The 57,671-nt window shown below is 74.3% G+C and carries 45 protein-coding genes and 1 pseudogene (1 of these 46 only partly in view); 24 read left to right on the forward strand and 22 right to left on the reverse strand.

Going from position 1 to position 57,671, the window contains the following annotated elements; genetic code table 11:
• The first annotated feature begins 146 nt into the window (after positions 1-146).
• Positions 147-383, forward strand: coding sequence for a hypothetical protein (locus ACFP3U_RS01355; protein WP_380223184.1), 237 nt, complete (start codon positions 147-149; stop codon positions 381-383).
• A gap of 16 nt (positions 384-399) precedes the next feature.
• On the opposite strand, the gene murQ is transcribed toward ACFP3U_RS01355, so the two are convergent.
• The gene (gene murQ, locus ACFP3U_RS01360; RefSeq protein WP_380223185.1) at positions 400-1,329 is read right to left on the reverse strand and encodes an N-acetylmuramic acid 6-phosphate etherase; all 930 of its coding nucleotides are present in this window, start codon (positions 1,327-1,329) and stop codon (positions 400-402) included.
• Here murQ and ACFP3U_RS01365 point away from each other — a divergent pair.
• On the forward strand, positions 1,304-1,531 hold the full coding sequence (locus ACFP3U_RS01365) for a hypothetical protein (RefSeq protein ID WP_380223186.1): 228 nt from the start codon (positions 1,304-1,306) through the stop codon (positions 1,529-1,531). The genes murQ and ACFP3U_RS01365 overlap by 26 nt on opposite strands.
• 81 nt (positions 1,532-1,612) lie before the next feature.
• On the opposite strand, the gene ACFP3U_RS01370 is transcribed toward ACFP3U_RS01365, so the two are convergent.
• Positions 1,613-2,305, reverse strand: coding sequence for a DUF6445 family protein (locus tag ACFP3U_RS01370; RefSeq protein ID WP_380223187.1), 693 nt, complete (start codon positions 2,303-2,305; stop codon positions 1,613-1,615).
• 183 nt (positions 2,306-2,488) lie between these two features.
• Between ACFP3U_RS01370 and ACFP3U_RS01375 the strand changes: the two genes are divergently transcribed.
• A complete protein-coding gene (locus ACFP3U_RS01375) occupies positions 2,489-3,031 on the forward strand; it encodes a PaaI family thioesterase (RefSeq protein ID WP_380223188.1) in 543 nt (180 codons plus the stop codon).
• 66 nt (positions 3,032-3,097) lie between these two features.
• Here the strand turns inward: ACFP3U_RS01375 and ACFP3U_RS01380 are convergent, their stop codons facing one another.
• Positions 3,098-4,111, reverse strand: coding sequence for a YdcF family protein (locus ACFP3U_RS01380; RefSeq protein WP_380223189.1), 1,014 nt, complete (start codon positions 4,109-4,111; stop codon positions 3,098-3,100).
• 120 nt (positions 4,112-4,231) lie between these two features.
• Positions 4,232-5,509, reverse strand: coding sequence for an MFS transporter (locus ACFP3U_RS01385; RefSeq protein WP_380223190.1), 1,278 nt, complete (start codon positions 5,507-5,509; stop codon positions 4,232-4,234).
• Between the two features lie 86 nt (positions 5,510-5,595).
• On the opposite strand from ACFP3U_RS01385, the gene ACFP3U_RS01390 reads away from it, so the two are divergent.
• Positions 5,596-6,273: a MarR family winged helix-turn-helix transcriptional regulator gene (locus ACFP3U_RS01390; protein WP_380223191.1), complete on the forward strand. Its 678-nt coding sequence runs from the start codon at positions 5,596-5,598 to the stop codon at positions 6,271-6,273.
• Between the two features lie 32 nt (positions 6,274-6,305).
• Here the strand turns inward: ACFP3U_RS01390 and ACFP3U_RS01395 are convergent, their stop codons facing one another.
• From ACFP3U_RS01395 to ACFP3U_RS01410, 4 genes are all read right to left on the reverse strand, one after another.
• On the reverse strand, positions 6,306-7,910 hold the full coding sequence (locus ACFP3U_RS01395; protein ID WP_380223192.1) for an esterase/lipase family protein: 1,605 nt from the start codon (positions 7,908-7,910) through the stop codon (positions 6,306-6,308).
• 131 nt (positions 7,911-8,041) lie between these two features.
• Positions 8,042-9,016: a prolyl aminopeptidase gene (gene pip, locus ACFP3U_RS01400; protein WP_380223193.1), complete on the reverse strand. Its 975-nt coding sequence runs from the start codon at positions 9,014-9,016 to the stop codon at positions 8,042-8,044.
• Positions 9,017-9,137: 121 nt separating this feature from the next.
• Complete coding sequence (locus ACFP3U_RS01405) at positions 9,138-9,956, reverse strand: lysophospholipid acyltransferase family protein (RefSeq protein WP_380223194.1); 819 nt, start codon at positions 9,954-9,956, stop codon at positions 9,138-9,140.
• Positions 9,953-10,840, reverse strand: a complete 888-nt coding sequence (locus tag ACFP3U_RS01410; RefSeq protein WP_380223195.1) for a GNAT family N-acetyltransferase — start codon at positions 10,838-10,840, stop codon at positions 9,953-9,955. Before ACFP3U_RS01410 ends, ACFP3U_RS01405 begins: the two co-directional genes overlap by 4 nt.
• Before the next feature lie 280 nt (positions 10,841-11,120).
• On the opposite strand from ACFP3U_RS01410, the gene ACFP3U_RS01415 reads away from it, so the two are divergent.
• A complete protein-coding gene (locus tag ACFP3U_RS01415) occupies positions 11,121-11,531 on the forward strand; it encodes a hypothetical protein (protein WP_380223196.1) in 411 nt (136 codons plus the stop codon).
• A 34-nt stretch (positions 11,532-11,565) separates the two neighbouring features.
• On the opposite strand, the gene ACFP3U_RS01420 is transcribed toward ACFP3U_RS01415, so the two are convergent.
• Positions 11,566-12,945, reverse strand: a complete 1,380-nt coding sequence (locus ACFP3U_RS01420) for a serine hydrolase domain-containing protein (protein ID WP_380223197.1) — start codon at positions 12,943-12,945, stop codon at positions 11,566-11,568.
• Between the two features lie 272 nt (positions 12,946-13,217).
• Between ACFP3U_RS01420 and ACFP3U_RS01425 the strand changes: the two genes are divergently transcribed.
• The gene (locus ACFP3U_RS01425; protein ID WP_380223198.1) at positions 13,218-14,531 is read left to right on the forward strand and encodes a YhgE/Pip domain-containing protein; all 1,314 of its coding nucleotides are present in this window, start codon (positions 13,218-13,220) and stop codon (positions 14,529-14,531) included.
• Between the two features lie 42 nt (positions 14,532-14,573).
• Here the strand turns inward: ACFP3U_RS01425 and ACFP3U_RS01430 are convergent, their stop codons facing one another.
• From ACFP3U_RS01430 to ACFP3U_RS01450, 5 genes are all read right to left on the reverse strand, one after another.
• Positions 14,574-15,917: a M1 family metallopeptidase gene (locus ACFP3U_RS01430; protein WP_380223199.1), complete on the reverse strand. Its 1,344-nt coding sequence runs from the start codon at positions 15,915-15,917 to the stop codon at positions 14,574-14,576.
• Between the two features lie 153 nt (positions 15,918-16,070).
• Entirely contained in the window at positions 16,071-20,120 is a 4,050-nt protein-coding gene (locus ACFP3U_RS01435) for a Pls/PosA family non-ribosomal peptide synthetase (protein WP_380223200.1), read from the reverse strand.
• 406 nt (positions 20,121-20,526) lie between these two features.
• On the reverse strand, positions 20,527-21,393 hold the full coding sequence (locus ACFP3U_RS01440; protein ID WP_380223201.1) for an NmrA family NAD(P)-binding protein: 867 nt from the start codon (positions 21,391-21,393) through the stop codon (positions 20,527-20,529).
• Between the two features lie 89 nt (positions 21,394-21,482).
• Positions 21,483-21,956, reverse strand: a complete 474-nt coding sequence (locus ACFP3U_RS01445; protein WP_380223202.1) for a hypothetical protein — start codon at positions 21,954-21,956, stop codon at positions 21,483-21,485.
• Positions 21,957-22,066: 110 nt separating this feature from the next.
• Positions 22,067-22,588, reverse strand: coding sequence for a MarR family winged helix-turn-helix transcriptional regulator (locus ACFP3U_RS01450; RefSeq protein WP_380223203.1), 522 nt, complete (start codon positions 22,586-22,588; stop codon positions 22,067-22,069).
• 242 nt (positions 22,589-22,830) lie between these two features.
• Between ACFP3U_RS01450 and ACFP3U_RS01455 the strand changes: the two genes are divergently transcribed.
• A complete protein-coding gene (locus ACFP3U_RS01455; protein WP_380223204.1) occupies positions 22,831-24,459 on the forward strand; it encodes an FAD-binding oxidoreductase in 1,629 nt (542 codons plus the stop codon).
• Positions 24,460-24,537: 78 nt separating this feature from the next.
• Here ACFP3U_RS01455 and ACFP3U_RS01460 read toward each other — a convergent pair whose 3' ends face one another.
• Positions 24,538-25,263 (reverse strand): ABC transporter ATP-binding protein, encoded by a 726-nt coding sequence (locus tag ACFP3U_RS01460; protein ID WP_380223205.1) that lies wholly within the window; start codon positions 25,261-25,263, stop codon positions 24,538-24,540.
• 371 nt (positions 25,264-25,634) lie between these two features.
• On the opposite strand from ACFP3U_RS01460, the gene ACFP3U_RS01465 reads away from it, so the two are divergent.
• The 3 genes from ACFP3U_RS01465 to ACFP3U_RS01475 all read left to right on the forward strand — a co-directional run bounded on the left by ACFP3U_RS01465 (position 25,635) and on the right by ACFP3U_RS01475 (position 32,843).
• Positions 25,635-28,961, forward strand: coding sequence for an FtsX-like permease family protein (locus ACFP3U_RS01465; protein WP_380223206.1), 3,327 nt, complete (start codon positions 25,635-25,637; stop codon positions 28,959-28,961).
• Entirely contained in the window at positions 28,958-31,762 is a 2,805-nt protein-coding gene (locus ACFP3U_RS01470; protein ID WP_380223207.1) for a hypothetical protein, read from the forward strand. The genes ACFP3U_RS01465 and ACFP3U_RS01470 overlap by 4 nt, the downstream gene beginning before the upstream one ends.
• 88 nt (positions 31,763-31,850) lie before the next feature.
• Entirely contained in the window at positions 31,851-32,843 is a 993-nt protein-coding gene (locus tag ACFP3U_RS01475) for an ABC transporter ATP-binding protein (RefSeq protein ID WP_380223208.1), read from the forward strand.
• Between the two features lie 19 nt (positions 32,844-32,862).
• Here ACFP3U_RS01475 and ACFP3U_RS01480 read toward each other — a convergent pair whose 3' ends face one another.
• Complete coding sequence (locus tag ACFP3U_RS01480) at positions 32,863-33,774, reverse strand: phytoene/squalene synthase family protein (protein ID WP_380223209.1); 912 nt, start codon at positions 33,772-33,774, stop codon at positions 32,863-32,865.
• Positions 33,775-33,831: 57 nt separating this feature from the next.
• Entirely contained in the window at positions 33,832-34,365 is a 534-nt protein-coding gene (locus tag ACFP3U_RS01485) for a MarR family winged helix-turn-helix transcriptional regulator (RefSeq protein WP_380223210.1), read from the reverse strand.
• A gap of 64 nt (positions 34,366-34,429) precedes the next feature.
• On the opposite strand from ACFP3U_RS01485, the gene ACFP3U_RS01490 reads away from it, so the two are divergent.
• Complete coding sequence (locus tag ACFP3U_RS01490; protein WP_380223211.1) at positions 34,430-35,146, forward strand: SDR family NAD(P)-dependent oxidoreductase; 717 nt, start codon at positions 34,430-34,432, stop codon at positions 35,144-35,146.
• Positions 35,147-35,280: 134 nt separating this feature from the next.
• Here the strand turns inward: ACFP3U_RS01490 and ACFP3U_RS01495 are convergent, their stop codons facing one another.
• Entirely contained in the window at positions 35,281-35,466 is a 186-nt protein-coding gene (locus ACFP3U_RS01495) for a hypothetical protein (RefSeq protein WP_380223212.1), read from the reverse strand.
• A gap of 617 nt (positions 35,467-36,083) precedes the next feature.
• On the opposite strand from ACFP3U_RS01495, the gene ACFP3U_RS01500 reads away from it, so the two are divergent.
• Together ACFP3U_RS01500 and ACFP3U_RS01505 are read left to right on the forward strand one after the other, a co-directional pair.
• On the forward strand, positions 36,084-36,743 hold the full coding sequence (locus tag ACFP3U_RS01500; protein ID WP_380223213.1) for an AAA family ATPase: 660 nt from the start codon (positions 36,084-36,086) through the stop codon (positions 36,741-36,743).
• Positions 36,744-36,882: 139 nt separating this feature from the next.
• Positions 36,883-37,638: a thioesterase II family protein gene (locus ACFP3U_RS01505; protein WP_380223214.1), complete on the forward strand. Its 756-nt coding sequence runs from the start codon at positions 36,883-36,885 to the stop codon at positions 37,636-37,638.
• A gap of 85 nt (positions 37,639-37,723) precedes the next feature.
• Here the strand turns inward: ACFP3U_RS01505 and ACFP3U_RS01510 are convergent, their stop codons facing one another.
• Complete coding sequence (locus tag ACFP3U_RS01510; RefSeq protein ID WP_380223215.1) at positions 37,724-38,161, reverse strand: MarR family winged helix-turn-helix transcriptional regulator; 438 nt, start codon at positions 38,159-38,161, stop codon at positions 37,724-37,726.
• A gap of 106 nt (positions 38,162-38,267) precedes the next feature.
• Between ACFP3U_RS01510 and ACFP3U_RS01515 the strand changes: the two genes are divergently transcribed.
• The 4 genes from ACFP3U_RS01515 to ACFP3U_RS01530 all read left to right on the forward strand — a co-directional run bounded on the left by ACFP3U_RS01515 (position 38,268) and on the right by ACFP3U_RS01530 (position 44,630).
• Positions 38,268-39,185 carry an MBL fold metallo-hydrolase gene (locus ACFP3U_RS01515; RefSeq protein ID WP_380223216.1) on the forward strand — a complete coding sequence of 306 codons (918 nt, stop codon included), beginning with the start codon at positions 38,268-38,270 and terminating at the stop codon, positions 39,183-39,185.
• Positions 39,186-39,371: 186 nt separating this feature from the next.
• Positions 39,372-41,213: a S8 family serine peptidase gene (locus ACFP3U_RS01520; protein ID WP_380223217.1), complete on the forward strand. Its 1,842-nt coding sequence runs from the start codon at positions 39,372-39,374 to the stop codon at positions 41,211-41,213.
• Positions 41,214-41,502: 289 nt separating this feature from the next.
• Positions 41,503-43,482 (forward strand): LodA/GoxA family CTQ-dependent oxidase, encoded by a 1,980-nt coding sequence (locus tag ACFP3U_RS01525; RefSeq protein WP_380223218.1) that lies wholly within the window; start codon positions 41,503-41,505, stop codon positions 43,480-43,482.
• On the forward strand, positions 43,479-44,630 hold the full coding sequence (locus ACFP3U_RS01530) for a tryptophan 7-halogenase (RefSeq protein ID WP_380223220.1): 1,152 nt from the start codon (positions 43,479-43,481) through the stop codon (positions 44,628-44,630). Before ACFP3U_RS01525 ends, ACFP3U_RS01530 begins: the two co-directional genes overlap by 4 nt.
• Positions 44,631-44,688: 58 nt before the next feature.
• On the opposite strand, the gene ACFP3U_RS01535 is transcribed toward ACFP3U_RS01530, so the two are convergent.
• Positions 44,689-45,492, reverse strand: a complete 804-nt coding sequence (locus tag ACFP3U_RS01535) for a DUF4389 domain-containing protein (protein WP_380223222.1) — start codon at positions 45,490-45,492, stop codon at positions 44,689-44,691.
• A gap of 361 nt (positions 45,493-45,853) precedes the next feature.
• Between ACFP3U_RS01535 and ACFP3U_RS01540 the strand changes: the two genes are divergently transcribed.
• Positions 45,854-46,207 carry a hypothetical protein gene (locus tag ACFP3U_RS01540; protein WP_380223223.1) on the forward strand — a complete coding sequence of 118 codons (354 nt, stop codon included), beginning with the start codon at positions 45,854-45,856 and terminating at the stop codon, positions 46,205-46,207.
• Positions 46,208-46,380: 173 nt separating this feature from the next.
• On the opposite strand, the pseudogene ACFP3U_RS01545 reads toward ACFP3U_RS01540, so the two are convergent.
• Positions 46,381-47,850: pseudogene (locus tag ACFP3U_RS01545) on the reverse strand (glycoside hydrolase family 10 protein); the annotation flags it as partial.
• A 601-nt stretch (positions 47,851-48,451) separates the two neighbouring features.
• Between ACFP3U_RS01545 and ACFP3U_RS01550 the strand changes: the two are divergent.
• Positions 48,452-50,017 carry a cellulase family glycosylhydrolase gene (locus ACFP3U_RS01550; RefSeq protein WP_380223224.1) on the forward strand — a complete coding sequence of 522 codons (1,566 nt, stop codon included), beginning with the start codon at positions 48,452-48,454 and terminating at the stop codon, positions 50,015-50,017.
• A gap of 85 nt (positions 50,018-50,102) precedes the next feature.
• On the forward strand, positions 50,103-51,935 hold the full coding sequence (locus ACFP3U_RS01555; RefSeq protein ID WP_380223225.1) for a glycoside hydrolase family 6 protein: 1,833 nt from the start codon (positions 50,103-50,105) through the stop codon (positions 51,933-51,935).
• Between the two features lie 96 nt (positions 51,936-52,031).
• Here the strand turns inward: ACFP3U_RS01555 and ACFP3U_RS01560 are convergent, their stop codons facing one another.
• Positions 52,032-53,054, reverse strand: a complete 1,023-nt coding sequence (locus ACFP3U_RS01560) for a LacI family DNA-binding transcriptional regulator (protein ID WP_380223226.1) — start codon at positions 53,052-53,054, stop codon at positions 52,032-52,034.
• Positions 53,055-53,317: 263 nt separating this feature from the next.
• Between ACFP3U_RS01560 and ACFP3U_RS01565 the strand changes: the two genes are divergently transcribed.
• From ACFP3U_RS01565 to ACFP3U_RS01580, 4 genes are all read left to right on the forward strand, one after another.
• Positions 53,318-54,664, forward strand: coding sequence for an ABC transporter substrate-binding protein (locus tag ACFP3U_RS01565; protein ID WP_380223227.1), 1,347 nt, complete (start codon positions 53,318-53,320; stop codon positions 54,662-54,664).
• Between the two features lie 64 nt (positions 54,665-54,728).
• Positions 54,729-55,715, forward strand: a complete 987-nt coding sequence (locus tag ACFP3U_RS01570; RefSeq protein WP_380223228.1) for a carbohydrate ABC transporter permease — start codon at positions 54,729-54,731, stop codon at positions 55,713-55,715.
• Positions 55,716-55,719: 4 nt separating this feature from the next.
• Positions 55,720-56,592, forward strand: a complete 873-nt coding sequence (locus ACFP3U_RS01575; protein WP_380223229.1) for a carbohydrate ABC transporter permease — start codon at positions 55,720-55,722, stop codon at positions 56,590-56,592.
• 87 nt (positions 56,593-56,679) lie between these two features.
• Positions 56,680-57,671 carry the 5' portion of a GH1 family beta-glucosidase gene (locus ACFP3U_RS01580; protein ID WP_380223230.1) on the forward strand. Its footprint extends 460 nt past the window's final position, so only the first 992 of its 1,452 coding nucleotides appear in the window; the start codon lies at positions 56,680-56,682; its stop codon lies beyond the right edge, outside the window.

Below are 57,671 nucleotides of genomic sequence, written 5' to 3' on the forward strand. Positions count from 1 at the left end.
CGGGCGCGGCCCGGACGGGACGTTGGTCCCTGCCGTCCGGCCCGTCCGGCCCGCACCCTGGACTGCGGGGCCGCCGACCCACGAAGTCCGGCGGTTCCGCAGACGCACCACCCCCGGGAACCGAGTGTGAGGACGTACCGCCGCCCATGTCCGCCGAGACAATCGTGCACCGTTTGGTCGACGCCTTCTTCACCCACTGCCACGAGTGCGGCGAACCCCGCGACGCCAACTGCCACCCCCGCGCCCACTGGCGGCTGTACCTCGACCTCGACGCGGAGACCGTGACCCGGATGCGCCACTGGGCGCTCGACCCGGCCAGCCCGGTCGGCACCGACACCGAGCGCACCGTCCTGCTGCACTGGCTGGACGCCCAGGAGGTCTGACCGGGGCCGCCAGGTCCTAGCTGTTCTGTCCCGCGTTCTGTCCCGCGCGGGCGAGTTCCACGGCCTCGCGCAGTCGTCCGCCCGTCGAGGCGAGCAGGCGGGCGGCGGTCGGGGCGTCCACCCCGGCCAGGACGACCAGCACGGCGGCCTTCGCCTCGCCGCCGGTCGCCGCCAGGGCGCGCCGCGCCGTCTCCTCGTCCGCGCCGGTGATCTCGACGACGATCCGGCGCGCCCGGTCGCGCAGCTTGGCGTTGCCCGCCCGGACGTCGACCATCAGGTTCCCGTACGTCCGGCCGAGCCGGACCATGACCGCCGTGGAGAGCAGGTTCAGCACCAGCTTCTGCGCCGTGCCCGCCTTGAGCCGGGTGGAGCCGGCCAGGACCTCCGGCCCGGTCTCCACCTCGATCCCCAGCTCGGCGGCCGCGACCAGCGGCGACCCGGCCGCCCCCGCCAGCCCCACGCTGAGCGCCCCGGCCCCGCGCGCGTACCGGACCGCCGCCACCGTGTACGGGGTGCGGCCGGAGGCGGAGACCCCCACCACCGTGTCCTCGGGCGTCAGCGCGAGCGCGGCCAGGTCGGCGACCGCCAGCTCCGGGCGGTCCTCCGCCCCCTCCACCGCGCGCACCAGCGCGGCCGGGCCGCCCGCGATCACCCCCACCACCTGCGCCGGGTCGGTGCCGAAGGTCGGCGGGCACTCGCTCGCGTCCAGCACCCCCAGCCGCCCGGCCGTCCCGGCGCCCGCGTAGACCAGCCGCCCACCCCGGGCCATCCGCGCCGCGACCGCGTCCACCACGACGGCGATTCGCGGCAGCTCCCGGGCCACCGCCCCGGCGACGGTCCGGTCCTCGGCGTTCAGCAGCCGCAACAGCTCCGGCGTGCCCAGCCGGTCGATCCCGGCCCACTCCGCTCGGACCACCTCGGTGGCCGGCCGCTCGGAGTTCTCCATACCGGCCCCCTCCCCGCGCCCGCCCGCCGCCAACCCGGCCACCGGCGAACCGGACGGCCTCAACGAGGCACTGGACGCCTCCCCGGAAGCCGACCCGCTCCGCGCCGTCGTCAAGCCGGCCGGAACGCGGTGGGACGTCGCCGACGACGATGAGATGCGCCGCCGCCTGCCACGCCTCGCCGGAATCCTTCGACCCTGGTGACCTCGCGGACTCCCGTGGCACGGCGAACGCCGCCCCTCGCTCCCCTCGGGGAGGGCGGGGCGGCGTTCCGCTGGCGGGGTGTCAGGCCATCCAGAAGAAGACGGCGGTCATCCGTCGCTCCTCCAGGGGCAGGCCGTGGTAGGCGGTCGCGCTGTGGATGAGGTTGGCGTGGTAGACGAGGAGGCGGTTGTAGCGGTTGGGGACGCGGACGTCCTCGGTGAAGGCGTCGGCCGGGACGCGGCGGGTGCCGAGGGCTTCGACCAGGTTGTTGTGCGGGGCGGTGACCAGGTTGCCGCCGAGTCGGCCGCCGGGGAACTGCTGGCGGTAGAAGCCGGTGCCGGCGTCCTTGGGGGCGCCGGGGCTGAGGTAGAGGACGGCCGCGTAGCGGCACAGCGCGCGGGAGTCGGTGTGCGGGCGCGGCTCCGACTCACCGGCGCCGACCAGTTGGATGCAGTTGTGGTTCAGGGTGCCGCCGCCCGGGGTGCTCTGCACCCAGAGCCGGGGCGCCCCGGTGGCCTTGCGGACGAGTGACTCGACGCGGGCCAGCTCGTCGGGTTCGAGGCCGGGCATGGTGCGCAGTCCCGGCCAGGTCTCCGGGCGGTAGGGATAGCCCTCGGTCCAGTCGCCGCGGTCGAGGCAGCGGCGGCGGACGGCGTCCGGGTCGGGCAGGACGTCGTCGAACACCCAGTAGTCACGGCCGGGCGTGGGCTTGCGGTAGGGCAGCACGGGTAGCGCGGGTAGCGCGGCCGTCCGTCCGGAGGGCAGAGGAGGCATGCGCCGACCATAGGATCGGTGGCACCCAACGTTCTGCCGTGAGCAGGTCAACCTTTCGTCAAGGTGACGGCCGGGGCAGGCGGGGGGCCGGAGGAGGTGAGGTGTCGTCATGGCGCGCCGGCCCCGCCGACGCGAGCGGGATCACACTTGAGCCGTGGCCGGGGAAGGGGGCAGGTTGGTGTCATGACCACCTTCGAGATCGATTCCGCCGGACCGGCGGCCGACGGGGAGCTCCGCACCCGCACCCACCAGTGGCAGGCCGGTTCGCCCATCTCCGCGTTTCCGCACCTCACCGGCGAGGAGATCCTCCAGGAGATGATCGCCGGCCGGATCCAGCAGCCGTCGATCGGCAGCACGTTGGGCTTCCGGCTGGTCGAGGCCGGGCCGGGCACCGCCGTCTTCGAGGGCCGGCTCGGCGACCACCTCTTCAACCCGATGAACACCGTCCACGGCGGCTACCTGGCCACCCTGCTCGACTCGGCGCTCGGCTGCGCCGTGCTGAGCCGGCTGCCGGCCGGGGTGGGCTACACCACCACCCAGCTCAATGTGCACATGGTGCGGCCGCTGTTCGCCGAGTCGGGCCAGGTGCGCTGCGAGGGCGTCGCCCTGCACGTCGGCCGGACGATGGCCACCGCGGAGGCGCGGATCCTCGGCTGCCAGGACGGCCGGCTGTTCGCCCACGCGACCACCACCTGCGCGATCCTGGCGCCGCGCCCGGCCGCCTGAGCCTGCACGGGCCCCGGTGCCCGGGGAGTTTTCCCAGGGGCGCCGGGGCCCGTGCGCGGGGCGGGCTCAGGCGTCGGGGCCCAGTGCCGCGGCGGCCAGTCCGCAGACGGCGAGCAGGCCGCAGATCCCGAAGTTGACGAGCTTGTGGGAGAGGAAGACGGCGGCGAACTCGCGGATCGTCGCGCTCGGCCAGTAGTACCGGGCGGTGGGCGAGCCGCAGACCTGGCCGTTGACACCGGTCGTGCGGGCCGTCAGGGCGGCCCGGAAGGCGTGGAAGTTGTTGGTGACGATGACGCAGCGGTAGCCGGGCTTCTCCCTTTCCATGATCGCCTTGCTGAACAGCAGGTTCTCCTCGGTGGTCCGGGAGCGGTCCTCGCGCTCCAGGTGCTCGGCCGGGAAGCCGCGTTCGACCAGGTAGTCCGCCATGGCGTGGGACTCCGGCAGCTTCTCGTCCGGACCCTGGCCGCCCGAGGTGATCAGCACCGGCGGGTTGCCGCGGGCCGCCTGCTTCTCGTAGAGCGCGCGGCCGCGTTCGAGTCGGCTGGCGAGCAGCGGCGGCACCCGCTCGCCGCCGATCAGCCCGGAGCCCAGCACCACCACGAAGTCCACGTCGCCGCGCGGCAGGTGGCGCTGGTAGAGGAAGGCGTAACCGACGAAGCAGACGAAGAGGAAGGAGATGTAGCCGACCACCAGGAGCGCCGTCGCGGCGAGGGCGCCGAGCCGGTCCGAGTCGGTGACGACGGCCGCCCCGAGCAGACCGATCACCGCGAGGATGCCGAGGCCGGCGAGCAGCGACAGCAGGTTGGCCGGCCGCCGCCCCTCCTTGCGGATCATCGTCACCCCGTTGGAGATGAGGAACCAGACCAGGGCCACCGTGCCGAGCGTCGGGAGCAGGGCGATGACGGCCACCGCCAGTTCGGCCACCAGCGTCGGAGCCCGCCGCAGTTCGGCTATCAGCGCCAGCGCGAACAGGGAGACCGCGATACCGAGCAGGACGGCGTTGCTGAACTGGCGTCGGTCGCGCAGGACTCCGATTCCGCAGAGGAGGAAGAAGAAGGCCGCTGGGGCATAGGCGATCATGTCCGTATCGTAGGGTCCCGCCGAGAGTCCCCGGCGGGAGCCTCCCGACCGACCTGGGGGGCACCGGCGGTGACGTCGGGTCGGCTGTCGCCCCGGGTCTTCCCCGTCCTCCTTCCCTGGTTACTTCCCCACCCGTTCCTCCTTCCTCGCGGCGCCCGGACGGCCCTCCGCCGGGTCGCCGGCATCCAGTGGACGGTGCGCACCGACCCGGCGGATGCCCGGGAAGGCGGCGGTGCCGCCGCAGGCCAGTACGACCAGGGCGGCCGTGACGAGCAGCGGACCGGTACTGCCCCAAGCGTCGGCGGCCAGTGGCGCGAGCGTGTATCCGAGCGGGGCGGCGGCGAGCGACAGCAGCCAGTCGTAGGAGGTGACCCGGGCCAGCACCTGGGGCGGGAACTCCTGCTGCACCACGGTCTGCCACACCGGGTTGAGGAAGCCGAGGCCGGTCATCGCCAGGGCGTACGCGGCCACCGTGACCGGTGCGGGCGCCGTCACCGCGAGGGCGAGCAGCGGCAGGGCGTACAGGGCCAGGCCGAGGTTGGCGACCAGCACCGGCCGCCGCGGTCGGAAGCGTCCGGCGGGCAGGGAGCCGGCCAGCACACCGCAGGCGGCGGCCTGGGTCATCGCGATCCACACGCCGTCCCCGCCCAGCCGCCGGGTGGCGATCAGCGGGCCGAGGGTGAGCAGGACGGCGGCGGCGCCGTTCCAGACGGCGTGGCCGATCAGGCTGGTCCAGTACCAGTCGCGCGAGCGCACCTCGCTCCAGCCCCGGACGAGGTCGGCGCGCAGCGAGCGCCGCTTGGCGGGGGTGTGGCGCACCCTCAGCCTGGTCAGCAGCGCCGCGCTGACCAGGAAGGACGCGCCGTCCAGCAGGAAGGCCCAGCCGGGGCCGGCGGTGAGGACGAGCAGGCCGGCGAGGGCCGGGCCGCCGAGCCGGGCCGCGCTGGCGGCCGAGGCCAGCAGGGCGTTGGCCCGCATCCGCAGCGGACCGTCCACGGTGGCCGCGACCAGCGGCGTGGCGGTCGGCATGGCGAACGCGGAGGCGATGCCGCCGACCGCCTCGGCGGCCGCGATCGGAGCCAACCGGGGTTGGTCGGCGAGGAGTTCGAGGCCGACGGCCAGTTGGGCGGCGGCCCGGACGAGATCGGTGACGAGCGCGACCAGCCGGGGGTCGACGCGGTCCCCGACGACCCCGCCCAGCGGGAGCAGCAGCAGGCGCGGGACCATCGCGCAGCCCAGGACGAGGGCGAGCGCGCTGGAGGAACCGGTCGCCCGGGTGACGGCGATGGCGAGGGCGGCGGGGACGACGGCGTCGCCGAGCGTGGAGATCGTCCGGCCGACGAAGAGCAGGCGGAAGCCGCGCAGGCGCAGCGGGTGCGAGTGGTGGTTCGGAGTCACGGGAGCACTGTATTTCGGTACCGAAGTTTCGGCAACGAAATATCGGCGCCGGAAATCGCCGGCCCGGAGCCGCCTAGACTCGGGCCATGACACGCGCGACCCACCCGGCGTCGGCCGACCCGCCCCGCGACTGGACCGACGGCCACGTCGAACGCTGGCGACCCGTGCTGCCGCACCTCGACCCGGACATCGAGGGCGCCGTCACCCGGATGATCAAGCTCACCCGCCACCTCGGCCGGGTCCGCGAGCAGGGCGTGGCCGACTACGGCCTGCAGAAGCACGAGTTCGACACCCTGCACGGGCTGGCCGGTCGCGGCGGCCGGGCCACGCCGTCCGAGCTGCGCGCCGACCTCAACCTGGCGCCCGCCTCGGTGACCGGTCGTCTGGAGGCGTTGGAACGGCGCGGATTCATCGTCCGCACGCCCTCCAGCGACGACCGCCGCCGGGTCGACGTCGAACTCACCGAGGCGGGCCGACTGGCCTGGCGGCAGGCGCTGGACGTGGTCGGCCGGGAGGAGCGCCGCCTGCTCGGGGTCCTCGCCCCGGACGAGCGGCGCGTCCTCTCCGACCTGCTGCGCCGGGTGCTGCTGGCCGCCGAGGAGGAGCCGCCGGAGGCCCGCCCGCAGGCCGCCGCCAGCAGGGCGGACCGGGCCCAGGCGGGGACCGGGACCGGGGACGACCGGGCCGCCGAGGCCTGGCGCGGGGACCGGGCCGAGCCCCGGACGGAGCCCCCGGCCACCGGCTGGCACGAGCCGGGCGCCTGAGCCTCAGCTCCACGAGCCGGGTGCCTGAGGCCTCAGCTCCAGGGGTCGACGGTGAGCCGGATCCGGGCGTCGGGGCCGAGGATCGGCCGGGTGGTGGCCGGCAGCGCGATGTGCGCGAGCCAGGCCTCGGCCCGCGGGTCCTCGTCCGGCAGCGGCGGGCCGGTCGGGTGGAGGTCCCGGATCGCGCCGCTCACCTCGGAGTTCCAGTGCGCCCAGGCCGCCGGACGCGGGCCGTTGGTGTCCACGTCGACGATCAGGGTGTCCGAGAAGTCGGCGGTCTGCTCAAGGTGGTCGCCGAAGCCGAAGAACCCGTCGTGCTCCCTGAGGCCGAGCAGCCGCAGGTCCAGCGCGAACCGCACCGGCTCGGCCGCCCCCGGGCGGTCCGCGTCCGCCGGCGGGCGGTCCGCGTCCTCCCGGCGCGGGAGCAGCCTGCTGGCGAGGAACGCGGTGGCGAGTTGGACGGCGCCGTCCCCGGCGGTCCGGGCGCGCCGGGTGGTCGGCGCCGGGTCGGAGAGCTGGATCGGGCACCAGTGCGAGGCGACCCGTTCGTGCAGCAGGACGGCCAGTCCGCGGACCTTGAGCCGCACCTCCGCCTGCCAGGTGACGTCCTTGTCGCCGTCGGGCAGCCGCACACCGACCAGTTCGGCGCGGGCCCGGAGGTCGCCGAACAGGAAGCGCCGCAGGTTCTGGTAGCCCTCTTCGGAGTTGACCAGCCCGTACTGCCCGCTGTGGCTGCGGTAGGTGAAGGCCCGGTTGGAGCCGGTGACCTGGGCGTTCTCGATCTGCACCAGCCCGTCGCTGCGCGGGCCGACCGCCGCCGCCGAGAGGCCGTGGGCGACGTCGTAGTCGGCGGAGTTCGTGCCGATCATGCAGAACACCCGGTCGAGCGGGAACCCGCCGGCCGCGTCCTCGGCCGTCCCGGTGCCGTCGTCGTCCGGCATGTCGACGGCCCGCCAGTCGTCCGGCGGCCCGTCGGGGTCGGGGTCCGGCGTCAGGTACTGGTACATCCGCTCGGGCCCGAAGATGTCGGAGCCGTTGAAGTTGAAGGTGTCGCGCAGCGCCTCCGGGATGCCGAAGCCGACCGCGAAGCTGATGCCGCCGTGCGGCGTTCCGTAGGTGAACAGCTTCGACACGTAGTCGGTGGCGCGCCTCCCCTTGCGCTGCTCGGGGATGATCTTCTGGAGCAGGCAGCGGCAGATCAGCCCGCCCATCGAGTGGGCGACGAGGTTGACCCGCGGTGCGCCGGTCTTCTCCTGCAACTGCTCGATCAGCCGCAGCAGGTCCTCGGCGGCCCGCTCCAGGCCGAAGGACTCGGGTGAGCCGCCCCAGGTGCCGGAGCAGCGGTCGTAGAAGCGGTGGATCCAGACGCTGTCGGGGGGGATGTCCTTGGCGTGGTGGTCCAGGTAGGCCTGCTGACCGCCCTCGACGAAGACGTGGTAGCCCTCGTCGGTGAACAGCCGCAGTAAGGGGCTTTCGAACTGGTAGAAGACGGGGGAGTCCTGGCGCCCGACGCGGACGTGCGTCGAGCCTTCGTTGAACCCGTAGAACGGATCCGTGACGGCCTTCTCGATCCCGGGGGTGCCACCGGCGTATCCCCGGACATAGACGATCGGGAGTCTGGCGGACGGCGTGCTCATGGCCGGCCTGCCCTCTCCGCGGCCGGTACCGGTCGGCACCGGCCGACCCGTTGACGTGGGAGCTTCTTCCCTCCAGTGTCGGGGCCCGGAGGCCGTCTGTCACCCCTTGTGTCCTTACCGTTGATAACCCGTCACTGCCCGTGCCCGGCTGGCTCGGCGAAGCGCTCGATCGCGGCGAGGACGGCGGCCCGGGTGGCGGGGGACCCGGTGTGCCCGGAGTCCTGCACGACCGTCAGCTCGGCGTCCGGCCAGGCCTTCGCCAGCGTCCACGGCGTCTCCAGCGGGCCGCCGAGGTCCAGGGCGCCGTGGATCAGCACGCCCGGGATGCCGGCCAGCCGGTGCGCGTCGCGCAGCAGCTGGTCGGGGGCCAGGAAGGCCCGGCGGGAGAAGTAGTGCGCGGTGATCCGGACGAAGGCCGTCAGCGCGTCGGCGGGCCGGGCCGAGTAGGCGTGCGGGTTGCCCTGCGTCTCGTGGGCGATCACCGCGTCCTCCCAGGTCGCCCAGGCGAGGGTGGCGGCGTGCCGGACGTCCGGCACGGGGCTGTTGAGCAGCCGGTCGTAGGCGGCGAGCAGGTCGCCGTCGCGGTCCTCGGGCGGCAGCGCGTCGCGGAACGCCTCCCAGGGGCCGGGCAGCAGTCGGCCGACGCCCCGGTAGAGCCAGTCGATCTCCTCCGGCCTGGTCATGGTGACGGCGTTGAGCACGATCTCCGACACCCGCTCGGGGTGCGCCTCGGCGTAGGCGAGGATCAGCGTGGAACCCCACGAGCCGCCGAGCATCAGCCACCGCTCGATGCCGAGGTGTTCGCGCAGCCGCTCCAGGTCGCGGACGAGGTGGGCGGTGGTGTTGTGCTCCAGGCCGGTCGCCGGGTCGGCGGCGTGCGGTTCGCTGCGGCCGCAGCCGCGCTGGGAGAACAGCACGAGGTGGTAGCGCTCGGGGTCGAAGTACGCCCGGTTCCCGGCGTTGAGCCCGGAGCCCGGACCGCCGTGCACCACGACGGCGGGCTTGCCGGCCGGGTTGCCGGACGCCTCCCAGTGGATCCGCTGGCCGTCGCCGACGTCCAGCAGGCCCTCCGCGTACGGCTCGCCGACGGGGTGGAACGCGGTCATCCGGGTGCCTCCTCGGTCTCGCGGCGCGTGCGGGCGCGCCCGCGAGACTAGCCGCTGAACCGGTGGTGGTCGAACGGATTCGGCCGCCCACGGTCCACGCGTAAGGCAGCGCCCGCGCCGGTCAGCGGATGCCCTCCACCGCGCCCTGGGCGGCGCGGGCCAGCTCCTTCCGGGCCGCCCAGGGGCGGGCCGGGTCGACCGGCGGGGCCGGCACCGGCGGGCGGAAGCTCAGCTCGGCGACCAGGCCGCGGACGGCGACCACCCGGGTGAGCGAGGTCAGCAGGTCGTCCTCGCCGACGAAGGCGGGGGCGCTGGTGGGGCGTCCGTCGGCCAGGCGGTAGCGGATCGAGACCGGCTGGACGGCGGCGCCGGACCGCACGGCGGCCTCGAAGAAGGCCGGCCGGAACCGCCCGCTCTCCCGGCCGCACCAGGTGGACCCCTCCGGGAAGACGATCACCGGGTCCCCGGCCCGCAGCCCGGCCGCCACCTCGGCGACGGTCGCCGGCAGGGTACGCAGCCGGTCGCGGTCCAGCAGGACGGTGCCGCCCCGGGAGAGCAGCCGGCCGAGCACCGGCCAGTCCCGCACCTCGGTCTTGGCCAGCGAACGGCCGGGGCGGGCGGCGGCGATCAGCGGGATGTCCAGCCAGGACACGTGGTTGGCCACCACCAGGACCCCGCCCCGGCCGGCGGGCGCCGGGCCGGGCACGATCCGCACCGCGACGCCCAGCGCGCCGAGCAGCCCGCGCGCCCAGCACCGGGCCAGGCGCTCGCGCGGGCCGCGCGGCAGCAGCCGCGCCGGCGGGAGGAGCGCGACCCCCACCGTGAGCACCACCAGGCAGCCCGCCAGCCGCAGCACCCGGCGGGGCAGGGCGACGGTCGGCGCCGGGTCGGTCAGACAGGCCTCCGGGGTGCAGGAGGCCGTCGGCAGCCAGACGCTCATGAGCCGACCGGCCCGGCGTCCGCCGCACCCGGGACGGCCGCCGGCGAGGCCGCCGCGCTCACCCCGCCCACGCCGGAGAGGAAGTGCCGCAGGTAGCGCGGGTCGGTGCGCTCCAGCGACAGCAGCACGTACAGGTCGGCGCAGTCGAAGTCCGGGTCGAGCGCGGGCGCGCCGCAGACCCAGGCGCCCAGCCGCAGGTAGCCGCGGAGCAGGGCCGGGAGCGGCGCCCGCTCGGCGCGCGCCACGCCGGTGGCGTCCCAGGGACGGTGCGGGGCGACCCGGTACTGCTCGGGGGCGAGGTGCTTGGCGGCGACGGTGTCCCAGACCCGGGCGGCGGTGGCGCCGCCGTCCTCCAGGGAGATCGAGCAGCAGCCGCCCACCCAGGTGTTGCCGGTGTCGGCGAGGTAGCGGGCGATGCCGCCCCACATGAGGTTGATGACGGCGCCGTTGCCCCGGTGCTCGGCGGCGATGCAGGAGCGGCCGAGCTCGACCAGCCCGTCCCGCAGCGGCGCGAGGTTGCCGAGGTCGAACTCGCCGTCGGAGTAGAGCCGGCCGGCCCGGCGGGCGGCCTCGGGGCGCAGCAGCCGGTAGGTGCCGACGACCGCGCCGTCCTCGCCCTCGCGGACGAGCAGGTGGTCGCAGAAGTCGTCGAACGGGTCGACGTCCAGCCCCGGGACGGTGCTCTGCAGGGTGGCGCCGAGTTCGTCGGCGAAGACCTGGTGGCGCAGCCGCTGGGCGGCGCGGACGTCGGCCTCGTCGCGGGCCAGGGCGACGGTGTAGACGGCGGAGGCGGAGCCGGACGCGGCGGCCGGGCGCGCGGCGGGCACCGCGGTGGCCCGGCCGGGGGTGACGACGGTCGGGGCGTACGTGGGGACGGTGGTCATGGGGGACCCTCCAGGGCGGCACGGACGACGGCGACCACGGGGTTCCGTGGCACCGGCCCGGCCGGACCCGTACGGTCGTCGGGTCTGCGAGCCGGCACCCGTATGTCTCTCCAAGTCGGCTGGCGTCCACGTTGCCGTTCGGGGGAGCGCAGATGTGCACCTGCTGAATGCGACCACCCGACGTGTGCGGGACACCTGTTGGGCACCGGAGCGCCGTCCTATCCTCCGCTGCATGGGGTGGAATCCGGGGGCGGGACTCTGGCGGAGCTTCGCCGGCGACATGACAGACGTATTGGCGTGCCAGGCGGCGGCGACGGGCGGACTCGCCGTCGTGTACGTGCTGGCGAGGGCGGTCGGGCTGGCGCCCTCGCCGTGGTGGTGCCTGGTGGTGGCGATGGCGGTCGCCCTGCACCTGGTCGGCGAGCGCTGCTGGGAGGACGACCGGCGGCCTCGGACGGTGCTGGTGGCGCTGGCCGTGGCGCTGGCGGTCGCGGTGGCGCCGTACCTGGTGCTGGGCGCGGCCTCGGGGTGGGCCGAGGCGCAGGCGGCGGACACCTACGCCTCGGGGGCGATGGCGGGCGGGCTGCTGCTCGCCGGGTACGTGGTGCGCGCCGTGCACGCGCTGCGCAGCGGCGCGTACCCGGCCCGCCCCGGCGTCACCCCGGTGCCCGGACCGGGCGCGGGGGGATAGCGGGCCGGGCCGTGACGCGCCGCAGAGGCTGGGTTCAGTACGCCTGCCACCTCTGCGGGTCGACGCCGCCCGGGACGGCCCCGGCCGGTTCGTAGGGCTCCCGGGTGAACACGAAGGAGCCGATGTCCAGGTGGCCGACCGAGCCGTCGGCGGCCCGCACCACCCGCAGGGTCTCGCCCGTGTAGTAGCCGTCGAGGCCGGTCCAGGTACCGTCCGGCTCGGCGCGGAAGCGGGAGGCGCGCCCGCCGCGGCCGAGCACCGACAGCTCCAGTCCGCGGTCCGCCGTGAGCCGCAGGGCGTGCGGCGCGGCGCCCCAGTACCAGGGGCCGGTGAGGGCGAGGAGCTGCTCGTCGACCTCGGACAGCGGGCGCCAGGGCTCGGGGATCCGCGGCTCGTGCTGCGCGGTGAGGGCGATCAGTTCGGCGGCGACCTGTGCGGTGTTCGGGCCGTTGGTGGCGTTGGAGAAGGCGATCGCGGCCAGGCCGTCCGCCTCGCTGACCCAGAGCCCGGCCGTGAAGCCCGGCATCGAGCCGGAGTGCCCGTGGAGGATGCGGCCGTCGTGCCGGACCAGCTGGAGGCCGAGGCCGTACGTCACGGTCCAGTCGTCGGCCACCGGGCCGACGGCGGGGCGGCGCATCTCGGCCAGGGTGTCGGCGGACAGCACCTTCTCGTGGCCGCCGGCCAGGAAGGCGGCCCACTTCGCGAGGTCGGCGACGGTGGACCAGAGCTGTCCGGCCGGGGCCATCAGGCCGGTGTCGGTGAGCGGCTCGGGCAGCATCACGTCGGCCCACGGGTGGACGGCGAAGCCGCCGGCGTGCGGGTGCTCGGGGAGCAGCCCGGTGCGGTCCATGCCGAGCGGCTCCAGGACCTCGCGGCGCAGCACCTCGCCCCAGGGCTCGCCGCGCAGCCGCTCGACCAGCGCGCCGAGCAGCGCGAAGGTCGGGTTGGAGTAGTGGTGCACCCGCCCGGTCGGATGCCGCAGCGGCCGCTCGGCCTCCAGGAGGTCGGCGAGCTCGGGGCGCAGCGCGCCGTCCGTCCGCTCCCACCACGGGCCCGGGGTCTCCGAGGCGAGGCCGGCCGAGTGCGAGAGCAGCTGGGCGACGGTGGCGCCGTCGGCGGGCGTGCCGGGCAGGTGGCGCCCGAGCGGGTCGGCGAGGTCGAGCAGGCCCTCGTCGCGCAGCCGCAGGACGAGGACGGCGGCGAAGGTCTTGGTGATCGAGCCGATCCGGTACTGGACGTCCGTGGTCGGCGCGTGGCCGTCGACCATGCTGCGGGCGCCGCTCCAGACCAACCGCCCGTCCCGGAGCACGCCGGCGACCATCGAGGGGGTGCGGCCCTCGGACTGGGCGACGGCCAGGCGGTGCAGCAGCGCGCGGCGGGTGGTGGGAAGCAGCTCGTCGAACAGGTCGGTCATCTGGATCCTCTGCTGCGGTTCGGGAGGTCGGGCCCGCGGTGCCACGGCATCGCGGGCCCAACCTAGTTCGTCCCCGTCCGTCCCTTCCAGCCATTTTCTCCCGGTCGCGGGCCGGGGTGGACGGGCCGGGGCGCAGGGGGCCGGGGTGGACGGGCCGGGGTGTAGGGGCCGGGGTGTACGGGCGGGCGGGTGACCCCGGCGGCGTGGCGCCGTCCCGCGTCACCGGGCTCCTCCTAGGGTCCGTCTGACCGCCGACCACCTTACGGAGCGTCATGCCCTCCAACCCCGAGCCGACCCTGCCCGAGCCGCGCCGGCCCGAACCGCCCACCGGCGTCAAGGCCCGCCGGGTGCTCCGCAACCCGAGGATCTGGGTCGTCCCGGGCGTCCTGGTCGGACTGCTCAGCCTGCTGATGTCGCTGCTCTACCTCGGCGGCATCCTCGACCCCCGCGGCGACCTGCACGACCTGCCGATCGCGCTGGTGAACACCGACCGCGGCGCCACCGTCGCCGGGCAGCAGCAGAACCTCGGCGAACAACTCGTCACCGGCATCGCCACCGCCCCCGGGCAGGGGGACGCGGTCTCCTGGCGTCAGCTCGACGAGGCGACGGCCAAGGACCAGCTGGCCTCCGGGAAGATCTACGGGGCGCTCCAGGTGCCGCCGGAGTTCACCGCCAGCGTCGCCGCCCTCGGGGGCACGAGCGAGCGGCCCGCGCGCCCCACCGTGCTCCAGTACACCAACCCGGGCGTCGGCAGCCTCGGCTCCTCGTTCGCCGCCCAGATCGGCCAACAGGCCGTCCACCAGGCCTCGCTGGCCCTCGGCGGCAAGCTCGCCGCGCTCCCGCAGGCCCAGGGCCTGGACAACGCGGCGCGGCTGCTGATCTCCGACCCGGTCGCCGTCACCACCACGGTCGGCCACCCGATCGGCAAGCGCAGCGGACTCGGGCTCTCCGCCTTCTACTACACCCTGCTGCTGGTGCTGGCCGGCTTCTTCGGGGCCAACATCATCGGCAACGGCGTCGACGTCGCGCTCGGCTACGCGGACAACGAGGTCGGCCCCTGGCGGGCCCGCCACCCGGTGGTGCCGATCAGCCGCACCAGCACCCTCGCCGTCAAATGCGCGATGTCGGTGGGCCTGTCGCTGCTCACCTCGTCGTTGATCATGCTGGCCGCGGTGGTGGTCCTCGACATGGACGCCACCCATCTGCCGCTGCTGTGGATCTTCTCGGTCTGCGCCAGCAGCGCGGTCGGGCTCGGTGTCCAGGCGATCAACGCGGCCTTCGGCGGCCTGGGCCTGCTGATCAGCATGTTCGTCTTCATCGTGCTCGGCCTGCCGTCCTCCGGTGCGACGATCCCGCTGGACGCCCTGCCGTCGTTCTACCGGTTCCTGTCGCTGTTCGAGCCGATGCGTCAGCTCACCGACGGGGTCCGGTCGATCCTCTTCTTCGACGCGCAGGCGGACGCGGGCCTGACCCGGGCCTGGGTCTGGATGGCCATCGGCACCGTGGCGGCCCTGCTCTTCGGTTTCGCGATGACCCGCTACTACGACCGCAAGGGCCTGCACCGGACCGTTCCCGAGCTCGCCTGAGCCCGGGAACGGCAGCCGGCCGGTGAACCCGCTGAGGCCCGGTCAGCCCGGCGGGAGCGGCGGCAGCTCGGGCCGCCACAGCCAGGCCTCGAACAGCCCCTCCAGCGGCGTCCGCGCGTACCGGGCCGCGTGCGCGAGGAAGTCCGCCGTGGTGACCACCCCGTGGCGGTGGAAGCCCGCCCAGTCCTTGAGCATCCGGAAGAACGCGGCGTCCCCGAGCGTCAGCCGCAGCGCGTGCACCACCAGACCGCCGCGCTGGTACAGCCGGTCGTCGAACATCAGCTTGCGGCCCGGGGCGGCCAGCCGGAGGTCCTGCGGCCGGCCGGCCAGCAGCCGGTGCGCGTACCCGGCCCGGGCGGCGGCCGACGGTCCGCCCGCCCGCTCCGACCAGAGCCACTCGGCGTACTTCGCCAGACCCTCGTTCAGCCAGATGTGGCTCCAGTCGCGGATCGACACGCTGTTGCCGAACCACTGGTGCGCCAGCTCGTGGGCGATCAGCCGCTCCCGCTCCCAACCGCCGCCCAGGTGGTTGGTGCCGAAGGTCGCCACCCCCTGCGCCTCCACCGGGACGTCCAGCTCCTCGTCGGCGAGCACCACGGTGTACTCGCCGAACGGGTACGGGCCGAAGACCTCGCCGAAGTAGGCCATCATCCTGGGCTGGCGCCCGAAGTCCGTCGCGAACGAGCCGGCCAGCCGCTCCGGCACGAAACCGGTCTGCGGCACCTCCGGGTGCTCGGCCAGCGCCACCGGCCGGTAGTGGCCGATCGAGACCGTCACCAGATAGGTCGAGGTCGGCGCGGACTGCTCGTACACCCACGTGGTGCTGGACGAACCGGTGGTGCGGGTCAGCAGCCGGCCGCCCACCACCACGGTGTACGGCGACGGCGTGGTCACCGCTATCTGGTACGTCGCCTTGTCCGCCGGCCGGTCGTTGCACGGGAACCAGGACGGCGCCCCGACCGGCTGGCTGGCCACCAGCGCGCCGTCGGTCAGCTCCTCCCAGCCGAGGCCGCCCCACGGGCTGCGGACCGGCCGGGGGTTGCCGGTGTAGTGCACCTCGACGGTGAACGCCGCGCCCGCCGGCAGCGCCTTCGCCGGGCGCACCCGCAGCTTGCCGGCCCGGTGGGTGTAGCGGGCCGCCTTGCCGTCCACCAGCACCCGGCCGATCCGGAACTCCGCGAGGTCCAGCGCGAACTCGTTCAGCGCGGTCACGGCCACGGCGCTCAGCCGGGCCGTACCGCCCAGCCGGTTGGGGCCGGGCCGGTAGTCCAGCGCCAGCTCGTACCGGTGCACCCGGTACCGGGGATCGCCGCTGTTCGGGAAGTACGGATCCGGCGGGGTGACGGGCTGCGGGGGCTGCGGGGACTGCGCCGGGCTGGGGTTCACCGGGTCGTACGCTCCTGGAACAGGGGGATGGGCGGGGCCGGACGGTCAGGACGGTCAGGACGGTCAGGACGGACAGGGGACGTAGGTCGGGGACGGTGGACGCCGGGGGGCCGGCCGGGGCGTAGTACCCCGGCCGGCCCCCCGGGACGGCGGTCAGGACGTGGCCTGCCACACCTCGATCGGGTTGCCGAGCCACCGGGAGTCGGCGGGCACCGACTCGGCACGCATCACCAGCGAGGCCGGACCGAGCGTGCTGCGCGCACCCACCGTACTGCCGGGCAGCACGATGCCGCCGGGCCCCAGGGTGGCGCCCTCGCTGAGGACGACAGTATCCATCCGCATGATCCGGTCGTGGAAGAGGTGGGTCTGCACCACGCACCCGCGGTTGATCGTCACCCCGTCCCCGAGCGTGACCAGGTCCGCCTCCGGCAGCCAGTAGCTCTCGCACCACACGCCGCGCCCGACGTGAGCGCCCAGCGCGCGCAGCCACAGGTTCAGCACCGGGGTGCCCGGCACCGCGCCCACCAGCCACGGCACCGCCAGCACCTCGACGAAGGTGTCCGCCAGCTCGTTGCGCCACACGAAGCCGCTCCACAGCGGGTGCTCCACCGCCCGGAACCGGCCGACCAGCAGCCACTTCGCCGCCACCGCGACCGCGCAGGCCACCGTGCCCGCCGCCAGCAGCACCGGACCGGACAGCAGCGCCGCCGCCACCGGGGACCACGCGACGGCCAGCCAGGACAGCACCGCCAGCGTCAGCGCGCCCAGCGCGCCCGAGGCCAGCACCGGCAGCAGCCGGGCCACCTCGACCAGCCCGCGCGCCCACAGCAGCCGCGCCGGCGGCTCGTACGTCAGGCTCTGGTCCGCCCGGTCGGCCGAGCGCGGCAGCCGCACCGGCGGCATGCCCAGGTACGAGCCGCCCTTCTTCGCCTTCGCCGGCGTCGCCGACAGCACGCCGACCAGGCCGCGCTTGGGCACCGAACGGCCCGGCGCGGTCATCCCCGAGTTGCCGAGGAACGCCCGGTCGCCGACCTTCGCCTCGCCCAGGCGCACCCAGCCGCCGCCCAGCTCGTACGGCGCCATCAGGGTGTCGTCGGCCAGGAACGCGCCGTCGCCGACCGTGGTCAGGCTCGGCAGCGCCAGCACCGTCGACACCTCCGCGTGCCGGCCGACCCGCATGCCCAGCGCCCGCAGCCAGAGCGGCGTGACCAGCCCCGCGTACAGCGGGAAGAGCACCTCCCGGGCCTGGTCCATCAGCTGGGTGACCGTCCAGGCCTGCCAGCCGACCCGGCCGTGCAGCGGATGGACGCCGGGCCGCAGGCCGATCGACAGCAGCCGCACCGCCGCGACCAGCTGCGCCGCGTACACCACCCCGAACGCCAGGGTGGCCGGCAGCAGGCCGAGCAGGGCGCCGCCGAGCGCGCCGCCCAGACCGGCCGACGGGTCGACGAACGGGGCGAGCACCGTCAGACCGGCCACTGCGGGCAGCAGCGGCAGCAGGCTCAGCGCCGTCCCGCTCAGGCCGTACAGGGCGGACCAGCGGGCCTGGCGGGTCGGGCGCTCCTTGGGCCAGCTCCGCTCGGCCCGGCCCAGCTTGACGGCGGGCGCGCCGCCCCAGAGCTGGCCGGTCGGGACGTGCCCGGTGACGCTGGAGCCGGCCACCACCTGGGCCCGCTTGCCGATCCGGGCGCCCGGCAGCAGGGTCGACCGGGTGCCGACCACGGCGCCCGAACCGACCTTGAGCTGCCCGACCACCAGCCGGTCGCCGTCCAGCCAGTAGCCGTTGAGGTCCACCTCGGCCTCCACCGCGCAGCCCCGGCCCAGCTTGAGCATGCCGGTGATCGGCGGCAGCGCGTGCAGGTCCACCTCCTCGCCGACCTTGGCGCCGAGCGCCCGCGCGTAGCGCACCAGCCAGGCGCCGGAGAGCGAGGTCGCGCCGCTCACCTCGGCCAGCCGCTCGGCGGCCCAGAGCCGCAGGTGGACGCCGCCGCCGCGCGGGTAGCTGCCCGGGCGCAGCCCGCGCAGCAGCAGCCGGGCGCCGCCGGCCCCGAGGGCCAGCCGGCCCGCCGGGGTGAACAGCACCGCCGCGCCCGCGCCGACCGCCCACCACGAGGCGGTCGGCGCCCAGGCGTAGCCGTCCAGGTGCGAGAGCAGGTTGCCGAGCGCCAGCAGCGCCACCGACCAGCGCAGCCCGACCACGGTGAACAGCGGGATCAGCAGGAGCAGCTGGAGCAGCTTGGCCCGGGTCGGCACCGGCTCGACGGTCCGGGCCTCGCCGGTGCCGGTCGCGGTGCCCTCCAGATGCCGGGCGAGCTTGCGCAGGGTCGGCTGCTGGTAGATGTCCAGCACCGCCGCGTTCGGGTAGCGGGTGCGCAGCAGGGTGGTCAGCCGGGCGGCGGCCAGGCTGCCGCCGCCGATCGCGAAGAAGTCCTCCCGGGCGCCGCTCACCGGCACCCCGAGGATCTCCGTCCACTGCTCGGCCAGCCAGGCCTCGGTGCCGTACAGCTGCTCGGTCGGCCCGGCGGACTCCAGGTCGGGCAGCGGCCAGGGCAGCGCGTTGCGGTCGACCTTGCCGGAGGTGCGGGTGGGCAGGGTGTCGACCGGTGCCAGCAGCGGGACGAGCGCGGCCGGCAGCTCGGCGCGCAGCCGCCGCACGGCCTCCTCGCGGTCCCAGCCCTCGCCGGTCACCAGGTAGCCGACCAGCAGCTGGTTGCCGCCGCGCGCGGTGCGCACGGCCGCGGCCGCACCGGCCACGCCGGGCAGGGCCTGCAGCGCCGCGTCGACCTCGCCGAGCTCGATCCGGCGGCCGCCGAGCTTGATCTGCTCGTCGGCCCGGCCCAGGAAGAGCAGGCCCTCCGGGTCGGCCTGGACGAGGTCGCCGCTGCGGTAGGCGCGCTCCCAGCCCATCGAGGGCAGCGGGGCGTACTTCTCGGCGTCCTTCTCCTGGTCCAGGTAGCGGGCCAGGCCGACACCGCCGATCACCAGCTGGCCGGTGCCGCCCGGCGCGACCGGCTCGCCGGACTCGTCGACCACGACGAGGTCCCAGCCGTCCAGCGGCAGGCCGATCCGCACCGGGCCCTCGCCGGTGAGCAGCGCCCCGCAGGCGACCACGGTGGCCTCGGTGGGGCCGTAGGTGTTCCACACCTCGCGACCCTCGGTGACGACGCGCTGCACCAGCTCGGGCGGGCAGGCCTCGCCGCCGAAGATCAGCAGCCGGACCTCGTTCAGCGCCTCGGCCGGCCAGAGCGCGGCCAGCGTCGGCACGGTGGAGACCACGGTGATCTCCTGCTCGGCCAGCCAGGGGCCGAGGTCGGCGCCGCTGCGCACCTGGGAGCGGGGGACGGGCACCAGGCAGGCGCCGTGCCGCCAGGCCAGCCACATCTCCTCGCAGGAGGCGTCGAAGGCGACGGACAGGCCGGCCATCACCCGGTCGCCGGGGCCGATCGGCTCGTCCTGGAGGAAGAGCGCGGCCTCGGCGTCGACGAAGGCGGCGGCGTTGCGGTGGGTGACGGCGACGCCCTTGGGGCGGCCGGTCGAGCCGGAGGTGAAGATGATCCAGGCGTCGTCCGCGGGGGTGGGGCGGTGTGCGTCCGGTGTCCGGTCGGCGAGCGGCTCGCGGGTCGGGGCGGTTTCGTGGGCGGGGCCGGTTTCGTGGGACGGGCCGGCTTCGGTGAGGGTGAGCGCGCGCTCGGCGCCGAGTACGGCGGCGACGGCGGCCTCCTCGAAGACCAGCTGGGCGCGCTCGTCCGGGTCCTCGGCGTCCACCGGGACGTAGGCGGCGCCGGCGGCGAGCACGGCCAGGACGCAGACGTAGAGGTCGTTGGTGCCCGAGGGCACCCGGATGCCGACCCGGTCGCCGCGGCCGATGCCGGCGGCGGCGAGGCGGCGGCGCAGGTGCTCGACCTCGGCGGCCAGGGCCCGGTAGCCGAGGACGGTGCGGCCGTCGTCGAGGGCGGGCTCGGCGGGGTGCTGCCGGGCGGTCGCGTCGAGGATGTCGATCAGGGTGCGCGGGGCGGGGGCCGGCCGGCCGGGGTAGCGGGCCTGCTTCTCGGCCGCTGCGTCCGGCTCGGCGGTCCCGGCCGCCGCGGGGTTCCCGCCGGGCTCGGCCGTGCCGGGGATGGCGTGGGCGGTGGCGTCCGGGGCGGTGGCGACGCCGTCGGTCGGTGCGCCCTGGCCCGTCTCCCGGCTGGCTTCGGCTGTCATAGGTGCGGTGTGCTCCTTGGTCTCGCCCCGTCCCGATCGATCTTCCGGCCCTTGGGGGCGGTGGGAGCACTCGCCTTGAACCGGGTGATCCCACTCCGGGGCCGGAGCGGACAACCCAACCGATGGTAGCCCTGCGCGGTGAACGGCACAGTGGCCGACACTCCACTCAACTGGCCCTGGAGTGGCTGAATCTGACGGACCATCAGGTCACAACTGAGGCGCCATCGATCGGACGTGACGGACCGTCAGTCGTTTTGACGGTCCGTCAGGTCGATTTTCCGACCGTGACCCATGCCACATCCGGAGCCGCTCCCACGGGGTGACGGGCCCGCCGCGAGGGGTGCGGCGGGCCGTCGGGCCCGCGTCGGGGCCGCGTACGGGGAGCGCCGGGACCGCGCGGACGGGGTCAGCGGAACCGGTCGAGATGCTCCCGGAGGAATGCTTCCAGGGTACGCGGAGCGCGCCCGATCAGCCGGGACGCGGCATCGTCCGGGGCCTCCGGGCGCTCGACGGCGAGCCGCTGGATCTCGACCACGTGGGCGGCCAGCCAGTCCGGCATCCCGGACCGGGCGACCAGGTGGGCGTGCAGCTCGGCGGGCGGCAGGTCCACGTACCGCACCGGACGGCCCAGCAGGGTGCCCAGCAGCCCGGCCAGCTCGGCGTGGCTGTAGGCCCGGCCGCCGGTCAGCGGGAGGGTGCCGCCGGCCGCCCCCGGCTGGGTGAGCACGGCGGCGGCGACGTCGCCGATGTCCCGGCAGTCGACGTAGTTGCACCGGGCCGTGCCCATCGCGCCGTGGATCACCCCGGCCGCGGCGACGCCGGGCGCGAGCAGCAGCAGCTTCTGCATGAACGCGTACGGGCGCAGCACGGTCGCGGGGAGGCCGAGGGCGCGCAGCCGCTCCTCGATGAGGTGGTGGCCGCGCGAGACGGCGACCGGGGAGTCGGGCTCGGCGGCCGGCGCGGAGACCTTGACGACGTGCTCCACGCCCTGGAGCACGGCCAGGTCGACGGCGCGCAGCTCGTGCTCGACCTGCCGCGGACCGTTCGCCATGGTCAGGAAGAGCCGGGTGGTCCCCTTGAGGGCGGCGCGCAGCGAGTCGGGGTCGTCGGCGTCGGCGGCGACCGCCTCGACCAGCGGGCGGGTGCGGCCGTCGAGGCCGGCCAGCAGGCGGTCGGGGTCCCGGCTCAGGGCGCGGACGGGGACGCCCTGGGCGGTGAGGCTGCGCAGGGCGGCGCCGCCGGTCGCGCCGGACGCTCCCATGACGGTGATCACGCGGGGTTCACTCCTCGGTTCGGTCGGTGGTGGGTGCCGGGTGGTTCGGTGCGCCCGGTTCAGTGCGTGCGGTGTCAGTGCGCGCGGTGTCAGTGCGCCCGGTGTCGGCGGGGGAGCGACGCGCGCCAGCGCCAGGTGGTCATGGTCGCCGCGATCGCGGCGGACAGCGGCAGGTCGATGCGCAGCCGGCCCGGCCATGGGCTGTCGGCGAGCGCCGGGATCCGGGGCAGCAACTCGGCGCCCGCCCAGCCGACGGCCAGCGCGACGGCGGCGCAGCCGAGGCCGAAGGCGGGCGCGAGCAGCGGGACCGGCCCGCGGGCGGCCCAGGAGTCGGCCGAACGGCGCCGGTGCCGGGCGCCGACCAGGACGGCGACCAGCGCCGAGGTGCCGGCGATGGTGGTGACGGCCGCGATTCTGAGCTCCGACTGGCCGGTCGCGAAGCCGCCGATTCCGGCCATGACGGCGGGCGCCACGTAGGCGATCAGCACCTCGCGCCAGAGGACGAAGCGCGGCGGAGTGGTGGTGCCGGGCGCGGTGGTTCGCTGCTCGGTTCTGCTGGGCATGAGTCGTCCTAGTGATTAGGAGGCTAATTATTAGTGGTCAGGTGGCTAACTACTGGGGCGTGAAAGGGCCGGTTCGGCCGACCGCCGGTCGGACGTCAGTCGGTCGGGCGTCAGTCCTCGGTCAGGGCGGAGATGCCCTCGACCACCCTGGCCAGCAGGTCGAGGAAGACCGCGCGCTCCTCGACCGAGAGGCCGTCGACCATGGCCTGCATCCGTTCGAAGTGCTCGGGTGCCATGTCGCGCAGTCGCTGGGCGCCGCGCGCGGTCAGGACCACCACGTTCCCCCGCCCGTCCTCGATGGACGGGCGGCGGGCGACCAGGCCGTCCCGCTCCAGCCCGTCGACCAGGCCGGTCACGGTCGCCCGCGAGACGCCGAGCGAGGTCGCGAGCCGGGAGGGCGACTTCTCGCCGCCGTGGTCCTCCAGGTCGGCCAGCAGCCGGTAGCGGCCGGTGGACAGGCCGAAGCGCGCGAAGTGCGCCTCGGCGGCCTGTCCGAGCCGGGCGCCGGCGGTCATCAACCGGGCCGCGACCAGGATCGCCTGCGGGTCGGCCGCCAGGCCGTACCGGGAGAGCTGTCGGCGTGCCTGGTCGAGCGAGGGTGCGCCGTCGCCGGCCTCGTGCTGCTGAGCCATGAAAGTAATATGGCGCCTAACCTGATCGATCGTCAAGGCGCCCGGCCGGGGCGGCCTCGGGCGGACCGTCGGACGTCCCGGGCGCGGGCGGTGTTTCCCGCGCCTGTGGGAAGTCAGGCGGCCCCGTGGCGCAATTCGTTCGCATACTTTCACATGAACTTGCGCCTGGCTCGTTCTGTCGGTCGCGCGTGTTAGCGTGCGGCCGCCAGCTTGACTCGACGTGGAGAAAGTGGGTCCCATCGATGAGTCGTGAATTCTCCCGCCGGGGATTTATCGGCGGTACCGGAATGGCCGCTGCCGGGATTTCCGCCGCCTCACTGGGCCTGGCCGCCGCCGGACCGGCCGCGGCCGAGCCGCTCGACCAGCCCGAGGGGTGGACCGTCTTCCCCCCGGACTCCCGCTACGAGACCCTCAGCCAGGGCTTCAACCAGCGGTGGCGCAGCCGGCCGGCGTACATCCGCCTGGTGGGCAACGAGGCCGACGCGGTGGCGGAGCTGAGCTCGGCGCTCGACCGCGGGCTGCGGCCGACGGTGCGCGGCGGCGGCCACTGCTACGAGGGTTTCGTCGACAACGACAAGGGCGTCGTCCTCGACCTCAGCACCCTGCGCGGCGTCCGGGCCGGGACGGACAAGTTCGGCGGGTCCACCTACTGCGTCGAGGGCGGTGCCACCAACTGGGACGTCTACGCCACCCTGTTCCGCGAGTACGGGGTGACGATCCCGGCCGGATCCTGCTACTCGGTCGGCGCGGGCGGCCACATCTGCGGCGGCGGGTACGGGCTGCTCTCCCGGCGGCACGGGCTGACCGTCGACCACCTGGTCCAGGTGGACGTGGTGACCGTCCGCGGCGGCACGGTCGAGGTGACCCGGGCGCACCGGGGCGACCCCGCGGGCTCGCCCGAGCACGAGCTGTTCTGGGCCCACACCGGGGGAGGCGGCGGCAACTTCGGCGTGGTGCTGCGCTACCACTTCGCCCGTACGGTGCCCGCGCCGCCGCCCCGGGTCTGGCTCAGCAGCGTCGCCTGGCAGTGGGCGGACCTGATCGAGCACCCCGAGGACTTCCGCACCCTGCTCGCCAACTTCGGCGCGTTCTTCGCCGAGCACAGCGACCCCCGGGAGACGGTCTACCGCGGGCTGTTCTCCATCCTCCACCTCACCCACCACTCGAACGGGAACCTCGTCCTGTTCAGCCAGTGGGACGAGGAGGACCCGGCTCCGCTGGACGCGTTCCTCACCCGGATCGAGAACGGGATGCGCGCCAAGCCCACCGCGCAGACCCGGGGCGTCGGCGGCCTCTTCCTGCCCTACCCGGACAAGCGCCGCCAACTACCGTGGTTCCAGGCGACCATGACGCTCAACGGCTCCGGACCCAACCAGCGCGGCAAGTACAAGTCCGCCTACCACCGCAAGGCGTTCACCCCCGCGCAGATCGACACCTGGTGGGACTGGCTCACCAGGGACGTCAAGGGCCTCGACCTCAGCCAGACCCTGGTCCAGATCGACTCCTACGGCTGCAAGGTGAACGACCGCGGCCCCGCCGAGACCGCCGTCCCCCAGCGCGACTCGGTGCTGAAGCTCCAGTACCAGACCTACTGGACCGACCCGGCCCAGGACGCCGACCACCTCGCCTACCTGCGCGGGCTCTACCAGGACACCTACCGCTCGACCGGCGGCATCCCGGAGATCGGCACCGACACCGACGGCGCCTACATCAACTACCCCGACACCGACCTGGGCACCACCGCCGACAAGCAGCCGGCCTACCAGCGGCTCTACTACAAGGGCGGCTACCCCCGCCTGCAGAAGGCCAAGAAGCACTGGGACCCCAAGAACGTCTTCCACCACGCCCAGTCGATCACCCTGCCGTCCTGAGCCCGGCGACGGGCGCCCCGGCGGCGGGGTGTCCGGGGTCGTGCCGCCCGCTCGCGACGCGCCGGGCCGGGCCGGGGGTCAGGCGACGGGGGCGGGGTCCTCGACGATGTGGCCGTCGCGGAGTTCGACGACGCGGTCGGCGAGTTCCATGAGGTTGGGGTCGTGGGTGGCGACCAGGACGGTGACGCCCTCGCTGCGGACGACGGCGCGGAGCAGCTCCATGATCGAGCGGCCGGTCTCGGAGTCGAGCTGGCCGGTGGGCTCGTCGGCGATGATGAGGTCGGGTTCGTTGGCCAGGGCGCGGGCGATGGCGACGCGCTGCTGCTGGCCGCCGGAGAGTTCGCCGGGGCGCTGGTTGGCGTGGTCGGCGAGGCCGACGAGGGCGAGGAGGGTGCGGGCCCGCTCCTCGCGCTGGGCGGCGGGGACCTTGCGCAGGCGCATCGGGATCCCGACGTTCTCGGCGGCGGTGAGCACCGGGAGCAGGCCGAAGGACTGGAAGACGAAGCCCAGCCGGTCGCGGCGCAGGGCGAGCCGGCCGTCCTCGTCCAGGCCGCCCATGTCGGTGCCGTCGAGGGTGATGGTGCCGCCGGTGGGGCTGTCCAGGCCGCCGACCAGGTTGAGCAGGGTGGTCTTGCCGGAGCCGGAGCGGCCCTTGAGGGCGGTGAGTTCGCCCCGGCCGATGGTGAAGGAGACGCCGCGCAGGGCGTGGACGGCGCGCTCGCCGGTGCCGAAGCTGCGGCGCACATCGGTGACGGTCACCATCGGAGCGGTGACGGTGACGGTGCCGGCCGGTTGCTGTGTCATGCGGCGTCCCCCTGGGAGTTCCCCGGCGGGGCCTGTGGAGGGCGGCCGGCCGAGGTGTTCTTCGCGGTCTTCATTTGAGGTATTTAATTGAGGTGTTCATGGCTTGGCAGGGGACCCGGACATGACGTTCCGTCAGCCGTCGCCCCAGGTGCGACGCGGATGCGATGCGGAGCATTTGCTCACTACTTGCATCCTTCGCGCAAGTCCCTTCCTTTCCTTGACCGGATCTGACAGCATCGTCCGCTATCCGGTGATCAAGCGCCGGTGATCACGTATGACGACGCGCCCAGGGGCGCCCGTCCACGCAGTGCGGGACGACTGCCGGGACCGGGCGTGGCGCGGACACCATTGAGGACCGGGGGAGGAACAGGATGCTCGGCTTCGTCGTGCGCCGTCTGCGCGGGCGACTGCCCCTGGCCAGTGCCGCTCTGCTCACCGTACTGATCACAACGGCGGTGCTCACGGCGCTGGTTGCCTTCCAGCGCACCGTCGGCGAGATCGGGCAGCGCCAGGCCCTCCAGGGCCGGGGCCACCCGCGGACCACCGTGGTGGTCAACTCCGAGCACGGGCTGGCGCAGCGAGCCAAGGACGATGCGGCGGTGGCCGGTTACGCCAGGGCGCTCTTCGGCGAGCTGCCGACCGAGAGCCGCGGCCTGTCCCGCAGCCGCTCGTACGGCCTGCCGGCCGCAGGTGCCCAGGCTGCCTCGACGGGCAGGCAGCCTGGCACGCCGACGGGTACGCCGACCGCCCCCGCGGCCGGCGCGGGCAAGGAGGACGACCTCACCCTCCTCGCCGCCCTCGACCGCCAGTACGTCCACCTGCTCGCCGGCGGCTGGCCCGCCGCCGCCGGCCCCGGCACGCCCGGCGGCCCCGTCCAGGCGGCCGTCCCGCAGTCCGTGCTGACCCGCCTCGGCCTCGCCGCCGAGGCCCTGCCCGCCGACGTCCCGCTCACCGACCGGTACGGCGGCGCCCCGCTCGCCGTCCGGATCACCGGCGTCTACCGCGCCAACGACCCCGCCGACCTCTACTGGCGGCTCGACCCGGTGCAGGGCCGCGAGATCCTGAGCGGCGGCTTCACCACCTACGGCCCGCTGCTCGTCGACGACACCGCCTTCAGCGCCGCCGGCATCCCGCAGAACGGCCGCAGCTGGCTGGTCGACGCCGACTTCACCGGCGTCGGCGCGAGCGCCGTGGACGCCCTGCGCGGCCGGATCACCCCGGCCGGCGACGACCTCAACCGGACCGCCGGACTCATCGCCCGCACCGAACTCCCCGACCTGCTGCGGGAGCTGGACTCCGGCGCGACGGTCGCCCGCTCCACCCTGCTGATCGGCGCCCTCCAGCTGATCGTGCTGGCCGCCGCCGCCCTGCTGCTCGTCGTCCACCTCATCGCCGGCCGCCAGCAGGCCGAGAACACCCTGCTCGCCGCCCGCGGCGCCTCCGGCCTGCGGCTCGGCGGCTACACCGCCGTCGAGGCCCTGCTGCTCGCGCTGCCCGCCGCCCTGCTGGCCCCGCTGCTCACCCCGCCGCTGCTGCGCGTCCTCGGCGGCTTCGGCCCGCTGCGCCACGTGCCGCTGGACACCTCGCTGCGCTGGACGCTCTGGCCGGTCTCGATCGCCTGCGCCCTCGGCTGCGTCCTGCTCGCCGCCGTCCCCGCCCTGCTGCGCGGCGCGGGCGCCGCCGTCCTGCGCCGGGCCGGTCAGCGTCAGGCCCTGGCCGCCGGCGCGGCCCGCTCCGGCGCCGACCTCGCCCTGCTCGCCCTGGCCGTCCTCGCCTACCAGCAACTCGCCCAGTACAGCGGCGGGTTGTCCCCGGACGCGGACGGCCGCCTCGGCCTGGACCCGATCCTGATCGCCACCCCGACCCTCGCCCTGGGCGCCGGCACCCTGCTCGCGCTGCGGCTGCTGCCGCTGGCCGCCCGGCTCGGCGCCCGGCTGGCCGCCCGCGGCCGCGGCCTCGGGCCCGCCCTGGTCGGCTGGCAGCTCGCCCGCCGCCCCGGCCAGGCCAGCGGACCGGTCCTGCTGCTGGTGCTCGGCGTCTCCACCGGCGTCCTGGCGCTCGGCCAGCACGACACCTGGAACAGCTCCCAGCAGGACCAGGCCTCCTTCGCCACCGCCGGCGGCCTGCGGATCCACGGCCTCCACACGGCGCCGGCCGGCCAGGGCAGCCGGTTCGCCGCCCTGCCCGGCGGCGACCGGATCCTCCCCGTCAGCCGGCAGGAACAGTCGCTGCCCGACGGCTCCCACGGCCAGCTCCTCGCCCTGGACGCCGCCGCCTTCGCCGCGCGCGTCCCGGTCCGCCCCGACCTGCTCGACGGACAGGACCCGAAGCGCCTGTTCGGCCCGCTCGCCGGAGACCCGCCCGCCGGCGCCGCCGGAGTCACCCTGCCCGGCCGCCCGCAGCGGATCGACGTCGACCTCAGCTTCACACCCGACGCCCAGCCGCCGAGCCCCGGCGACCTCCTCCCGCCGGCGCCCGAAGCCCCGGAGGCCTGGCTGCTGCTCCGCGACAGCCACCACCTCTCCTTCGTCGCCCCGCTCACCGGCATCCCCGCCGCCGGCGACGGCCGCGCCACCGCGGACCTCGCCGCGCTCACCGACGGCGGACTCAGCTCGGTCTCCGCGCCGCTCAGCGTCGTCGGCCTGACCCTCTCCCTCGGCCCCAAGGACGCCGGGGTGCTGACCGTCCGACGGCTCGCCGCCGCCGACGACGCCGGCGCCCCCGCCGTCCCGGCCGCCGTCCCCGCCGGCCTCGGCTGGGCCACCGGCGGCGACCCCGCCGCCCGCCCGGTCGGCGTGGACGTCGCCCCCGGCCCGTCCGACGACCGGCGACTGCTGAGCGTGCGCTACGGGACCGGCACCAACAGCCTCGGCAACCGGCGCGCCGTCATCACCCCGGTCGAGGCCAAGCCGCCGACCGAGATCGCCGGCGTCGCCACCCGCGGCTACCTGACCGCCACCGGCTCCACCGTCGGCTCGACCGTGCGGGTGCCGTTCGGCCTCGCCGCCGTGCCGGTCCGGATCACCGGCGAGGCCGAATCCCTGCCCGTCGTCGGCTCCGACGCCCTGCTCGTCGACCTCGGCGCGGTCGGCCGGGTGCTCGCGGCGAGCGGACGGGAGACGCCCGCGCCCACCGAATGGTGGCTGCCCGCCACCGGCCCGGACGACCCCGTCCCCGCCCAAGCCGCCGCCGCGCTGCGCGCCGCCCCCGGCACCCCCGGGATCCAGCTCCGCGACGAGGTCGCCGCCGACCTGCTCGGCGACCCGCTCAGCGCCGCCCCGCAGAACGCCCTGGCCGCCATCGCCGTCGTCACCACCGCGCTCGCCGCGATCGGCTTCGGCGCCGCCGGGGCCGCCGCCGCCGGCCAGCGCTCCCGCGACTCCGCGCTGCTGCTCGCCCTCGGCACCCCCCGGCGCCGCCTGGTGCGCACCGCCGCCGCCGAACAGGCCGTCCTGGTCGGCCTCGGCAGCGTCGTCGGCCTCGGCCTCGGCGCCCTGATCGTCCAGCTGATCGTGCCGCTCGTGGTGCTCACCCCGGCGGCCCGCCGCCCCGTCCCGGAGGCCATCGTCGACCTGCCGCTCGGCACCGCCGTGCTGCTGGCCGCCGTGATCGCCGCCGTCCCCCTGCTCTCGGCCCTGCTCGGCGGTCGCCGCCGGCGCGACGTGGCGCAGCGCCTGCGTCACCTGGAGGAGATGTGACCGGCCCGGCCGCCACCACCGCCCCCCGGCCCGCCGACGCCGCCCCGGCGGCCGGCCACGGACCGGCACCGTGGGTGCGCACCCGGCTGCGCGCGACCCCGCTCGCCGCCCTGCTCACCGCCGTGCTCGCGTTCGCCACCGTCTTCCTGGCGGTCGCCTTCCCCCGCGTCCTCGACCGGGCCGCCGACCAGGGCCTGCGCGACTTCCTGCGCGACCGGGGCCCCGCCGCGTCCAGCCTCCTCGCCACCGCCGAACTGCGCGGCGGCGCCAAGAGCCTGGACGAGGACGCCGCCGTGCTCGCCGCGCACACCGGCCCCACCCTCGGCCTGGGCCCCGGCGGACCGGTCTACGGCGCCCGCAGCGGCAAGTCGCGCGGCCTGACCAACCCCGGCCTGGCCCGGCCCGAGGTCGTCGACCCGCAGCTGGACCTGCTCTACGTCCAGGGCCTGCGCGAGCACATGACGCTCGTCGAGGGCCGCTGGCCCGACGCCCCGAAGGCCGGCGCCCCGGTCCCGATCGCGATCGCCCGCTCCACCGCCACCACGGTCGGGATCCACCTCGGCGACGTGCTGGCCACCGCCGAGAACCTGGAGGGGGAGAACCCGCCGCGGGCCGAGGTGGTCGGCATCCTGGACGCCGGGGACCTCGACGACCCGTACTGGGCCGAGCTGCCCTGCCCCGTCCAGGCCTGCCTCAACTACACGACGGGCAAGCAGAGTTACGCCTACTGGCGGCTCACCGGACTGGTCGACGGCGCCGCCCTCGACGGGGTGGAGAGCTGGCAGACCGGCGCCCGGGACTTCTGGCGGATCCCCGTCGACGTCGACGGGCTGCGCGCCGACCGGCTCGCCCGCACCCAGCGGGAACTCGCCGCCTACCTCACCGGGCACACCGCCAACGAGCTGGCGACCGCCACCCACCGCCCCGGCCTGCAGATCACCTCCCCGCTGCCGGCGCTGCTGGGCCAGGCCACCGCCCGGCAGGAGGCCACCGCGCCGCTCGCCGCGATCGGCCCGGCGGGCCTGGCCGGCGTCGGCCTGGTCGTGCTCGGCCTGGCCGCCGCACTGGCCGGCGACCGGCGGGCCACCGAACTGCGCCTGCTCCAGGCCCGCGGCGGCTCCCGGAGCGGCGTCGTCCGGCGACTGCTCGCCGAGGGCGCCGTCACCGTCCTCGCCCCCGCGGCCGTGGCCGGCGCGCTCGCGCTCTGGCTGCTGCCCACCCCGCGCTGGGGCGGCGCGGTGCTGGCCGGCACGGCCGTCGCCCTGTTCACCCTGCTCGCCCTCCCGCTGCGGGCCGCCCGGCTCTGGTCGAGGCCCCGGCCCGGCAGCGCCCGGCGGCGGACGGCCGGCGAACTCGCCGTCCTGGCCCTGACGGTCGCCGCCGTCGCCGAGGTCCGCCGGCGCGGCGTCGCCCCGGCGGGGGAGGGTGCGGACCCGCTGCTGATCGCCGCACCGCTGCTGCTCGCGCTCACCGGCGGACTGCTGCTCGCCCGCCTCCAACCGCTGCTGCTCGGCGCGCTCGCCCGGGTGGCCACCCGGCGGCCCGGCGCCATCGGCTTCCTCGGCCTGGCCCGCGCCGCCCGCGGCAGCACCGACCGCTCGCGGCCCTCCGTGCTGCCCCTGCTCGCCCTGCTGCTCGCCGTCACCACCGCGGGCTTCGGCTCCACCGTGCTGGGGTCCGTCGGCACCGAGCGCACCCGCGCCGCCCGGCTGACCGTCGGCGGCGACGCCTCCGTGGTCGTCCCGGGCGGCGTCACCGTGTCGCGGACCTTCGCCGAGGCGGCGGGCAAGCTGCCCGGGGTCCGGGCCTCGGCCCCGATCTGGGCCGACACCGATGTGTTCGTCCTCGGCGACAACGGCGTCACCCGGGTCTTCGCCGTGGTCGCCGACCCGGTCGCGTACGCGGAGATCTCCCGCTCGCTCGGGCGGGGAGCCTTCGACGCGGCCGCGCTGTCCGGGGGCACCGGCGGACCGGACGCCCCCGTGCCCGCGCTGGTCTCGACCGCGCTCGCCCGGCAGCTCGGCCCGGGCGCCACCCACCGCCTGCGCCTGCCGAACGGCGGGGAACTGCTCACCGCCACCGCCGCCACCGTCGACGGCACGCCCGCCCTCCAGGGCGACGGCCGGCTGTTCGTCGTCCTGCCGGCCGGCCCGGCCGTCGCCCTCGCGCCCGAACTCGGCCGCCCCAACCTATGGTTGGCCACCGGGTCGGTCGACCGGGACCGGCTGCGGAGCCTGGTCCGCGAGCAGATCGCCACCGACGCCGAACGCGCCGCCGCCGCCGTCACCGGCGGACCGGACGCCCTGCCGGCCGGCTACACCGTGCGCACCAGCGCGACCGTGCGCGCCGAACTCGCCGACGACCCGCTCCAGGACACCGCGGCCCGGCTCTTCTGGACCGCTGTCCTCGGCGCCGGCGCCCTCGCCCTGCTCGCCGTCCTGCTCACCCTGGTCCGGGCCGCGCCCGAGCGCACCGCGCTGCTGGCCCGGCTGCGCACCATGGGCCTGCGGCCCCGGGAGGGCCTGACCCTCATCCTGATCGAGACGCTGCCGCAGACCCTGGTCGCGGCCGTCGGCGGCGGCCTCGCCGCGGTCGCGGCGGTCGCCCTGCTCGGGCCCGCCTTCGACCTGTCGATCCTGGTCGGCACGGAGATCGAGCCCGGCCTGCCGGTCGCCGTCGCGCCGGTGCTGCTGCCGACGCTCGGCCTCGCCGCCCTGGTCTCCGCGGGCGTCGTCGCCGAGGCGCTGATCGCCGGCCGACGGCAGATCACCACCGAACTGCGCGCGGGGGACCAGCGATGACAGCTCCGCCGCGCGGCGACCGCGAGCACGACCGATCCACCCCCACCAGCACGCCGACGCGACCCACGCCGACGAGAGGAGCACCGCGGTGAACGGCAGCGCCCAGGACCAGCGGACCGCCCCGGTCCCCACCTTCCAGGAACTGCAGGAGCGGGCGCGCGCCGTCGCGGCCGGCCCCAAGGCGCACGGCGCGGACGCGGCCATCGTCTGCGACCGGCTGGTGCGCATCTTCAGCGCCCAGGGCGTCGAGGTGCAGGCCCTCCAGGGGCTCGAACTGACCATCCGGCAGGGCGACCTGGTCGCCCTGGTCGGCGCCTCCGGCAGCGGCAAGTCCACCCTGTTGACCATCCTCGCCGGGCTCGACGTGCCGACCGCCGGCACCGCCACCGTCGCCGGCTGCGACCTGCTGGAGATGTCCCCCCGCGAACGGCTGCGCTACCGCCGCGAGGTGGTCGGCTTCATCTGGCAGCAGACCGCCCGCAACCTGCTGCCCTTCCTCACCGCCGCCGAGAACATCGCGCTGCCCATGCAGCTGCGCGGCGGCCGGCGGTCGCGCGGTGCGGGGCGCCAGCAGGCCGCCCGGGTCGCCGAGCTGCTGGAGGCCCTGGACATCGGCGAGCTCGCGGGCCGCCGCCCGACCGAGATGTCCGGCGGCCAGCAGCAGCGCGTCGCGATCGCCGTCGCGATGGCCAACAACCCGCCGGTGCTGCTCGCCGACGAGCCCACCGGTGAGCTCGACTCGGAGACCGGGGCGAGCATCTTCGAGGCCTTCCGCACCGTCAACCGTGACCTCGGTGCCACCGTCGTGATCGTCACCCACGACCCGATGGTGGCCGGCGAGGTCCGCCGCACGGTCGCCATCCGCGACGGCCGTACCAGCAGCGAGGTGCTCCGCCGGACCCTCACCGACGAGCACGGCGAGGAGTCGGTCAACGAGACGGAGTACGTGATGCTGGACCGCACCGGTCGGGTCCAGCTGCCGGCCAAGTTCCTGGAGGCGCTCGGCATGCAGCACCGCGTCGCCGTCGAGCTCGCCCCTGACCACATCGCGCTGCGGCCGGACGACCTGGAGGGCCACTGACGGTCCGGTTGCCGTCCGGTCAGCGGCGGTGCTTCCGGGCCCGGAGGTACTCGCGGGCCAGCAGCCGCAGCGCGGCGGGCTTGGCGGGGCTCGCGGAGCGGTGCAGCAGCCCGCCGAGGTCGGCGCGGGCCGCGGCGCTGGTGAGCGCCTCCACTCCGACGATGCAGCGGACCATCGGCCGGTGGGCGGCCGGGACCAGGTCGACCACCGCCCCCGCCTCGGCCAGGGTGCGGTCGGCCTCGTCCAGCAGGCCGCCCAGCAGCGCCCGCACCGCCGGCAGGTCGCGGGCCTGCTCCAGGTCGGCGCGGGTGACGCCGTGCCGCGCCAGCCGATCCTCCGGGACGGTCAGCCGGCCCTCCGCGAGGTCCTCGGCCAGGTCGTTGACGAAGTCGAGCCGCTGACTGGCGTCGATGAAGGTCCGGCAGGCGGCCCGGTAGGCCGACTGGTCGCCGTCCGGGCCGAGCAGCGCGGCGACGACCATGAAGCCCGGCAGTGAGTACCCGTCCACGTACCGCTGGTAGTCCTCCTCGGTCGCGAACCCGGTGAAGTCGAGGTCCGCGTCCGCCGCGGCGAGGTAGTCCAGCACCCGGTCGCGCAGCACGGGACGGGCGGCCACGCTGTGCAGCAGCGGCCGCAGCTCCGGATCGTCCGTCCGGCCCTCGGCGAGGCTCGTGGTGACCTCCTGCCGCCACCGGTCGGCCGCCGCCCGCCGCCGGTCGAACGGGCCGCTGTCGAGCAGCGTGTCCGTCCGGTGCATGAACGCCGCCGCCGCCATCACGTGCGGGACGGTCCGCTCCGGGAGCAGCAGCCCGGCGGCCACCGCGACCTCCCGCCGGTAACGGGTCACCTGTTCCCGCTGCCGGCCGTAGTCGGCCCGCAACCCGGTCTCCCGCACCCCGGCCGCGTCCAGCGCCCGCTCCCACCTGCCCACTCGGCCCACCGTTCCTCTCCTCGGAAGGTCCGAGCTTAGGCCCCGCGCGGCCCGGCCTCAGCCGAGCGTGCGTTGTCGGACGTCGGCCATCAGTTTGTCCAGCGTCGCGATGAGCACGGTGCGTTCGTCGTCCGACAGGCAGCGGACGAGTGCGGCTTCCCGGCCGAGCACGGTGTCGACGGATCGCTCGATGAGCGCGTGGCCTTCGGCGGTGAGTTCCACCAGGACGGTTCGGCGGCCGGTGCCTGCCGGTGTTCGTCGGACGAGGCCGTCGCGTTCGGCCCGGGCGACGCGCTGCGAGATCGCGCCGGCGGTGACCAGCGTGCGCCGGGCGAGCTCGCGGGTGCTGAGGGTGTAGGGCGGGCCCGAGCGGCGGATGACGGAGAGCAGGTCGAGGGTGGCCGCATCGATCCCCGCCTCTCGCAGAGCCCGGCCGCGGTCGTCGGTGAAGAGCTTGGCCAGCCACCAGATGGGGGTGACGATCTCGATCGATTCGGTCGGGGTGCCCGGTCGCTCCCGTCGCCAGGCCGCGGCGATCTCGGTGGCGGAATGGGCGGGTCCTGGGTCCTCCGCTGCGGCGGCGTCGACCACGGTGTGATTCCTTGTCGGTCTCGGCTATGTTTAGGTCTAAACGTAGCAGGGGGCAGGAGGATTTATGACCCGCATCGTGGTCGTCACCGGAGGAACCAGCGGCATCGGCCGTGCCATCGCCCAGAGGTTCGCCGTCGACCGGGCAGAGGTCTTCATCACCGGACGTCACGCGGACACCGTCGAGCCGACCGCCAAGGAGCTGGGGGTGCACGGTGTCGTCTGTGACGCGGCCGATCCGGGGCAGGTCGCATCGCTCGCCGATCGCGTCGGGCAGGTGGACGTCCTGGTCAACGCCGCCGGTGGGCTGCCCGAGGCGGCATCAGGTGACGGAGCGCCTCTGGACGCGCTGCTCGCCCAGTGGCATGCCAACCTGGCGCAGAACCTGCTCACCGCGGTGCTGACCACGGCGGCGGTCCAGGACAGGCTCACCGGCGACAGCTCCGTCATCAGCATCGGCTCGATCGGCGCCGAGCGCCGTGGCGGCTCCTACGGCGCGGCCAAGGCCGCTCTGGCCGCGTGGAACGCCTCGCTGTCCGCCGAGCTCGCTCCCAGGGGAGTGACCTGCAACGTCATCTCCGCGGGTTACATCGAGGGCACCAACTTCTTCCGCGGCGGGCTGAGCGACGAACGCCACCGCGCACTGGTGGAGGAGACGCACAACAAGCGGCCCGGCACGGTCGACGACATCGCCCGGACCGCCTGCTTCCTCGCCTCCCCGGGCGCCCGGCACATCACCGGACAGACCATCCACGTCAACGGAGGTGCCTTCACCACGCGGTAGCACCCTTCGTGGGACGGTACTTGGCGGGTGATCGCCCCGGGCGGCGATGAGCGCGCCGTGAACGCCTCCCCGGCGGCGGCGACGGCCGGCTGACCGTCGCCGACCGGGCGGCCGTGCCCCGGCCACCCGGTCCGTCAACTCCCGCCGCTGGTAGGGCGGATCAGCCCGGAGCGTTCGGCCTCGGACCGCAGGTCGCGGGCGGGGGCGCCCCGGTCGGTGCGGTCGCCGCGGGCCGCGGCCGTGCAGAGGGCGAAGACGAGCAGGGCGCTCGCCGCCGCGGCGAGGATGCCGAGGGCGGTGAGGACGCGGAGCAAGGTCACGGGAAGGGCCTCCAGGAGGACGGCGCGAGGGGGTGCCGCCGGGGATATCGGCAGACTGGCCCACCAGGTCGAGTGTCCACGGGCGGTTCCGGCTGCCGACCGCCGCGCGCAGGAGCGTGTACGCGGGCGGTCGAAGCACGAACGGCGCACACCCGGCCCTCCCTCGCGCCCCTGACCCCCTCGGCCGCCGCCGCGCCCGTCACCTCCACCGCATCAACCGCGCCCGCCGCGTCCACCAGGGCGTGTCCGAAGAATTGGCGTCGGATCAGGCCCCGGGGCCCGCGGCGCGGCCCGACCCGGATCCTCCTCCCGGCCGAGGCGTAGCGGCCGGGAGGACGGCGATCGTGTCGTGGCCGGCGAAGGACCGGACGACGGTGCCGGTCTCCTGATCGCCGAGGCCGTGGTACGTCGCAGTACGGCCGGTCAGCGGGTCCGCGCTTCATGACGCGTTGCCGTGGCGGACCCCGGGGCGGGAACCGTTCGGGGGCACGGGAGCGTGGATTGTTATCGTTCCAGGTCGGGCACGGACGGGACGGGTGAGCAGTATGGACGGGGCGGTCATCGTGGGCGGACCGAGGACGGTCCCGCCGGGTGCGGGCCGGACGGCGGAGGCGGGCATGGAACCGCGGGGCCCGGTGGACCTCCGGGGCGTGGACGGCGAGTCGTTCGCCGTCGACTACCCGGCCGACGCGATCGTGGTCGTCTCCGGGCTGCCCGGCAGCGGCAAGAGCACGCTGCTGCGGCGTTGGTCGGCCCGCGCGCCGCACGTCGCCACCGTCGATCCGCGGGCCGTCCACGAGGCCTGCGCGGCCGTCATGCCGGACCGCCTGCCGTACGCGGTCTACCGGCCCTGGGCCCGGCTGGAGCACTTCCGGCTGCTGCGCGGCTCGGTGCGCCGGGGCGGGCCGCTGCTGGTGCACGACTGCGGCAGCCGGGCGTGGATGCGCCGCTGGCTCGCCCGCGAGGCCGCCCGGCAGGGGCGGGAGCTGCACCTCGTCCTGCTCGACGTCGGCGCCGCCACCGCCTTGGCCGGCCAGCGGGCCCGGGGCCGGTGGGCGTCGCACCGGGTCTTCGCCCGGCACCGGCGGGGCCTGGACCGGCTGCTCGCCGCGTTGACCGCGCACACCCGGGGCGCCGCCGGGACGCCGGTGCCGGAGGCGGCCTCGGTGCTGCTGCTGGACGGCCGGTCCCGGGCGCGGGCGGCCGAGGCGCGGTTCGGACACGGCGGTGCGGCGCTCGGCGGCGGCCCGGGCGGCGGGGCGGCGGACGCCGGCTGAGCGGGGCGAGCGCGGCGCCGCCGACCTGCCGTGATTGCGGGATTCTGTCCGGTGGGCGGTTGACGCGGGTGCGGGTCGGCCGGGGAGACTGTGCGGGTAGACCGTTCTGCCGATCCGTCAGTCGCGAGGAGCGCTCCTTATGCCCGGCCCCACCGCCGTTACCGACAGTCTCTGGTTCCGCCGTTTCCATCCGTTCGACGCGGCGCCCGTCCGGGTCGTGATGTTCCCGCACGCGGGCGGCTCGGCGGGCTTCTTCCGGGACTGGTCGGCCGCGTTGTCGCCGTACGCGGACGTGCTCGCCGCCCAGTACCCCGGCCGCTTGGACCGGATCGACGAGCCGGCCCTCGACTCGCTGCCCGAGCTCGCCGAGCGGGTCTACGCGGCGCTGCGGCCGTGGGCCGACCGGCCGCTGGTCCTGTTCGGGCACAGCATGGGGGCGGCGATCGCCTTCGAGGTGACGCGCCGTTTCGAGCGCGACAAGGTGTCCGGTCCGGTGCGGCTGTGCGTCTCGGGCAGCCGGGCCCCGTCGGAGCCGCGCGACTCGGCGGTGCACCTGCTGCCCGACGCGGGCCTGCTGGCCGAACTGGCCCGGCTCGGCGGCACCGACGAGCGGCTGCTGGCGGACCCGGAGCTGCGGGCGATGATCCTGCCGTCGCTGCGCGGCGACTACACGGCCATCGAGACCTACCTGGCCGCGCGGGAGGAGACCGTCTCGGTGCCGGTCACCTCGCTGACCGGCGACATCGACCCGCGGGTGACCCTGGAGCAGGCGGGCGACTGGGCCGCGCACACCACCGGCGCCTTCGACCTGAAGGTCTTCCCGGGCGGCCACTTCTACCTGACCGACGAGCGGGCGGCCGTGCTGGACGTCCTGAAGTCCCACCTGAGTGTGTGAGTGCGTGAATGCCTGACGGTCTGGCGCCGGCATGCCGGCGCCAGACCGCGCCCCGGAGGTCCCGCCCGGGGGTCCCGACTGGGGGTCAGGGGCGGGCGAGGGCCTCTTCGAGCAGTGCCTGGAGGGCGTTCCGCTGCTCCGGCCGCAGCCCGGCCAGCGGCGAGTCGGCGGCGAGCAGGGTGAGGAGCCGCTCGCGCAGCAGGGTGCCCGCGGGGGTGAGGACGAGGTGCCGCGCGCGCCGGTCGGTCGGGTGGGGGCGGCGTTCGACCAGCCCCTGCCGCTCCAGCCGGTCGACGACGAAGGTGGTGTTGGAGGGCTCGCAGCTCATCCGCTCGGAGAGTTCACGCATCGTCATCGGCCCGGTCAGCTCACGCAGCGCGGTCGCCTGGGGTGCGGTGAGGCCGAGGCCGGCGGCGTGGTCGCGCAGGTGGTCGCCGATCCGCTGGGCGAGTCCGTTCACCAGACCGCACAGCGCGCGCTCGGCGCGGGCCCGTTCGTCCGGCGCTTCCCGGGGCGGTGTCATGCCGCCATGCTACCCGCGGACATACATCAAGCCAGAATGATGAAAGCTTGAAGTATATTGCTGACGGGCTCTGAGGGGCGGGGACGGATACGGCAGGGGAGAAGCTGTGGTGGAGTCGTTCGGCGTGGTGGGGGACCGGTGGCGCCGGCCGGGGACGACGCGGTCGCTGCGGCTGGGCGACACCACGGTGTCGTACGTGCCGGACGGCGAGCTGCGGCTGCCGCCGGGCGTCGCGTTCCCGCAGGCTGATGCCCGGGTGTGGTCCGAACACCCGGAATACCTCGACGATTTCGGCCTCCTCGTCCTGAGCGTCGGCGCGCTGCTGGTGGAGCGGGACGGCCGGGCCCTGCTGATCGACGCGGGGTTCGGCCCGGAGGAGCTGCCGCTGGTCCCGGGCGTGCCGCACAGCACGATCCGGGGCGGAGGGCTCCTGGCGGGCCTGGCCGCACTCGGGCGGCGCCCCGAGGAGATCGAGGCGGTGGCCGTCACCCATCTGCACCCCGACCACCTCGGCTGGGCCTGGCGGCCCGGGCCGGACGGCGGCCGACCGGTGTTCGCCCACGCCGAGCACCTGGTGGCCGAGCCGGAGTGGGCCGCGCGCGACCGCGGCTCGGAGCAGGCGGCGGAGCACGGCGCGGCGCACGGGCCGGCGAGGGAGATCGCCGGTGTGGCCCCGTACGTGCGGACCGTGACGGACGGGCAGGAGGTGTTCCCCGGGGTCCGGGCGCGGGTCACCGGTGGTCACACGGCCGGCCACACCGAGTACGTGATCGAGGACGGCGGGCGGCGGCTGATCGCCTTCGGTGACGCGATGCACGCGCCCGTGCAGGTCGGCCACCCCGGGTGGTTCGTCGGCGCGGACCACGATCCCGCCCGGGCCGCCGCCCATCGGGCGCGGCTGGTCGAGGAGTTGGCGCAGCCGGGGGTGATCGGCTTCGGAGTGCACTTCGCCGATGTGGTGTTCGGCCGGGTGGTCTCGGGTCAGGTCGACTCCGGCCCGGTCTGGTGCCCGGTGGACGCCTGACGCGGCGACTCGACCCAGTCATCGGTATGACCGGAATGAGTCGAGCAACCGCGGAGACATCAAATGTTGACACGTTTGTGACAACAGGTCACGCGTAAAGCCTTCCCCAAACCCTCACCGCTCTGGCATGTTGCGTTCAATCCCCGTGTGATCCCCTCAAGCACGGGCCCCGATCGGAGGACGCACGTGTCACCCCTGATATCCCGGCGGGTCGGCCGCCCCACGGCCGCGCTCGCCCTGCTGGCCGCCGCGGCGCTGGCCACCCCCGCGACCCTGGCCGTCGCGTCGCCCGCCGCCCCCGCCGTCCAGGCCGCCACGCCCGTCGTTCCGCCCGTCCAGGCCGCGCCCGCCGCCCCCGCCGCACCGCAGGCCCCGGCCGTCGCCGCCGCGTGGGCCGCCGGGACCCGCGCCTACCTGGTGATCAGCGCCCCCGCCGACGTCGCCGCCGCCAAGTCCGCGGTGACCGCCAACGGCGGCACCGTCTTCGCGAGCTACGACGCGATCGGCGTCGTCGTCGCCCACTCGACCAGCGGCACCTTCGCCGCCACCCTGCGCGGGGTGGCCGGCATCCAGCAGGTCGGCGCGACCCGCACCTCGGACGTCCCGGCCGACGCCTACAACCCGGCGCTGCCCGCCAACCCCGCCCAGTCGGCGACCACCCTCACCGAGACCAACCGCTGGGACATGACCCAGATCAAGGCCGACCAGGCCTGGGCCGTCTCCACCGGCTCGCCCACGGTCAAGGTCGGCGTGCTGGACACCGGTGTCGACGACCAGCACCAGGACCTCGCGCCCAACTTCGACGCCGCCGACTCGGCCTCCTGCGCCTACGGCAAGGCCGACACCCGCACCGGCGCCTGGCGCGACGTCGACACCCACGGCACCCACGTGGCCGGCACCATCGCCGCCGCGAAGAACGGCAAGGGCGTCGTCGGCGTGGCCCCCGGCGTCAAGATCGCCGCGGTCCGGATCGCGGAGCCGACCAGCACGCTGTTCTACGCCGAGAACACCGTCTGCGGCTTCGTGTGGGCCGGCGACCACGGCTTCAAGGTGACCAACAACAGCTACTACACCGACCCGTGGCAGTTCAACTGCCCGGACAACCTGGACCAGGCGGCCATCATCGAGGGCGTCAAGCGCGCCCAGGAGTACGCCGAGGGCAAGGGCTCGCTCCAGATCGCGGCGGCCGGCAACTCCAACTACGACCTCGCCAACAAGACCACCGACAGCGAGAGCCCCAACGACTCCACCAAGGTCACCCGGACCATCACCAACGCCTGCATCGACATCCCGACCGAGCTGCCCGGCGTGGTGACCGTCTCCGCCATGGCCAGCGGCACCGGCAAGGCCTCGTACTCCAACTACGGCCGGGGCGTCATCGACGTCGCCGCGCCCGGCGGTGACGGCTCCACCGGCGTGTACTCCACGCTGCCCGGCGGCAAGTACGGCACCAAGAGCGGCACCTCGATGGCCTCCCCGCACGTGACCGGCGTCGCCGCGCTGATCGCGAGCGCCAACCCGTCGTTCACCCCGGCCGACATCCGCGCCCGGCTCGCGAGCCAGGCCAACGACGTGGCCTGCCCCTCCGACAGCCGCTGCACCGGCACCACCGCCAACAACGCCTTCTTCGGCGAGGGCCAGGTCGACGCGCTGAAGGCCGTCGGCGGCAGCACCCCGCCGACCGGCAAGTTCTTCGAGACCCAGACCGACGTGGCGATCGCCGACAACGCGACGGTGGACAGCCCGCTCACCGTCACCGGCGTCGGCGGCAACGCCCCCGCGACCCTCAAGGTCGGCGTGGACATCAAGCACACCTACCGCGGTGACCTCGTGCTCTCCCTGGTCGCGCCGAACGGCACGGTCTTCCTGCTGGAGGATTTCGCGAACAGCGACAGCGCCGACGACGTGGCCAAGACCTACACTGTCAACGCCTCGGCGAGCACGGCCGACGGGACGTGGAAGCTGCGCGTCAAGGACGGCGCCTCCGGCGACGTCGGCACCGTCGACGCCTGGAACCTGACCTTCTAGACACCTGCCGGACCCACCCGCCGTCCGACCCACGGGCAGCACGGACGGCGCCCCGGACCGGTCGGCGCGACTCCCCGCGCGTCGTGCCGACCGGTCCGTCCGCGTTCCGGGTCCGTCCGCGCTCCGGCCCCCGGCCCCCGGCGGCCCGCCGCACGCTTCACCCGGGTGCGCCCTCCACTGTCCTGGTTCGTCTACCGAAGATCCAGGACAGTGGGGCAACCCGGCGTCGAAGACCGCCGAACCGTTCGGTCCGCCGGACGGCGCGCCCCTCGGCCGAGAGGACCGCCCGTTGACCGACGACATCGCCTTCGCCAGGATCCACCCCGCCATCGGCATCGCCCGGGTGGGCAACAGCACCCGCGAGGACGGCTGGTTCCTCGGCCCCGAGGTCCCGGACCCGCCGGCCGAGCAGCCGGGCTTCTACAAGGACGACCAGGGCGCGATCAAGCGCCAGGCCGCCCGCTTCCGGATCTACGGCTACACCGCCGACGGCCGCGTGGTGCGCGAGCTGACCGCCGACCAGCCGGACGTGAGTATCGAGTGGTCGGTGCACGTGGCCAACAAGAAGGCCGCCTGGTACGAGTTCAGCCTCCCGCTGGACATCCCCGACATGAAGGACAAGCCCGAGCCGTGGCGCAACGCCAAGGTCACCGACCGGGCGAGCCTGATCATCGACCCCGGCCCCAAGACCCTGCCGGCAGGGAGCACGGAGACCGTCGAGTTCGCCGGCGGCTCCTTCCTCGGCACCCCCGTCCCGCTCGGCCGGATGCAGACCGACGAGGCCGGCCGGCTGATCGTCCTCGGCGGCCTCGGCACCTCCCGCAACCCCAAGGGCGGCGAGCTCCACTCCTACGGCAACAACGACGGCTGGTGCGACGACACCTCCGACGGCCCGGTCACCGCCACCGTGACCGTCGGCGGCACGCCGCTGCGGGTCGACCCCGCCTGGGTGGTGGTCGCCCCGCCCAACTACGCCCCCGACGTCAGGACCGTGCGCACCCTGTACGACCTGCTGTACGACCTCTTCGTCACCCAGGGCACCCTGGAACCGCCGAAGACCGTCAACTTCGACCGGGACGTCAAACCGATCCTGCACCGCTTCTGCGAACTCCAGTGGGTCAACAAGGGGTTCGCCACGCACTTCGGCTTCGGCGGGCCCGAGCACTTCCTCGCCCCCGACCGCCTCGCCGCACTCGCGAGCCCCTCGCCCACCCACGAGGAGCTGCGCCGGCAGGTGTACACCTCGCTGCGCGACCCCGAGCGCGACGGGAGCTCCCCGGTGCCCTGGCCGTGGATCTACGGCGACGGGATGAAGGGCCGCGGCCCCTTCTCCCTCCTGCAGTACCTGACCGTCTCCCCGACCCAGGACGCCGTCCTGCTCTCCTGGACGAAGGGCGAGTTCGACGCCTTGCCCTGGCCCGGCTTCCCGCAGCGGCTGGAGGACGCGCCGGTCGCCGAGCAGCCCGCCCTGCTCGACCGCGCCGCCCTCGACTTCTGCCTCGCCGACGCCTTCCACCCCGGCTGCGAGGTCACCTGGCCGATCCGGCACACCACGCTGTACAGCGCGCCGCTGCGCATCCGCCACCGGCCGGCCGGCAGCGTCGAACCGGACTACGGCGACCGGCTCACCCAGGCCCGGGCCCTCGGCGAGGACGGGCCCCTGCACGAGCAGGGCCCCGGCGACCTGACCCGCTGGATGGCCGTGCCCTGGCAGACCGACACCGCCAGCTGCCGCTCCGGCTACGAGTCCGGCAACAACCTCGGCCCCCGCTACGACCCCTACCTGCCGACCTTCTGGCCCGCCCGGGTCCCCAACCACGTCCTCAAGGAGAGCGACTACCGGATCGTCAACAAGGAGATCACCCAGACCGACGAGGACGGCCGCGAGGCCGCGTTCGCCCGGCGGGCCTCCTGGCTGCGCGGCCTCAAGGGCAGCTACGGCCAGCAGCTCAAGCAGGCCGTCGCCGAGTGGCACGCGTTCGGCATCGTCGAGGTCCGCCCGTACACCGTCGGCGACGGCCGGTTCCCGGAGCGGATCCAGGTCGAGTCGGTCCCCGGGTTCGCGCTCGAAGGCGTCCCCGACAACCGCAACCTGATCTCCATCCACGTACCGGCCGCGACCCTCGCCGCCGAGGCCCTGAGCACCCAGGCGGCCGGCGAGGTGCTCGCCCTCACCGGCCGGGCCCCGCACGAGGTCACCATCGGCTACTTCGACAAGCTCGACCCCTTCGGCGAGGACGCCGGGGTGGCGGGCGAGGACGGCTCGTGACGTCGTCGTACGAGGTGGTCGTCGTCGGCGGCGGCCCGGCCGGCGCGGCCGCCGCCCTCGCGCTGGCCGACCGGGGGCGCGGCGTGCTGCTCGCCGACGCCCCCGGCGGGCCGCCGGCGGTCAGCGAGGCCCTGCCCGCCGTGGCCCGGGTGCTGCTGCGCGACCTCGGGGCCGGTGACACCGTCCCCGGGGACGGCCACCTGGCCTGCTACGGCAACCGCTCGGTGTGGGGCTCCGAGGTCCCGGGCTCGGTCGACAGCATCAACGACCCGCACGGGCCCGGCTGGCACCTCGACCGGCCGCTGTTCGACCGGCGGCTGCGCGAGGCGGCGGCCGTGGCGGGGGCGGAGGTCCGTGCGGCGACGGCGCGCCCGGCCGGCCGGCACGCCGACGGCACCTGGAGCCTCGCCCTGGCCGGCGGGCGCGGGGCCGTGGACGGGACAGCGGACCCGGGCGAGGTGGTCCGCTGCCGCTGGATCGTCGACGCCACCGGCCGCCGGGCCGCCGTCGCCACCCGGCACGGCGCCCGCCGGCTCGTCGGCGACCGGCTGGTGGGGACGCACCTGGTGCTCGGTCCCGGCGGTGGCGCGGCGGACAGCACCACGCTGGTCGAGGCCGTGCCGGACGGCTGGTGGTACAGCGCACCGCTGCCGGGCGGACACCTGCTGCTCGCCTCGTTCACCGACGCCGACCTGCCCGCCGCCCGCGTCGAGCCTGAGCTCTTCCGCGACCGGCTCGCCCGGACCGGTCCCACCGCCGCCCGCGCCGCCGCCCACCCGTTCCCGCCGCACCCGGCGCCCACCCGGGCACCGGCCCACACCGCCCGCCTCAACCGCGTCCACGGCGACGGCTGGACGGCCGCCGGGGACGCCGCCGCCGGCTTCGACCCGCTGTCCTCCCAGGGCATCCTCACCGCCCTGTACACCGGCCGCGCCGCCGGCCTCGCGGTGGACGCCCACCTAGCCGGCGACCCGTACGCCCACGACCGCTACGCCGCCGCCGTCACGGACGTCCTCGCGGCCTACCGGCGCAACCACGCGGCCTACTACGCCCTCGAACGGCGCTGGCCCGACCGGCCCTTCTGGCACCGCCGACACCGGCGGCAGGCGCGGACGACGAGTCCGGGCGCGGCCGTCGGCGCGGTCTGAACGGGTGCGGTCCGAGCACGCCCGCTCGGACCGCACCCGGACCGCCGACCGTGCTCCGTCAGCCGGTCGGAGGCCCGGGGAGCAGCGGGCCGGTGACGTTCTTGTCCCCGTCGTCGTCATCGTCGTGGATGCTCGTGGTGATCGAGCTGATGGCGCCGGAGAGCAGGCCGAGCACCAGGAAGGCCACCAGCAGGCCGCGGCCGGCGCCGCTCATGACCAGCGGCCGGGTCGCCGAGACCGGGCCGCCGGGCTCCGAGCCGGGTTCGTCGCCGAAGAGCTGCTTCGGGTAGGCCGAGGTGAGCATCACCAGGTAGGCCAGGTACCGCATCCGGTAGCGCAGCACGGCCGCGGTCGCCTCGAACAGGGGCTGCGGCATCCGCCCCAGGATCAGCACCGCCAGCCAGCTGATCCAGCCGACCATCCACCAGCCCGCGTAGAGCAGCCCCTGCACGACGGCCGCCGGGATGACCAGGATCAGCCGGAACAGCACCGCCAGCCGGTTCAGTTCACCGGGCTTGAGCTCGACCTGGACGGGGTGGTCGGGCGTGCGGAAGGCGAACGGCGGATAGCGGTCGACGGTCAGCATCAGGTACGCCGTCACCCGGGTCTCGTACGGCAGGTACGAGGACAGGTAGTCGGCGGCGAAGCCGGGGAGCCGGCCGAGGACGAGCGCGCCGAACCAGCCGATGACCGTGACCACGAACGCCACCACCGACAGCACCCAGACCACGATGAACTGGGGGATCAGCAGCAGGAGCCGGAAGAACACGGTCAGCCGGTTCTGCGGTCCGGGCGCGGGCAGGTCGAGCGCGGGCAGCCACTCACGCGGGTACGGGGTGGCTGCGGGGGGAGCCTGCCACATCGGGGCCTCCAGGGCTCGACACCGGGGGCGCGGCGAACCCGCGCGTGCTCCGAAGATCGCAGCCCGCCGGGGAGCCCGCGCGCCATGCTGCGCCACCCGGGCGACGGGGCCCGAACGGTCCACGCCGGTCATTTTGGCATTCGATCCGACAGTCAATCGATCGCAGGACGGCGGCGGGACGTGAACGAAGTGATCGGGATCGATCGATTGTGGTCGAAGAATCCTCCCGGGCGTGGCGACGGGGCAGCATCGGTCCCGGAGGGATCGGGAGTACACCGGTACACCCGGTCGGTTGTCAGATGCGGAGCGTCCGGTCGACCGTCATGTCCGGGACGTGACGTGCTCACCCTGGGGGTGCGGATTGCCAACGTTCGACGACTACCACCACCGCCTGTCCGGTCCGGCCGACTACGGCCCCCCGGAGCCGGACGAGGACGGCCCGCTCGGGCCGGCGGACCTGCTGGAGCCGGCCGACTTCGATGCGTTCCTGCGGCTCTCCGCCGAGCTCACCGGATTCGACGAGGACGAACTGCGCGACACCGGCATGGCGCACGAGCACCACCGCACCCTGCTCGCCCACCGGGTCCGCGACGAGCACGCCCTCGTCCACCTCTGGTACGTCGGCGCCTGGCCGGACGAACCGCCCTCCTCACCTCGGGCCCCCGACCGGGGCCTGCTCTGGCGCACCTTCCACGGCACCGCCCCCGGCACCTGATCCGGTCGCCAGGGGAGACGGCCCACGCGCCGCACCCCGACCGCCTCCCGGGCACCTCGTGGCGCCGGGACGTGGTCGGGGTGGCCCCCGTGGGCGAGCACGGCCGCCGCCTGCTCGCCCACGGGGGCGAAGGGCTCCGGTGGAGCCGGGTGCCCCCGCGGGGGCTCAGCTCACCGGAAGTTCCAGTGCTGGTTGGCGCCGCCGTTCGAGTCCCAGACCTGGACGGCCGTGCCGTTGGCGTTCTGGCTGCCGGGCGTCTCCAGGGCCCGGCCGCTGGCGACGTTGCTCAGGGTGTAGGAGCCGTCGCTGTTCCGGGCGGCGTTCCAGTGCTGGTTGGCGCCGTTGTTGGAGTCCCAGACCTGCATCCTGGTGCCGTTGCCCGTCTGGTTGCCCGGCTGGTCCAGGACCTTGCCGCTGGCGATGTTGGTGAGGGTGTAGGAGCCGTCGCCGTTCTTGTTGGCCCGCCACTGCTGGTTGGAGGCGCCGCTGGGGTCCCAGACCTGGAGCTGGGTACCGTTGGCGTTCTGTCCGGCGGGCTGGTCGAGGACGCGGCCGGCGCCCACGCCGGTGAGGGTGTAGACGGCGCCGTTGACGATCTCCCCGCCCGGGTTCGGGTTCCCGCCGCCACCGCCCAGGGCGCTGAGCGTCGCGTTGTAGGCGGCCTTCTTGTTGCCGTTGTTGTCGAACAGCAGCGGGTTCTCGCCGCCGCGCCAGGAGTCGCTGTCGCGGATGCCCCAGACGGTGATGCCCGTGCAGCGGGCGACGCTGAGGCAGTCCCGGACGGTGTTGGTGTAGGCGCTCGCGGAGGCCTGGGCGATGTCGAGCTCGGTGAGCTGGACGTCCACTCCGAGCGCGGCGAAGCTGGAGATGGTGGTCCGGAAGTTGGACGGCGGGCCGCCGGCGCCGAAGTGGCTCTGGAGACCGACGCAGTCGATCGGCACGCCGCGGGCCTTGAAGTCCTTGACCATCCGGTAGACGCCCTGGGTCTTGGCGTCCGTCCAGTTCTCGATGTTGTAGTCGTTGTAGCAGAGCTTGGCGCCGGGGTCGACGTTGCGGGCGGTGCGGAAGGCCTCCTCGATGAAGCCGTCGCCCAGCACGTCCTGGAACACGGAGCCGCGGTGCTGGCCGCTGCCGCCGTCGGCGAAGGCCTCGTTGACCACGTCCCAGGCGTAGATCTTGCCCTTGTAGTGGGACATCTCCTGGGTGATGTGGTTGTTCATCACGCTGCGCAGGGTGTTGGCGTCCCTGATCGAGCCGACCCAGCCGGGCAGCTGGGAGTGCCAGACCAGGGTGTGGCCGCGCATCTTCTGGCCGCGGGAGAGGGCGCGGTTGACGATCGTGTCGGCGGCACCGAAGTTGAACGACCCGCGGGAGGGCTCGATGGTGTCCCACTTCATCTCGTTCTCCGGGGTGACCATGTTGAATTCCCGGTCGAGAATGCCGGCGTACGTCGGGTCGCCGAGCCTGCCCGCCGCCACCGCCGTGCCGAAGTACCGGCCGCTGTCGGCCGCCGCCGTACCGAGGGTGGTCCCGGCGGCCTGCGCCGTGGGGGCCGCGGTGACGACGGCGATCGAGCTGACGACCAGGCACGCGGCGGTCGTCAGGGCGTTGCGGAGGCGGGGTTTGTTCTTGAGCGCTGGCATGACGGATCGTTCTCCTTCTTGGTGGGGGATTCCGAGGCGTCGGTGGGGGCCGGTTCCTCGTCCTGACACGTGTGCGGGCCGGTATCCGGCCGCACGTTCCCGCTGGGCGGACCGGCTGACCGTCGACCTTTCTGTTAGCGCTAACAAATCAGCCGGAGCCGATCCTGGCGTGTCCCGGTCAAATCTTGGCCAGGTGACGGGCCTTGTCAATGCCGCCTTGCGTGGTGGCGGGCCGTCGCCGGCCGATGTCGAGGTGTTCCGTGCGGGGTGGGGGCTGCCGTCACCGCCGGCGGTGGGTCCGCAGTCGAGCGTGATCACCCGCGACCGGACGTGGCCTTGTCCTGGGCCCTGTCCGGGGCGGCTCTTCGCGGTGTTCCGAGACCGCGCTCGACCGGCGGTGCTGTCCAGTGGGAGCGCTCCCACTGTGAGGGATGCCCCAGGGTCGGTCAAGAGGTGTGAAGGGTTGAACGCCAATACCGACAAAACCCGGTAACTCCTCTTTTCCTTGGCGGTGGTTGGCGCTACGGTCAGGCCACCAGTGGGAGCGGTTCCGTCAGTCGGCGCGCCGGGAGCGGCGCGTCCTCGCTGCAAGGAGTCGCTCATGCGACACCCCCCACGTCTCGCGGCGCTGCTCGGCGGCGCGGTCCTCACCCTGGTGGGCGCCGTGTCCGTGTCCACGGCGGCCGGTGCGGGCCCGAGCGCCTCGGCGCCCGGCTGCTCCGTGGCCTACTCCACGGTCAACCAGTGGGACGGCGGTTTCCAGGCCTCCGTCGTCGTCACCAACAACGCCGCGCCCACCAGTGGTTGGAGCCTCGGCTTCGGCTTCCCCGGTGGTCAGCGCGTCACCCAGGGCTGGGGTGCCACCTGGTCCCAGTCCGGCGCCGCGGTCACGGCCGTGAACGAGAGCTGGAACGGCTCGATCGGGACCGGCGAAAGTGTCAGCCTCGGCCTCATCGCCTCCTGGTCCGGCGGCAACCCCGCGCCGGCCGGGTTCACCCTCAACGGCCTTCCCTGCGGCGGCGGTTCGGCCCCGAGCCCGACCCCCACGGCCAGCCCGACCCCCACCCCGACGACCACCGCCACCCCGACGCCCACGACCACACCCACGACGACCCCGACCACCCCGACGCCGACCGGTACCCCGACCGCCGGCGCACCCGAGCTCAGCGTCAGCGGCAACCGGCTGACCGACGCCGGCGGCGCCACCCGCCGCCTGCTCGGCGTCAACCGCTCCGGCGGCGAGTTCATGTGCGTCCAGGGCCACGGCATCTTCGACGGCCCGGTGGACGACGCGGCCGTCCGGGCCATCGCGGACTGGAAGGCCAACACCGTCCGCATCACGCTCAACGAGGAGTGCTGGCTCGGCCTGGACAACATCCGGCCCGAGTACCGGGGCGCCGCCTACGTCGGCGCCGTCAAGGAGCTGGTGGCCCGTGTCCTGGCGCACGGCATGACCCCGGTGGTCGAACTCCACTGGTCGTACGGCCAGTACACCGGCAACTCGGCGGGCTGCTCGGACGTCCACGCGTCCTGCCAGAAGCCGATGCCGGACGCCCGCTACGCCCCGGCCTTCTGGACCTCGGTGGCGAACACCTTCAAGGACGACCGCCGGGTGGTCTTCGACCTGTTCAACGAGCCCTACCCGGACCGGGCCACGGCCACCACCGAACAGGCCTGGTCCTGCTGGCGCGACGGCGGTGCCTGCCCGGGCATCGACTATGAGGTGGCCGGCATGCAGGACCTCGTGGACGCCGTCCGGGCCACCGGCGCGCGCAACGTCGTGCTCGTCCCCGGGATCGCCTACTCGAACGACCTGAGCGGCTGGCTCGCCCACGCCCCCTCCGACCCGACCGGCCAACTGGCCGCCGCCTGGCACGTGTACAACTTCAACTCCTGTGCCAGCGAGACCTGTTGGACCTCCACCCTGGCTCCGGTCGCCGCCCGCGTCCCGCTCGTGGCGGGCGAGATCGGCGAGAACACCTGCGGGCACGCGTTCGTCGACCGCGTCATGAAGTGGTCCGACGACCGCGGGCTCTCCTACCTGGGCTGGACCTGGAACACCTGGGACTGCTCCTCCGGCCCCGCGCTGATCAGCGGTTACGACGGTACCCCCACGGCCTTCGGGATCGGACTGCGCGACCACCTGCGCGCCCAGAACGGTCACTGAACGGCCCCCGAACGACCGCTGACCGGCCACCGCACGGCACCTGCACGGCAATTGCACGGCACCTCGGAAAGGAACCCCCCACACCATGAGCCGCACCACCCGTACCACCCGCACCACCGACCCCGCCGTCAACCGGCTGCGCACCGGCCGGACGGCGCTGCTCGCCGCCCTCGGCCTGCTCGCCGCGACCGGCGCCACCGCGACCGTGCTCACCGACTCGGCGGGCGCCGCCGCGGCCGGCTGCCGGGTCGACTACCAGATCTCCAACCAGTGGAACACCGGCTTCGGCGCCAACGTCGTCATCACCAACACCGGTGACCAGCTGAGCTCCTGGACCCTGGAGTGGACCTTCGGCAGCGGGCAGCAGGTCACCCAGGGCTGGAACGCCACCATCAGCCAGTCCGGCGCCGCCGTCACCGCGCAGAACGTCTCGTACAACGGCACCCTGGCGAGCGGCGGTTCCACCTCCTTCGGCTTCAACGCCTCGTACAGCGGCGCCAACCCCGTGCCCACCGCCTTCAAGCTCAACGGCGTGCTCTGCAACGGCACCACCACAACGCCCACCCCCACGGCGACACCCACCGCCACCCCCACGGCGACGCCGACCGCGACCCCGACGGCGACCCCCACGGCGACCCCGACCGCCACCCCCACCACCCCGCCCGGCAGCCGCGTCGACAACCCGTACGCCGGCGCGAAGGTCTACGTGAACCCCGAGTGGTCCGCGAAGGCCGCCGCCGAGCCCGGCGGCACCAGGGTCTCCGGCCAGCCCACCGGCATCTGGCTCGACCGGATCGCCGCCGTCACCGGCGCCAACGGCAAGATGGGTCTGCGGGCCCACCTCGACGAGGCGCTCAAGCAGAAGGGCAGCGGCGAACTCGTCGTCCAGCTGGTGGTCTACGACCTGCCCGGCCGGGACTGCTCCGCGCTCGCCTCCAACGGCGAGCTCGGCCCGACCGAGATCGGCCGGTACAAGACGGAGTTCATCGACCCGCTCGCGGCGATCCTCGCCGACCCGAAGTACGCGGGGCTGCGCATCGTCACCGCGGTCGAGATCGACTCCCTGCCGAACCTCACCACCAACACCACGCCGCGGGCCACCGCGACCCCCGCGTGCGACGTGATGAAGGCGAACGGCAACTACATCACGGGCGTCGGCTACGCGCTCAAGAAGCTGGGCGCCGTGCCCAACGTGTACAACTACGTCGACGCGGGGCACCACGGCTGGCTCGGCTGGGACGACAACCTCGGCTCGTCCGCCGAGCTGTTCAAGCAGGCCGCGACGGCCGAGGGCTCGACCCTCGGCAACGTGCACGGCTTCATCGTCAACACCGCGAACTACAGCGCGCTCAAGGAGACCAACTTCACCATCGACGACAGCGTGAACGGCACCTCCGTGCGCCAGTCCAAGTGGGTCGACTGGAACCGGTACGTCGACGAGCTTTCCTACGCGCAGGGGCTGCGGACCAAGCTGGTCTCGCTGGGCTTCGACGCCAAGCTCGGCATGCTGATCGACACCTCGCGCAACGGCTGGGGCGGCACCGCCCGGCCGGCCGGGCCCGGGCCGCGGACCGGCGTCGACGCGTACGTGGACGGCGGACGCATCGACCGGCGGTTCCAGACCGGCAACTGGTGCAACCAGTCGGGCGCCGGCCTCGGTGAGCGGCCGCAGACGGCCCCGGCGGCGGGCATCGACGCGTACGTCTGGATGAAGCCGCCGGGGGAGTCGGACGGGGCCAGCAAGGAGATCCCGAACAACGACGGCAAGGGCTTCGACCGGATGTGCGACCCGACGTACACCGGCAACCCGCGGAACAACAACAGCATGTCCGGCGCGCTGCCGGACTCGCCGCTGGCGGGGGAGTGGTTCCCCGCGCAGTTCCAGGAGCTGATGAAGAACGCCTACCCGGCGCTCTGACCCGGCACCGAACCGACTCGGCGCTGAACCGACCCAACGCCGAACCGACCCGGCCGTCCGGAGCCCCGCGAGGGGTTCCGGACGGCCGGCCACCCCTCAGGAGGATTCCCGCACGACCAGTTCCGTCGGCAGCACCAGACGGGACGGCCCCCGGTCCTCACCGGCGATCTGCCGCAGCAGCAGCCCGGCCATCCGCCGGCCCATCTCCTCGATGGGCTGGCGGACGGTGGTCAGCGGCGGGTCGAGGTGGCGGGCGACCGGCGAGTCGTCCACGCCCACCAGCGCGACGTCACCGGGCACGTCCAGACCCCTGGCGCGCAGGACGGAGAGGGCCCCGACCGCCATCAGGTCGGAGGCGGCGAACACGGCGTCCAGATCCGGGCAGCGCTCCAGCAGCTCGCGCATCGCCCGGCGGCCGCCGTCCTCGGTGAAGTCCCCGGTGGCGATGAGGCGTTCGTCCACCGGAAGCCCCGCCGCGACCAGCGCCTCGCGGTAGCCGGCCAGCCGGCCGTGCCCGGCGTCGAGGTCCGGCGAGCCGGTGATGGTGGCGATCCGCTGCCGCCCGCGCTCGGCCAGATGGGCCACCGCCGAACGGCCGGCCCCGACGTTGTCGGAGTCGACGTACGCCACCGGCTCCTGCGGCGAGCGGCGCCCGTTGAGCACGGCCGGCACGCCCAGCGCGCGCACCTGGTCCGGCAGCGGGTCGTCCCGGTGGACGGAGACCAGCAGCACGCCGTCCACCCGCTGCGCGGCGAGGTACTCCTCGAAGCGCTGCCGCTCCTGCTCGGTACGGATCAGGGTGAGGAGCAACTGCTTGTCCGCCGAGGCCAGTTCGGCGTTCACCCCGCGGATGATGTCCAGGAAGTAGGGCTCCGCGAACACCCGCGCCTCGGTCTCGGTGACGACCAGCGCGATCGCGTCCGTCCGACTGCCGGCCAGCGCGCGGGCCGCCCGGTTGGGTACGTAGCCCAGCTCCGCGACGGCCCGTTCCACCGCCTCCTTCGCCCGTTCGCTCACCCGTGACGAACCGTTGATCACCCGGGACACCGTGCCGCGCCCGACCCCGGCCCGGGCCGCGACCTCTTCCAGGGTCGGCCTTCCGGTCTGCCGTCCGCCCACGTCCCACGCGCCTTCCGCCAACCTCGTTCTCCCGCCCGCCTGAGTGCGCATCGTAGGTCACCGGAGGCGGCGCCGCCACGTCCCTTCCGCGTTCAGGAAGTAGCGCCGGGGTGCCAACAGCGGGACTCCTGAAGGTAATTCGGTTTCATCTCTTGACACCGGATCGGCCGGGGAAGCAACCTTCCGCATGTGACGTGGGAGCGCTCCCACGCATTCGGGGCCACCACCCGGGCCCCGGCACCACCCCGGACAAGGAGAGTGGAATGCGCACCATCACCACCAGACGTCGAGGCCTCACCGCGCTCGCCGCGCTGACCGCGAGCACCGCCCTGCTGGCCGCCTGCAGCAGCAGCGGCGGCAGCAAGAGCGGCGGCGATGCGACGGCGGACGGCAAGGGCGGCACCGTGACCCTGCGGATCGGCACCTTCGGCTCCTTCGGTTACGACAACGAGACCGGCGCCAAGCTCTACGCCGAGTACGAGAAGCTGCACCCCAACATCAAGATCGTCGAGTCCAACGTGGCGGACGGCCAGAAGTACTGGGACACGCTCAAGCTGCGGCTCTCCCGGGACAGCGGCCTCGCCGACATCCAGGCCATCGAGGTCGGCTACATCGCCGAGGCCACCGCGTCCACCCTGGCGGGCAAGTGGGAGGACCTCGGCAAGACCGGCGGCGCGGACCTCGGCGCCTTCCTGGACTGGAAGGAGAAGCAGGCCACCACCGCGGACGGCAAGGTGATCGGTCTCGGTACCGACATCGGCCCGATGGCGATCTGCTACAACAAGGACCTCTTCGCCAAGGCCGGGCTGCCGACCGACCGCACCCAGGTCGGCGCGCTCTGGGCCGGCAGCTGGGACAAGTTCCTCGAAGCCGGCCGCGGCTACCAGGCGAAGGCGCCCGAGGGCACCGCCTTCCACGACTCGGCGAGCGGACTCTTCAACGCCGTGATCTCCAGTGAGAAGGTCCAGTACGCCGACGCCAAGGGCGAGTTGGACTACAAGAACAGCCCCGGCGTGAAGAAGGCCTGGGAGGTCGCCACCGCCGCGGCCACCGGCGGACTGACCGCCAAGCTCCGGCAGTTCGACGAGAAGGGCACCTGGAACGCGGGCTTCAAGAACAACAAGTTCGCCACCGTCGCCTGCCCGAGCTGGATGACCGGCATCATCAAGGACCAGGCCGGCGCCGACAACCAGGGCAAGTGGGACATCGCCCCGGCCCCGGTCGCGGGCAACTGGGGCGGCTCCTTCCTCGGCGTCCCGAAGTCCGGCCCGCACGTCAAGGAGGCCGCCGAGCTCGCGGCCTGGCTGACCGCGCCCGCGCAGCACGCCAAGGTCTTCGCCGTCAACGGCAACATCCCCTCCACCAAGGAGACCCTGGCCTCCGCGGCCGTGAAGGACGCCACCCTGCCGTTCTTCGGCGACACCCCGGTCGGCCGGATCTACTCCGAGGCCGCCGCCGGCATCAAGGCCGTGCCGATCAGCCGCTGGGACGGCCAGGTGAAGACCTTCGTCACCGACAACGGCATCCTCGACATCGAACAGCGCGGCACCGATCCCGCCCAGGCGTGGACCAATGTCGGGAAGCTGATCGACGACAAGATCCAGAAGTAGCGGGGCCACCGAGGGCCGGCCACCCGCCGGCCCTCCCCTCACCCACCGACCGGAAGGACTCCCCGTGTCCAGCCCCGTCCGGACGGCCGCCGACGACACCCCGCTCCCGTCCGACGCCAGCCCGTCCAAGAGCCGCCCGCCCGGCCGCGCCCGGCGTTACTCGCTGCACCGGTGGGACGTGAAGGCGGCGCCGTACGCCTTCGTCGCCCCGTTCTTCCTCTGCTTCGCGGCCTTCGGCCTCTTCCCGCTGATCTACACCGGCTGGCTCTCCCTGCACCGGGTCGAGCTGGGCGGCGAGGCCCAGTGGCGCGGCCTGGGCAACTACACCGCCCTGTGGGACAGCGACTTCTTCTGGAACGCCCTCGGCAACACCTTCACCATCGGTGTGATCTCCACGGTGCCCCAGCTGCTGCTGGCCCTGGGCCTGGCCCACCTGCTCAACTACAAGATGCGCGGCCGGGGCTTCCTGCGGGTCGCGGTGCTCGCGCCGTACGCGACCTCGATCGCCGCCGCCACGCTGGTCTTCGCCCAGTTGTTCAACAGCGACTACGGGCTGATCAACACGATGATCGGCTGGGTGGGCTTCGACCCGGTCTCCTGGGAGTCCTCCCAGTGGCCTTCGCAGATCGCCATCTCGGTGATCGTCACCTGGCGCTGGACGGGCTACAACGCGCTGATCTACCTCGCCGCGATGCAGGCCGTCCCGCAGGACCTGTACGAGGCGGCGGCGCTCGACGGGGCCTCCCGGGCCCGGCAGTTCTTCAGCGTCACCATCCCGTCGATCCGCCCGACCATCCTGTTCACCATCGTGGTGTCCACCATCGGGGCCACCCAGCTCTTCGGCGAGCCCATGCTGTTCGGCGGCAGCCTGGGGGTCAGCGGCGGCAGCGGCAACCAGTTCCAGACGCTCAGCCTGCTGATGTACGAGAAGGGCTGGGTGACCGGGGCGCTCGGCCAGGCCTCCGCGATCGCCTGGGTGATGCTGCTGCTCCTGCTGTCCGTGGGCGCCGTACAGGCGCTCGTCGTCCGTGTCCGCCGCAGGAGGGACTGAACCCGTGAGCACCGCATCCGCGCCCCGTCCCCGGTGGCGACCGGCCGCCGGCCGCCAGCACCACGCCGGCCCGCTGACCTACGTCCTGCTCGTGCTCGCCGCCGTGGTCTCGCTCTTCCCGCTGTACTGGAACCTGGTCGCCGCCTCGCACACCGGCGAGCGGGTGGTCGAGGCCCCGGCACCCCTGCTGCCGGGCGGGCACCTGTTCGACAACCTGGCCTTCGCCTGGAACCAGGTCGACATGGGCCGGGCGCTGATCAACACCACCGTGGTCGCCGGCCTGGTGGCCCTGTCCACCGTGGTGTTCGCGACCCTGGCCGGATTCGCCTTCGCCAAACTGCGCTTCCGGGGCCGCAACGCGCTGCTCGCCGTGGTCGTCGCCACCATGACCGTCCCGCCGCAGCTCAGCGTCATCCCGCTCTACCAGATCATCACGGACCTGGGCTGGGTCGACCAGCTGCAGTCGGTGGTGCTGCCCTCGCTGGTCGCCGCGTTCGGTGTCTTCTTCATGCGGCAGTACCTGATCGAAGCCCTCCCGGTGGAGCTGGTCGAGGCCGCCCGGGTGGACGGTGCGCACAGCCTGCGGATCGTCTGGCACGTGGTGTTCCCGGTGGCGCGACCCGCCATGGCGGTGCTCGGCATGCTGGTCTTCGTCCAGGCCTGGAACGACTTCTTCTGGCCCTTCATCGCCCTCACCCCGGACGGCAACCCCACGCTCCAGGTCGCGCTCGCCGGCCTCGGCTCGGGCAACCACAGCGTCGACCAGGCGATCGTGCTGACCGGCGCGCTCATCTCCACGGTGCCGCTGCTGTTGGTCTTCGCCGTCCTGGGGAAGCACATCGTGGGCGGCATCACCGCCGGCGCCGTCAAGAACTGAACCCCCCTCGGGCTCACCGTCCGAGGACCGAAACCCCCTCGGCCCCACCGTCCGAGGACCGAAACCCCTCACCGTCGGAGCAGAACCATGCCCGTTCCCCCCACCAACCCCCTCCCCACGACCACCACGCCCGGCAGGTTCCCGACCGGCTTCCTCTGGGGCGCGGCCACCTCCGCCTACCAGATCGAGGGCGCCGCCGCCGAGGACGGCCGCACCGCCTCGATCTGGGACACCTTCTGCCGCACCCCCGGCAAGGTCCACCAGGGCGACACCGGCGAGGTGTCGGTCGACCACTACCACCGTTTCCGCGAGGACGTCCGGCTGATGGCCGAGCTGGGCCTGAAGGCCTACCGCTTCTCCATCTCCTGGCCGCGCGTCCAGCCCACCGGCCACGGCCCCGGCGTCCAGCAGGGCCTGGACTTCTACCGCCGCCTCGTCGACGAGCTGCTCGCCGCCGGGATCACGCCCGTCGCCACCCTCTACCACTGGGACCTCCCGCAGGAGCTGGAGCAGGCCGGCGGCTGGCCGGAGCGCGCCACCGCCGAGCGGTTCGCCGAGTACGCCGCACTGGCGGGCGAGGCGCTCGGCGACCGGGTCAGCCACTGGACCACGCTCAACGAGCCCTGGTGCAGCGCCTTCCTCGGCTACGGATCCGGCGTGCACGCCCCCGGCCGCACCGACCCGGTGGCCGCCCTGCGGGCCGCCCACCACCTCAACCTCGGCCACGGCCTGGCCGTCACGGCGCTGCGGGGCGTGCTGCCCGCCGCCGCGCAGCTGTCGGTCTCGCTCAACCTGCACGTGGTGCGCCCGCTCACCCCGTCCGCCGCCGACCAGGACGCCGCGCGCCGGATCGACGCCGTCGGCAACCGGGTCTTCCTCGGCCCGATGCTGGAGGGCGCCTACCCCGAGGACCTGCTGGCCGACACCGCGCACCTCACCGACTGGTCCTTCGTCCGCTCCGGCGACCAGAAGGAGATCCACCAGTCGCTGGACTGGCTGGGCGTCAACTACTACACGCCGACCGTCGTCTCCGGGACGGCCGAGGGCGAGGCCCCCGTCCGCGAGGACGGCCACGGCGG

Source organism: Kitasatospora misakiensis (assembly GCF_042656005.1).
Classification (GTDB): domain Bacteria; phylum Actinomycetota; class Actinomycetes; order Streptomycetales; family Streptomycetaceae; genus Kitasatospora; species Kitasatospora misakiensis.

What these genes read in the sequence shown, in the direction of transcription:
- ACFP3U_RS01380 (WP_380223189.1), bottom strand. Translation starts at nt 4,111, where the DNA reads ATGATCGCCTATGCCCCAGCGGCCTTCTTCTTCCTCCTCTGCGGAATC.
- ACFP3U_RS01405 (WP_380223194.1), bottom strand. Translation starts at nt 9,956, where the DNA reads ATGAGCGTCTGGCTGCCGACGGCCTCCTGCACCCCGGAGGCCTGTCTG.
- ACFP3U_RS01460 (WP_380223205.1), bottom strand. Translation starts at nt 25,263, where the DNA reads ATGACACAGCAACCGGCCGGCACCGTCACCGTCACCGCTCCGATGGTG.
- ACFP3U_RS01465 (WP_380223206.1), top strand. Translation starts at nt 25,635, where the DNA reads ATGCTCGGCTTCGTCGTGCGCCGTCTGCGCGGGCGACTGCCCCTGGCC.
- ACFP3U_RS01375 (WP_380223188.1), top strand. Translation starts at nt 2,489, where the DNA reads ATGACCACCTTCGAGATCGATTCCGCCGGACCGGCGGCCGACGGGGAG.
- ACFP3U_RS01510 (WP_380223215.1), bottom strand. Translation starts at nt 38,161, where the DNA reads ATGACACCGCCCCGGGAAGCGCCGGACGAACGGGCCCGCGCCGAGCGC.
- ACFP3U_RS01415 (WP_380223196.1), top strand. Translation starts at nt 11,121, where the DNA reads ATGACAGACGTATTGGCGTGCCAGGCGGCGGCGACGGGCGGACTCGCC.
- ACFP3U_RS01395 (WP_380223192.1), bottom strand. Translation starts at nt 7,910, where the DNA reads ATGAGCACGCCGTCCGCCAGACTCCCGATCGTCTATGTCCGGGGATAC.
- ACFP3U_RS01435 (WP_380223200.1), bottom strand. Translation starts at nt 20,120, where the DNA reads ATGACAGCCGAAGCCAGCCGGGAGACGGGCCAGGGCGCACCGACCGAC.
- ACFP3U_RS01500 (WP_380223213.1), top strand. Translation starts at nt 36,084, where the DNA reads ATGGAACCGCGGGGCCCGGTGGACCTCCGGGGCGTGGACGGCGAGTCG.
- ACFP3U_RS01370 (WP_380223187.1), bottom strand. Translation starts at nt 2,305, where the DNA reads ATGCCTCCTCTGCCCTCCGGACGGACGGCCGCGCTACCCGCGCTACCC.
- murQ (WP_380223185.1), bottom strand. Translation starts at nt 1,329, where the DNA reads ATGGAGAACTCCGAGCGGCCGGCCACCGAGGTGGTCCGAGCGGAGTGG.
- ACFP3U_RS01425 (WP_380223198.1), top strand. Translation starts at nt 13,218, where the DNA reads ATGCCCTCCAACCCCGAGCCGACCCTGCCCGAGCCGCGCCGGCCCGAA.
- ACFP3U_RS01355 (WP_380223184.1), top strand. Translation starts at nt 147, where the DNA reads ATGTCCGCCGAGACAATCGTGCACCGTTTGGTCGACGCCTTCTTCACC.
- pip (WP_380223193.1), bottom strand. Translation starts at nt 9,016, where the DNA reads ATGACCGCGTTCCACCCCGTCGGCGAGCCGTACGCGGAGGGCCTGCTG.
- ACFP3U_RS01420 (WP_380223197.1), bottom strand. Translation starts at nt 12,945, where the DNA reads ATGACCGACCTGTTCGACGAGCTGCTTCCCACCACCCGCCGCGCGCTG.
- ACFP3U_RS01550 (WP_380223224.1), top strand. Translation starts at nt 48,452, where the DNA reads ATGCGACACCCCCCACGTCTCGCGGCGCTGCTCGGCGGCGCGGTCCTC.
- ACFP3U_RS01455 (WP_380223204.1), top strand. Translation starts at nt 22,831, where the DNA reads ATGAGTCGTGAATTCTCCCGCCGGGGATTTATCGGCGGTACCGGAATG.
- ACFP3U_RS01450 (WP_380223203.1), bottom strand. Translation starts at nt 22,588, where the DNA reads ATGGCTCAGCAGCACGAGGCCGGCGACGGCGCACCCTCGCTCGACCAG.
- ACFP3U_RS01555 (WP_380223225.1), top strand. Translation starts at nt 50,103, where the DNA reads ATGAGCCGCACCACCCGTACCACCCGCACCACCGACCCCGCCGTCAAC.
- ACFP3U_RS01565 (WP_380223227.1), top strand. Translation starts at nt 53,318, where the DNA reads ATGCGCACCATCACCACCAGACGTCGAGGCCTCACCGCGCTCGCCGCG.
- ACFP3U_RS01490 (WP_380223211.1), top strand. Translation starts at nt 34,430, where the DNA reads ATGACCCGCATCGTGGTCGTCACCGGAGGAACCAGCGGCATCGGCCGT.
- ACFP3U_RS01535 (WP_380223222.1), bottom strand. Translation starts at nt 45,492, where the DNA reads ATGTGGCAGGCTCCCCCCGCAGCCACCCCGTACCCGCGTGAGTGGCTG.
- ACFP3U_RS01445 (WP_380223202.1), bottom strand. Translation starts at nt 21,956, where the DNA reads ATGCCCAGCAGAACCGAGCAGCGAACCACCGCGCCCGGCACCACCACT.
- ACFP3U_RS01390 (WP_380223191.1), top strand. Translation starts at nt 5,596, where the DNA reads ATGACACGCGCGACCCACCCGGCGTCGGCCGACCCGCCCCGCGACTGG.
- ACFP3U_RS01505 (WP_380223214.1), top strand. Translation starts at nt 36,883, where the DNA reads ATGCCCGGCCCCACCGCCGTTACCGACAGTCTCTGGTTCCGCCGTTTC.
- ACFP3U_RS01410 (WP_380223195.1), bottom strand. Translation starts at nt 10,840, where the DNA reads ATGACCACCGTCCCCACGTACGCCCCGACCGTCGTCACCCCCGGCCGG.